This window comes from Rhodococcus wratislaviensis, from assembly GCF_900455735.1.
GTDB classification, from domain to species: domain Bacteria; phylum Actinomycetota; class Actinomycetes; order Mycobacteriales; family Mycobacteriaceae; genus Rhodococcus_F; species Rhodococcus_F wratislaviensis.
Map to the genome: position 1 here is coordinate 57,672 of NZ_UAUI01000007.1, position 56,027 is coordinate 113,698.

A 56,027-nucleotide genomic window follows, 5' to 3' on the forward strand; every position below is an offset into this window, starting at 1 on the left:
CCAAGGTCGACTCCGAGGTGTTCGCCAAGGACACCGGGTCCATCGCGGTGATCTACGACAACGCAACCAAGTAAGACCGACATGAGCGACACGACGACGGCGACGGGCGGACGCGGCACCACGGTGCCGTCTCCGCCCGTTCCGCCTACGCGCAAGAAGATCGCCCGGGTCACCGGTGCGGTGGGACCGCTCGGCATCGGCATCGCGACGCTCTGGCTGAGCATCATCGTGGTCCTGCCACTCGCCGCGCTCACCGTCGCCTCGTTCGGCGACGGAATCGGCGGCTTCGTGGACGCGATCACCTCGCCCGTGGCGGTGGCGTCCCTGCGCGTCACCGTCGTGGTGTCGGTCGTGGTGGCCGTGATCAACGTGATCATGGGCACGCTCATCGCGTGGGTTCTGGTGCGTGATGAATTTCCCGGCAAGCGGGCCGTCAACGCGCTGATCGACCTGCCGTTCGCGTTGCCGACCATCGTGGCCAGCATCGTGCTGCTGTCGCTGTACGGCCCGGAGAGTCCGATCGGCGTCCACCTCAACGCGACGCAGCCCGGTCTGATCGTGGCACTGGCATTCGTGACGCTGCCGTTCGTCGTCCGCTCGGTGCAGCCGGTGCTCATCGAGGTGGACAGGGAAGTCGAGGAGGCTGCGGCCTCACTCGGCGCGGACAACGTGACGATCTTCCGGAGAGTCGTGCTGCCGACGCTGACCCCGGCCATCATCAGCGGCGCGGGGCTCGCGTTCGCCCGCGCGATCGGTGAGTACGGATCCGTCGTCCTGATCGGCGGAAACATTCCCCGAGAGACCCAGGTCGCTTCCCAGTACATTCAACAGCAGATCGAAATCGACAGGCCGGCGGCTGCGGCGGCCGTGTCGGTGGCTCTCCTGGCCATCGCGTTCGTGACGTTGTTCGCCCTCCGGGTCTTCGCCAGCCGGGGGCAGCGTCGTGAGGAGCAGGCGGAATGAAGCTCTCTGGGTCCACCCGGATCACCCTGCGCGCGGTCGCGCTGCTCTATCTGTTCGGCCTGCTGGTGGTGCCGATCGTCATCATCCTGTTCCGCACGTTCGAGAACGGGATCGGCGCCTTCGTCCAGTCGATCAGCACACCGGCCGCGATCTCCGCGCTCAACCTGTCCCTGCTGATCGTGGCGATCGTCGTCCCCGTGAACGTGGTATTCGGGATCGTCACGGCCCTCGCGCTCGTCCGGGGCCGCTTCCCCGGCCGCGGTCTGGTGCAGGCGGTGGTCGACCTTCCGTTCGCCGTCTCGCCCATCGTGGTCGGCGTGTCGCTGATCCTGCTGTGGGGTGCCAACGGCTGGTTCGGCGGGCTCGAATCGCTGGGGTTCAAGGTGATCTTCGGGCTTCCCGGCATGGTCATCGCCACACTCTTCGTGACGTTGCCGTTCGTCGTGCGGGAGGTCGAGCCCGTCCTGCACGAGATCGGCGAGGAGCAGGAACAGGCCGCCGCGACTCTCGGTGCGAGCCGCTGGCAGACGTTCTGGCTGATCACACTGCCCGCCATCCGCTGGGGCCTCACCTACGGTGTGGTCCTGACCGTCGCCCGCTCGCTGGGCGAGTTCGGAGCGGTGATCATGGTGTCGTCGGGCTTCCCCGGTGTATCCCAGACCCTGACCCTGCTCGTTCACTCGCGCTACATCGACGACCACAACACGTTCGGGGCGTACTCCGCAGCCACCCTGCTGATGGGCATTGCGCTGATCACCCTGCTTCTGATGACTCTGCTCGACCGCAAGAGGAGCACCACATGATTACCGTGACCGGCGCCCGGAAGAACTACGGGTCCTTTGCTGCTCTCGACGACGTCTCCATCCACATCCCCTCGGGTTCGCTGACCGCGCTCCTCGGGCCCAGTGGTTCGGGCAAGTCGACGCTGCTCCGATCCATCGCCGGTCTGGAGTCCCTCGACTCCGGCACCGTCGTGATCGGCGGGAACGACGTCACCGACATCTCCCCGCAGAAGCGGGACATCGGCTTCGTGTTCCAGCACTACGCGGCGTTCAAGCACATGACGGTGCGCGACAACGTCGCGTTCGGTCTGAAGATCCGGAAGCGGCCCAAGCCGGAGATCGACAAGAAGGTCAACGAGCTTCTCGAGATCGTCGGCCTCGACGGCTTCCAGCACCGGTATCCGGCGCAGCTGTCCGGCGGTCAGCGTCAGCGGATGGCGCTCGCGCGGGCCCTGGCCGTGGACCCGAAGGTGCTTCTCCTCGACGAGCCGTTCGGCGCGCTCGACGCGAAGGTCCGCACGGACCTGCGCACTTGGCTGCGCCGGTTGCACGACGAGGTGCACGTGACCACCGTGCTGGTCACCCACGACCAGGAGGAGGCCCTCGACGTCGCCGACCGGATCGCCGTCCTCAACAAGGGCCGGATCGAGCAGATCGGCGAACCGGAGGACCTCTACGACCGTCCCCACAACGACTTCGTGATGTCGTTCCTCGGGTCGGTGGCCAAGCTCAACGGTCAGCTGGTCCGACCGCACGACATCCGTCTCGGCCGCGACCCCGACCTGGCTCTCGCCCAGGAGGCAGGCACGGCCGAATCGCTCGGCGTCACGCGGGCCACCGTCGAGCGCGTGGTGCACCTGGGGTTCGAGGTGCGGGTGGATCTGCGTAACGAGGCGACCGGTGAACCCTTCTCGGCGCAGGTGACCCGCGGGGACAGCGCCGCACTCGGCCTGCAGGAAGGCGAGACCGTGTACGCGCGGGCCACGCGGGCACCCGAACTCCCGGAGGCCGAAGTTCCGGTCTCCCTGTAACTCCCCGCCGATGTAGGAGGCGACTGTGGCGACCCCGGTGAATCCCGTCCGTGACAACGTTCTGATCGTGCACTGGCACGATCTGGGCCGTCATCTCGGGTGTTACGGCGCGTCCGGGGTGCGGAGTCCGAACCTGGACCGGCTCGCCGCGGAGGGTGTGCTGCTGACCGACGCGCACGCGGCGGCGCCGCTGTGCTCGCCGTCGCGTGGCGCCCTGTTCTCGGGCCGGTACCCGCACAGCAACGGACTGATCGGCCTCGCACACCACGGCTGGCAGTACCACGACGACGTCCGCACGCTGCCGTCCCTGTTGGCGGAGGCGGGCTGGTACACGGCTCTGTTCGGGATGCAGCACGAGACCGCGTATCCCAAGCGGCTCGGCTTCCACGAGTACGACGTGACGAACTCGTACTGCGAATACGTCACCGACCGTGCGTCGCGGTGGCTGGCGCGGTTCCCTCCGCAGCCGTTCCTGCTGACCGCGGGGTTCTTCGAGACCCACCGCCCGTACCCGGTCGACAGGTATGCGCCCGCCGACCCGGAGGGTTTCGACGTTCCGTCGTACCTGCCCGACCGGCCGCAGGTCCGTGAGGATCTCGCCGGATTCCACGGGTCGATCGAGGTGGCCGATGCGGCCGTCGGCCGGTTGCTGCAGACGCTGGACGACGAGGGGCTCGACGACAGCACGTGGGTCGTGTTCCTCACCGATCACGGCGAGGCGTTCCCCGGTGCGAAGTCGACACTGTATGCGCCGGGCACGGGAATTGCGGCGATCGTCCGCCCACCGCGGAGGCTGCGGGCGGCGCCCCGCGTCTACGACGACCTGTTCAGCGGGGTGGATCTGGTTCCCACCCTTCTCGATCTACTCGGCGTCCCTGTCCCCGCGGCCGTGGAGGGTGTCTCCCACGCCGGGCAACTGCTGGGCCGGTCCGAGTCGACGGCGCGCGACGTCCTGTTCACGGAGAAGACCTTCCACGACAGTTTCGATCCCATTCGCGCGGTGCGCACCAAGCAGTTCAGCTACATCGAGAACTACGCACCTCGGCCCAAGCTCGATCTGCCCCTCGACATCGAGAACAGCCTCTCCGGTGCTGCATTGGGCACCGAGCATCTCCGGCCGCGTCCGAGTCGGGAGCTCTACGACCTGGCCGCCGATCCCGACGAGCGAGACAACCTGGCCGACACCGAGGACTTCGCCGGGACACAGGCCGAGTTGGCGCTGCAACTCGCGACGTGGCGACGGGCGACCGGCGACTCGATCCCGAGCGAGGAGGAGGGAACCGCGTACGCCCGGAAGGCCATGGAGGAATATCTGGCCACTCTCGGCCGGGTGCCGGACGTGCGTTCGGCCTACAGTTCGGAGCGCGGAATCCTGGACGAGCCGAGGGGCGGCGTCGCGATGTAGCCGCCGGGTTGCCGGCGGATGATGACGGTTCCGTCCTCGCGACCTGCGCGGCAGTGGTGCACTGGAAGCGTGAGCGTCGACTGCCCGCGGTGCACCCCGCCGAAGCTGCTGCGCGAGATGGTGCACCGCCTCGGCCGCTCGGCGACTCTGTCCGGGTCCGGCGAGGCAGCGGTGACGGGGATCAGCCAGGACTCTCGTCTCGTCCGGGCCGGCGACGTGTACGCGGCGTTGCCGGGCCGGCACCGACACGGGATCGAGTTCGCGGTCGAGGCCGCGTCGCGTGGTGCTGTCGCGATGCTCAGCGACCGCGAGTCGGACGTCCTGCCGACGATCGTCGTCGACGATCCGCGGCTTCTCCTCGGTCCGTTGGCGGCGTGGGTCTACGGCAATCCGTCCGAGTCGCTCGACGTCTACGGCGTGACCGGGACGAACGGGAAGACCAGCACCGCGTATCTGCTGGACGCGGGACTGCGTGCCGCAGGTGTCGCCACCGGCATGATGACGGGGATCACCGTCCGGGGACCGAACGGGTCACGCACCGCGACCCGGACGACTCCCGAGGCGTGCGAACTCCAGCAGACACTCGCCGCGTTCGCCGAGCACCGGACCGGCGCCGTCGCGATGGAGGTGTCGAGTCACGGCCTCGCTCTGCACCGCATCGACGGAACGTCCTTCCGGGTGGGGGTGTTCACCAACCTCGCCCGCGACCATCTGGACTTTCACCCCGACATGGACGCGTATTTCGCGGCGAAGGCCAGATTGTTCGAACCGGGGCACTGCGCCGCGGCAGCCATCGGCATCGACGACGAGTTCGGACGCCGCCTCGCCGCCACGGTCACCGTGCCCCGTGTGACGTTCTCGTCGAGGTGCACGACGGCCGACGTCCACGCGTCCGCCGTGCACGCGGACGAGGGCGGCACGTCGTTCACGCTCCACGGTGCCGGGGCGCGGACACCGGTGCGGCTCCGGCTACTCGGAGTGCATCAGGTGGACAACGCGCTCGCGGCGCTCGCCGCCCTCGCGGCTCGCGGCGTGGACCTCGACGCGGCGGTCGCCGGGATCGAGAACCTCGACACCGTGCCCGGACGCCTGGAGGCGGTGCACGCGGGCCAGCCGTTCCTCGCATTCGTCGACTACATGCACAACACGGCCGGACAGCGACGCCTGTTTCCGTACCTCCGCTCGCTGACACGAGGCCGGGTCATCGCCGTCGTCGGGGCGACCGGTGAGCGCGACCCCGGTAAGCGGGTCCCGCTCGGCGCGACCGCAGCCCGTTTCGCCGACACGGTCATCGTCACCGACGAGAGTCCGTACTCCGACGACGCGCACAGCCTGCGCGAGGACGTGGCGCGGGGAGCACGCAGTGGTGGCGACGCCGAAGTGCTCGTCCTTCCCGACCGCGCCGAGGCGATCGTCGCCGCCGTCACCCTCGCCGCACCGGGCGACGTCGTGGTGGTCGCGGGCCGTGGGCACGACCGGGTTCAGGCGTACGGACCGCGCCGGCGTGTGTTCGACGACCGGCTCGCGCTCCACGAGGCACTCCGCCGGCTCGTCGCAGGTTAGGCCAGTAGCGTCTCGTGCCGGGCGAGTTCGGCGAGAATCCGCGCGACGAGGTCGTCGAGGTCGGCGCCGGTGGTGTCGAACGCGAGATCCGGGTTCTCGGGGGCCTCGTACGGCGCGTCGATCCCGGTGAGGCCGCGGAGTTCGCCTGCCCGCGCCTTGGCGTAGAGCCCCTTGGGGTCCCGCCGTTCGCACTCGTCGACCGGCGTGCTCACGTGGATCTCGAGAAACTGCAGTCCCGCGGCCTCGTTGAGCGCCCGCGCGATCGCGCGGTCCGAGCGCAGCGGCGACACCATCGACGCGATGGCGACCACCCCGGCGTCCGCGAACAACCGGGTGAGGTGCCCGACGCGGCGGATGTTCTCGGCTCGGTCGCCGGGGGAGAATCCGAGGTCGTCCGAGATGCCGTGCCGCACGTTGTCGCCGTCCAGCAGGTAGGCGGTCCGTCCGGCGTCGACGAGGGTCCGTTCGAGCGCGACCGCCACCGTGGACTTGCCGGACGCCGGCAGCCCGGTGAGCCAGATGGTGGCGCCGCGCTGCCCGGTCGCGGACCAGCGCCGATCCCGTTCCAGCGACGACGGGTGCCACTTGATGTCGTGCCGGGTCTGCTCGCCGGGCACGACTTCCCGGGCTTCGCTGACGGTGCCGGCGCCGACGGTGTCGTTGCTCTGCTCGTCGATGAGGATGAACGCGCCGGCATCGCGATTGGTGGCGTACGGGTCGGGGAGCACCACCGTGCTCGTCCGGAGCGTGATCCGGCCGATGTCGTTGAGGGCGAGTTCGCTGGGGGAGTCGTGTTCTTCGAGGGTTTCCGGGTCGAGCCGGGTGTGCAATTCCTGAACCGTCGCGCGCACGGTGCGGCTGGTGTGCTTGAGCGCCACCCGGTCGCCTGCCCGCAGCGGTGTCTCGCTCAGCCAGCACACGGTCGCGTCGATCTCGCGGGCCGGGGCGGGTGCGGTCGCGGCGGCGGCGCTCACGACGAGGTCGCCGCGGGCGACGTCGAGGTCGTCCGCGAGTTCGAACGACACCGACAGCGGGGCCACTGCCACGGACCGGTTCGGATCGAGGGTGTCGAGGGTGGTGACCGTGCTGCGGGAACCCGCAGGCAGGACCACCACCTCGTCGCCGACGGACAGGGTGCCGGCGGACAGCCGGCCGGTGTAGCGGCGTCGCCGGTCGTCCGTGGGACGCGCCACCCACTGGATCGGCAGTCGCAGTTCGGACGCGACCGCGGACGGCGCGGCGAGTTCCACCTCCTCGAGATACTCGAGGATCGTGGGCCCGTCGTACCAGGGTGTCGAATCCGACCGCGTGACGACGTTGTCGCCGCGGGTGGCGGACACCGGGATCACCGTGAGGTCGCGGCCGCCGAGGCGCTGCGCGAGCAGCCCGAGTTCGGATTCGACTTCCTTGAACCGGGTCTCGTCGAAGTCGACGAGATCGATCTTGTTGACCACGGCGACCAGGTGCGGCACGCCGAGAAGGTCGGCGATCCGCGCGTGGCGGCGGGTCTGCCGGAGCACCCCGGCGCGGGCGTCCACGAGCAGCACGGCCACGTGGGCGTTCGACGCACCGGTGAACATGTTGCGGGTGTACCGTTCGTGCCCCGGCGTGTCCGCGAGCACGAAACTGCGGGTGGCGGTGGAGAAGAACCGGTACGCCACATCGATCGTGATGCCCTGTTCGCGTTCGGCGCGCAGCCCGTCGGACAGGGCGGCGAGGTCCGCCTCGCCGTCGGTGTTCGTCACCGCCTCGAGATGGTCGGTGGGCAGGCTGCCGGTGTCGTGGAGGAGCCGTCCGATCAGGGTGCTCTTGCCGTCGTCGACGCTGCCCGCGGTGGCGAGCCGCAGCAACTGACGGGGCCGGCTGGTGGTGGTCATCAGAAGTACCCCTCGCGCTTGCGGTCTTCCATCGCGGCAACGGAAGTTCGGTCGTCGGCCCGGGTCTCGCCGCGCTCGGAGACCGTGGCCGCGGCGATCTCCTCGATCACGCCGGCGACGTCGTCGGCGTCGGAACGCACGGCACCGGTGATGGTCAGGTCCCCGACCGTGCGGTACCGCACCCGGAGCCGTTGCACCAGTTCGTCTTCGGTGGGCAGCGTGTACTCGGACAACCCCAGCAGGATGCCGTCGCGCTCGAACACCTGCCGCTCGTGGGCGAAGTAGATCGACGGCAGCGCCAGATTCTCGAGTTCGATGTAGCGCCAGATGTCGAGTTCGGTCCAATTACTCAGCGGGAACACGCGAACCTGCTCACCACGGCGGATCCGCCCGTTGTACAGCGACCACGGCTCGGGCCGCTGCGCACGCGGATCCCACTGCCCGAACTCGTCGCGGAAGCTGAGCACCCGCTCCTTCGCGCGGGCCCGTTCCTCGTCTCGGCGCGCACCGCCGAACGCGGCGTCGAAGCGATGCTCCTCCAGGGCGTCGAGCAGGGTGCGGGTCTGCAACCGGTTGCGGGACGTGCCCGGACCGCCCGATTCGGCGACCCGACCCTTGTCGATCGACTCCTGCACCGACGCGACGATCAGCCGGTGACCGTCCTCGGCGAGCCGCCGATCACGGAACTCGATCACCTCGGGGAAATTGTGGCCGGTGTCGACGTGCAGGACGGGAAACGGCAACGGGGACGGCCGGAACGCCTTCTCCGCCAGTCGCAGCAACACGATGGAGTCCTTGCCGGCCGAGAACAACAGCACCGGTCGCTCGAGTTCCGCGACCACCTCGCGGATGATGTGCACGGCCTCCGCCTCCAGCGCGCGGAGTTCGTCCACCCGTGCGGCGCCGACGGTGCTGTCACGCGGCGCCGCGGCGCCGACGGCGGTCACAGCGGGAGTCCGTTCACGGCGGCTTCGGACCGATACCGCAGGGCCCACTCCTTGGAGCGGCCGTCGCTCTGCCGCTTCAGCGGGGGCGGGGGAGCGAGATCGGCGTCGAGGCCGAGTTCGACGAGCACCTTCGCCGCCGTCGCCTGCGGCGCCGCCACGAGATCGTCGAAACCGATGTCGATGTGGTCGAGTCCCTCGACCTCGAACCAGTTGCGCCACTGCTCATCTTGATCGCGCAGAATGCGGACGAGGTGTGCGATGCCGCCCGCGTGGTACTCGGCGCCGTCGTGCGGGGCGGGCGGGGTGGCGTCGTCGCGCCACACCTGAGTTTGCACCGCCCGCCACATCGACACCGCCTGCGCGACGACGTCACGCCGGTAGACGTGGATGAAGGCGAGGTCGCGGCCCAGGAGGTCGTCGAGGGCGGACCGCAGGTCGTTGCCGGACCGGTCCGCAAGTCCGGCGGCGCGGTCGAGGACGAGCGGCACCTGGTTCCACATCAGTTTTCCGCCCCACACCCCGTTGGGGGTGCGACCGAGGCTGAGCAGTTGATCGCGCCACTGCTCCGCGCTGCGGGTGTCGGCGGTCCCCGGTTCGAGCGGGGCGAGCAGTGAGAGTACCGACTCGTCGGTGACGCCCTCGAACCACTGCCGCGGCTGCGGCGAACGACTGGTGGACGGCAGGTACTGGAAGAACTCCTCGGGGTTGCCGGCCACGGTCGTGGCGCGAAGGGATTCGACGAGCAGGGTGCTGCCGCTGCGCTGTGACGCACAGACGAGATATGAGCGTGGCTCCGACATGCCGGAAACTATAAACGCGAAATTCGGTGCCGAAATCGGGACGAAATCCAATTATCGTGATTGAAACACTTGGCATTTTCTGCTGCGTGTGAGTCGTCGATATCGGCGCTACGATGCTCGTAATTCGGCAGGTAGAGACAGTTTTCTGGCGAGTGAACTCGGTTCACTCCTCGCCCGGGGAATGGCGCCGCGTCGGGTGAATATGAATCAGGCTGATCGAAAGAGTGAAACGAACGCTGCCGTGTTCAGCCTTTTCGGCAGATGAGCACCGGGCACCGGGCGTGGTGGATGAGGCTCTGGCTCGTCGAGCCCACGATCGACGCGGTGAACGGATTTCGCCCGTGGCTGCCGACGGCGATCAGCTGCGCGCCGAACGAGTATTCGAGCAGCACCTTCATCGGCCCACCACGCTCGAGGCAGCGCGTGACCTCGACATCGGGGTACTTCTCGTGCCACCCGGCGAGGCTCTCGGCGAGCCAGGCCTCCTCGTGCTGGACCAGATCGGACCAATCGGTGAAGCGTCGTTCCTCCGAGTACCACGCACCGAGGGTGGAGTGCTCGGCCCACGTGTGCACCGCGACGAGGGGAGCGCCGAAGAACGCCGCGAACTCGAACGCGTGGGCCACCGCCATGTCGCTCAGTTCGCTGCCGTCCACACCCACCACGACGGGGCGGGTTTCGCTGACCTCGTGGCCCTGGATGCCGCGCCAGACGACGACCGGGCATTCGGCTCGATTCGACACGCGCACGACATCGGAACCGGCAACCACCGATTTCATCTCACTTGTGGCCGCGGGCCCGAGAACCAGCATCCGGGCTGTCTTGGACAGTTCCACCAACGCGTGTGCGGGCGGACCGGGGTGGGTACTGCGCTCCACCTCCAGGTCCTGCTGCCCGTCGAGGACGATGCGCTCGGCGGCGTCGAGGAACTCATCGCCCTCGGGATGACCGTCCTCGGAATTCGGATGCTTGGGTACCACGTGGACGAGGCGCAGCGGCTCCTCGAAGCGCTTCGCGGCGGATGCAGCCCACGCCGCCGCCTCCAGCGCGCCGTCCGATCCGTCGATGCCTGCCACGATGCCGCGTCGAATCCGTGCTGTGCTCATGGGGGTGCTCCTCACCTCCATTCCAGTTTGGTCCAGGTCGGCAGCGACGCGCCAGAGGTAAATCGGTCGGCAGCCGATCCCGCCGCGTTCTCGATGCGATCGACGTGGACCGCGGGATACTCGAGTGACCCGCGAGCGACGACAGCCAGAAGGAGCAGGCAACCATGAAGAAGCGGACGAGCGGCTCGGAAGTGGGAGGCGGAGGCGACTCTCCCTCGCAGTTGATAGATGCGCGCATCGAGGAGCTGGGTGACTGGCGGGGCGACACGCTCGGCCGGATCCGCGCCCTCGTCACGAAGGCCGACCCCGACGTCGTCGAGGAGTGGAAGTGGAGAGGGGTGCCGGTGTGGTCGCACGCCGGAATGATCTGCACCGGTGAGACGTACAAGAATGCGGTGAAGGTGACGTTCGCCAAGGGTGCGTCGCTGGACGACCCGTCCCGCCTCTTCAACTCCGGTCTCGAAGGCAACACCCGGCGTGCCATCGATCTCCACGAGGGCGACACGATCGACGAGAAGGCGTTCCAGGCGCTCGTCCACGCCGCCGTGGCCCTGAACACCTCCTAAAGTACGGGCCAAGGGTTTTCGGCCGCCGCGACCCGGTTCACCTGGGGTTTTCCCGTGTTTCGGTGGCACGGTGAACCGGAGGCGCGGGTGAACCGTGTGTACTGCTGGGAGGTGGTGACCGATGGCGGATGCCCAGACCGAGCTGATGCACGCCCTGTACGAAGAGCATGCCCCCGCAGTGTGGCGGTATGCCCTGCGGCTGACCGGCGACCGCGCCCGCGCCGAGGACATCGTGCAGGAGGTACTGCTGCGAGCCTGGAAGCATCCGAACGTGCTCGACCAGTCGGAGTCGTCGGCGCGGGCGTGGCTGTTCACGGTCGCCCGGAACCTCGTGTTCGACGAGCACCGCAGCGCACGCTCCCAGCGTGAGGTCGGGATGAGCTCCACACCCGAGCGCGCCGCCCCGGACAGCTCGGACGGCGCACTCGACGCCTGGATGATGGGTGATGCGCTGGCCCGGCTCAGCCCCGACCATCGTGCGGTCCTCGTTCTCGGTTACTACCGGGGAATGTCCACCCACCAGATCGCCGACGAACTCGGAATACCGGAGGGAACGGTGAAATCCCGCATGCATTACGGATTGCGGGCCCTTCGATTGGCTCTGCAGGAAATGGGGGTGACCCGATGACGTTCGACGACTTCGAGTCGCACGAGGATCCCTACGTCCGCTGGGACGCCGCTTACGTGCTCGGCGCGATGTCCCCGAGTGATCGGCGCGAGTACGAGGCGCACCTCGCCCATTGCGCGCGGTGCTCGCAGGCCGTGTCCGAATTGGCGGGCATGCCCGGGTTGCTGGCCCTGATCACACCGGAAGAGGCGTTCGGCACGCTGTCCGGGACCGATGCGTCCGAGGACGAGGAGCCGCCCGCACCGCGTGTACTGACCCAGTTGGTCGGCACGGTGCAGCGGCGCAGACGCTACCGGCGAGCGGCAACGGCCCTCGCCGCGGCGGCCGCCGTGGTCGCCGTCGCCGTCCCCGTCGGGGTGCTGGTCATGCAGGACCGGACCCCGTCCGCCCCGGTCACGGCCATGCCCGTCCCGAATCCCGCGAACACCACCGAGGCGGTGTTCACACCCGTGGTCCCGACGACGATCACGGCGAGCGCGTCCATCGCGTCGACGTCCTGGGGTACGGTCATCTTCGTCGAGTGCTCCTACGAGGACACGTGGCCCGGCGACGGTCGCTACGGCGCCGACACCGAGGGGTACGCGCTGACCGTCACCGATCGTTCCGGAGTCGTGACCACACTGGCCACCTGGACCGGTGAGGCAGGCAGGACGGTGCGGCCCACAGCCACCACCAGCCTGCCCGTCGACGCGATCGCGAGCATCGACGTCCGATCCGACGACGACCACCAGGTACTGCTGACCACGGCGTTGTGAGCGGGCCGCCAGGGAGTCGGGTCGGTTTTCGTACCCGCTGCACGCTTCACCGCCGTGTTTCGTTCGTCACGAACGTTTCCGGAAAAATGTTCTGCCACCGGTGAACCCGACCGGTCCGTGGTTCGTGTGTATATCCAGTGGGTGACCGTAGGTCGCCCCGTCCGATCCACGACACGGGGGTCTGCCGATGAATCTCACGGATCACGAGCCACGGAAAACCGGTCGGAACATGCGCGTCGCCGACTACATCGTCGCGGCGCTGGCCGCAGAGGGTATCGAGCACGTCTTCGGAGTGGGAGGCGCGAACATCGAGGATCTGTACGACGCGCTGCACCGCTCCCGCGACGTCGAGGGCGTCGTCGCCAAACACGAGTTCTCGGCGACGACGATGGCCGACGGGTATGCCAGGACGTCGAACCGGATCGGTGTGGTCGCCGCGACGTCGGGCGGGGGTGCGCTCAATGTGATCGCCGGTCTCGGTGAGGCATTCGCGTCCCGTGTGCCGATCCTGGCATTGGTCGGGCAACCGCCGACGACGCTGGAAGGGATGGGCGCATTCCAGGACACGAGTGGACTGGCGGGGTCGATCGATGCGTCCCGGTTGTTCGGTGAGGTATCCGTGTACTGCGCGCGCGTCGACTCGCCGCTCGACCTCGCACGCCAGCTCGCCGAGGCGCTCGCCGCCGCGCGCCGCGGCGGACCGGCGGTTCTCCTGCTGCCGAAGGACGTTCAGCAGGCGATCGGCGAGTTCCCGGAACCGCGCCGATCGGTCACGACCACACCCCGCACCACCACGACGGACCTCACGCGGCTCGCCGAAGCGCTGCGCGACGACTACGGACGCATCACCGTCATCGCCGGCGACGAGGTCGCGCGAGCCGGCGCGCGAACGGAACTCGCGGAACTCGCCCACGTGCTCGGTGCCCGGGTGGCCGTCACGCCCGACGCGAGGGACGTGCTCGATCCTGCGGCGCCCGGGCGGCTCGGGGTCACCGGCGCGATGGGGAATCCGGATGTCGTGGACGCACTGCAGGATTCCGACGTCTGCCTGCTCGTCGGCACGCGACTGCCGGTGATGGCACGGGGAGGTCTCGATGCGGTGCTCGAGAAGACGCTGGTGTACAGCGTCGGTTCGGCGACGCCGTATCTCCAGACCCATCACGTGTCGACGCGGGATCTGCGGGCGACACTGTGTGGGCTCGTCGCCGAGATCGGACCGGCGGCGACGCGTCCGCCCGTCGCGCAGTGCGATCCGACCCCGATCGACGTGCCGCCGTCCGGCACGTCGGGTCTGCGCTACACGGACGCGGTGAAGGCGCTCGCCGCGGTGATGCCCACGGGCGCCGATGTGTTCGCGGACGCAGGAAACACGGGTGCCGCTGTGGTGCATCACCTTCCGGTTACCGCCGGAGGCCGGTTCGTGGTGGCGCTCGGAATGGGCGGGATGGGCTACACGTTCGGCGCCGCGATCGGTTCCGCCTTCTCGCGCGGCCGCCGCACGTTCGTGATCGCCGGCGACGGTGCGTTCTACGCGCACGGGCTCGAGATCCACACGGCGGTCGAGTACGACGTGCCGGTCACGTTCGTCGTGTTCAACAACAACGCCCACGCGATGTGCCTGACCCGCGAGCAGGTGTACTTCGAGGGCACCTACACCTACAGCCGGTTTCGTCCCGCACACATCGCGGCGGGAGTCGGCGCACTGTTTCCCGGCTTGCCGTCCCACACGGTCGACACGCATGCCGGCCTGGCCGACTCGCTCCGGGCCACGGCCGACTCGGCGGGGCCCGCTGTCATCGAAGTCGCCTGCGACGCCGACGAGTTGCCGCCGTTCCTGCCGTTCCTGCCCGCACGACGCCCGACCGAGAGATCCGAATCCCGAGAAGGAGCCCGCCGATGACCGCTCGAGAGATCGCCCCGCTGCCCGACCTTCCCGCCGACCTGCCCGGCCTCGTCCGCATCGAGACCTCCGACCGTCAGGCGACGACACCGATCATCATGGACATGCTGAGGTCCGTGTATCCGCACGACCAGGTGTTCGGAAAGTACTGCACTGTCAACGAATACATCGACTGCCCGCCGGACGAGGTGTTCCGGTACCTCTCCGACACGCGCAGCCTCGAGGAATGGACGTACAGCCTCCGGGGATTCACCCCGGCCGGTGAACCCGGGCTGTGGCTCGCGTACGACCGCCTGGGCGACACGACCGAGATCTACACGCGCACCGTGGCACACCCGGCCGCGATGACCGTCGACTATCACTGTGCCTGGGACCAGGGCAAACACCTGTGGATGGTGTATCTGATGCGCGTGGTGGACGCGCGCACGGTCCTGGACGTCGACGGATCGGTCGTGCTGTGGACCAATTGCCACCATCCGTTCTACGACGACAATCCCTACCCCGAGACCGCTCCCGCGGACCGGGTTCCGTGGGTGGGCGACTTCTGGGACATGTTCGCCGCCGGACACCAACTCGAGATGAGCAATCTCAAGGCGATCTGCGAATACCGGTGGGCGAACGACCTGCCCGTGACCCCGACCTGGATGAGTGAGTGAGACATGGACACCGTCAGCCTGATCGACATTGCCGGCTACCTGCCCGAGAACCGGGTGGGAGCAGACTATTTCGCCCAATTCGCCGCGTCCGATCGGCTCGCCGAGAACATCATGTTCCGGGCGCCGAAATTCCGCCACCACATCGCGAGCGACGAGAACGCCGTCGACATGGCGGAACGTGCGATCGCCCCACTGGTCGAGCGGAACGGCGCCGAACTCGTGTCCAACGTGGACATTCTCATCACCCACACCCAGCTGCCCGACGTCCCCATCCTGGGCACCGGCGGGGAACTCGCGCGCCGGATGGGAATCACCCCGGACTGGGTGGTGGACCTGCACAACGGCGGCTGCGCGTCGTTCGTGTACATGATCAAACTGGCACGTCAGATCATGCAGACCGGTGACGCGTCGACCGCCCTGATCGTGTCGGTGCAGAACAGTGCGGGCCAGATCTTCACGCAATCGGACGTGCGCGCGCTGGCACAGTCGGCGGTGCCCGGTGACGGCGCGGGCGCGTGCCTGCTCGTGAAGTCGGAGGCCGCGCCGGTGCTCGGGCTCGAATGCCGGACCTACCCCGAGTTCGCCGGGGACATGACGGCCGCCGTCGATCCGCCTCGCAAGTACTGGGAGGCGGGAACCGGCCAACTGCACATCGGGTTCACCGAATCGAGGATCGCGAAGGTCTTCGCCCGCGGGAACCGGCTCGTCCCCGAAGTGGCACTCGCGGTGTGCAAGCAGATCGGCATCACCACCGACGAGATCGACACCCTGGTCACCAACCAGCCCAACCGGCTGTTTCTCCGCAACTGGCGGGACGCACTCGAGCTCCCGGCGGAACGACACCCCGACACGTTCGACGAATGCGGGAACCTGTTCGGCGCCGCGATCCCCGTCACCCTCGACCTCGAGAACCGGGCAGGCCGCATCCCCAACGGCTCGCTGGTGATGATGTCCGCGTTCGCCCATGCCGGCGACTTCGCCGGGGCCGGGGCGATCCGATGGGGCGCCGCCCCGGCGGGGGTGTGAGATGACCACCCCGACCCTCGCGGGACCCGGTGTGAGATTCGATCTCGCGCTGAGCGAGAACCCGTTCGCCCCGTTGCCCTCCGTGCTCGACGCGCTCGACGGTGTGATGCGCCGGGCACATCGGTATCCGGAGTTCCTGCCCGACCGGCTGATCGAGGTCATTGCGGATCACGAAGGGCTCGACGCCGATCAGGTGGTGGTGGGCGCCGGTGCGACCGGCGTCGCACTGCAGATCATGCGCTCCGTCGCCGGGCCGGGGCAGCGGATCGTGTTCACCGCCCCGACGTTCGACGGGTACCCGATCATGGCGCGCATCGCGGCACTCGACGCGGTGCCGATCCCGATTCTCCCGGACGGCGGGCAGGATCTGGCCGCGATGGCGGCCGCGATCGACGACCGCACCCGGCTCGTCGTCGTCTGCCGCCCGCACAATCCCACCGGAACCCTCGTCGGCACCGCCGAGCTGGCGGAATTCCTCCGGCGTGTGCCGGAACGGGTGGTCGTCGTCCTCGACGAGGCCTACGTGGAGTTCGTCGACCGCCGACTGGCCCTGGACGTGCATCGCATCATCGCCGAACATCCGAACGTCGTGTTCCTGCGAACGTTCTCCAAGGCGTACGGTCTGGCCGGGTTGCGTATCGGATTCGGCTTCGCGAATGCGGCTCTGGCGCGGACGATTCGAACGCTGCAACTGCCGTTCGGGATGGGCGGCGCCGCCGTTCCCGCGGTCACGGCGTCGTACGCCGCCGAGGGCCAGCTGCGTGCCCGGGTGGCCGCCATCGTCGCCGAACGTGACGAACTGTGGCGCTCGGTGAGGGCGGCGGGAATTCCGGTCCCGCGCAGTCACGCCAACTTCCTGTACATCCCCGGAGAGGCGGTCGGTGACGCATTGGCCCGCGCCGGCATCCACGCGCGCACCTACCCCAATGGTGACGCCCGGATAGCGGTCGGGAACCCGGACGCCGGGCGTGCGGTGATCGATGCGCTCAGGCCGACAGTGCCCGGTACCGCTGCAGCTCGGTGTGGGTCTGCGAGTACCGGTCGAGCATGACGTCGAGGAGCCGGGGGTGCGGTCCGATGGTGGCCGCGTAGGTGAGGCCGGGTCCGCACGATTCCGCCGAACGGCTCAACCGGTCCGTGAGCAGTCCCGGAGCCAGGAACCACGGTGCGATCACGATGCGCTCGGCCCCGGCCTGCCGCAGCGTCGAGATCGCCTGCTGCACTGTCGGTTCCGCCGACGTCGCGAAACACGTCACCGCTCCCGACCAACGGGTGCCCGCGACGACCGATCCGGCCAGCTCGCGGGTTCGGTCGTTCGCGGCCGGGTCGGAGGAGCCGACCGCGGCGAGGACGACCCCGAGACCGGACTCGCCGGCGGAACCGCCGGCCTCGCCGATACGGTCACGGACGGCCTCGACCAGCCGCGCATCGTGACCGAGTACGTCGGCCTGCCGGACGTGCAGGTGGGGGTGGCGGAGGCGGGCGGCGTCGAGGAGTGCCGGAAGGTCGACGCGTGCGTGGAACGCGCTGCCCAGCAGCATCGGAACCACGACGGCGGAGGAATGCCCCTCGGCGGCGACCGCGTCGATCACCTGGTCCACGGACGGTGCGTTGAGGTCCAGGAAACACAGGCGGACGTCGAGGTCCGGCTGCTTCGCCCGGAGCGCCGACACGGCAGCCGCCACCACCCGCGCACTGCGGGGGTCGCGACTGCCGTGGGCGACAGCGATCAGCGGGGTCATCGCACTAGACGCGCTCGCCGAGCTCCACCGCTGCGATGGCATCTCCGACGAGGCCGGCCGCGAGCGTGTTGCCGCCGGCCGGATCGATCAGCAGGAAGCTGCCGGTGTGGCGGTTCACGGTGTAGTCGTCCGCGACGATCGGCTCGGCGACACGCACCGAGATCTTGCCGATCTCGTTGAGTTCCAACGACTCCGGGCTGGGCTCCGAGGTGAGCTCCTGCTCGTTGAAGCGCTCGACGAGCGTGCCGACGATGGCCTGCGTGGTGCGGGTGCCGTGCTTGAGCAGCAGGCGCGCGCCGGGACGCAGCGGCTTCTCGGCCAGCCAGCAGACCGTCGCGTCGAATTCGCCGAGCGGCTCCGGGGCGTCGGCGGGGGAGGCGATGACGTCGCCGCGGGAGACGTCGACGTCGTCGGCCAGCACGAGAGTGACGCTGCGGCCGGCGTGGGCGCTGTCGAGTTCGCCGTCCGCGGTGTCGATGCGGGTGACCGTGGTGCGGACACCCGACGGCAGGATCACGACCTCGTCACCCGGGGTCACCTCACCCGCGGCGACCTGTCCGGCGTACCCGCGGTAGTCCGGGAACTCCGCCGTTCGCGGACGGATCACGTACTGGACGGGGAAGCGGAGACCGACCCGGTGGGGTTCGGCGTCGACGGGCACCGACTCGAGGTGCTCGATGAGCGTGGGGCCGTCGTAGTACGGGGTGTTCTCCGAACGCACCGCGACGTTGTCGCCGTGCAGGGCCGACACCGGGATCTCGACGACGTCCTCGGACGCCCAGCCGAGCGAACTGGTCAGCGAGTTGAACTCCGCCGAAATGTTCGCGAACACGGTCGCCGGATCCTCGACGAGGTCGATCTTGTTGACGGCCAGCACCAGCTTGGGGACGCCGAGCAGCGCGAGAACGGCGGCGTGCTTGCGCGTCTGGGAAATGACACCCTTGCGGGCATCGACCAGCAGGATCACCATCTGCGCGGTGGACGCGCCCGACACCGTGTTCCGGGTGTACTGCACGTGCCCGGGAGTGTCGGCGAGGACGAAGGAGCGGCGGGGGGTCGCGAAGTACCGGTACGCCACGTCGATCGTGATGCCCTGTTCACGTTCCGCGCGCAGGCCGTCGACCAGCAGCGACAGGTCGGGGGTGGACAGCCCCTTGTCGACCGATGCCCGGGTGACGGCGTCGATCTGGTCGGCGAGAACCGATTTCGTGTCGTACAGCAGACGGCCGACGAGGGTCGACTTGCCGTCGTCCACACTGCCGGCGGTGGCAAGCCGAAGCAACTGCGTGCTTCGCGGGCTACGCACGTGGAGGTCGCTCATGATCAGAAATAGCCCTCTCGCTTGCGGTCTTCCATGGCCGCTTCGGAAACTCGGTCGTCGCCGCGGGTTGCGCCGCGCTCGGTCAGCCGGGACGCTGCGACCTCGGCGAGAATCGCCTCGTTGTCGCCGGCCTCGGAAAGAACTGCGCCCGTGGTGGACCCGTCGCCGACGGTGCGGTACCGCACCGACAGCGTCTGCAGGTCCTCACCCTCGGACGGTCCGCCCCACACGCCGGGCGTCATCCACATGCCGTCGCGCTGGTACACCTCGCGCTGGTGCGCGTAGTAGATGCTGGCCAGTTCGACGTTGTCACGGGCGATGTACCGCCAGATGTCGAGTTCGGTAAAGTTGCTGAGCGGGAAGACGCGGACCTGCTCACCGGGGGAGTGCTTGCCGTTGTACAGGTTCCACAGTTCGGGGCGCTGCTTCTTCGGGTCCCACTGGCCGAAACTGTTGCGCAGCGAGAAGATGCGCTCCTTGGCCCGGGCCCGCTCCTCGTCGCGTCGAGCGCCACCGAAGACGGCGTCGAAACGGTTCTCGGCGATGGCGTCGAGCAGCGGAACGGTCTGGAGGGGGTTGCGGATCCCGTCGGGGCGCTCGGTGAGCCGGCCGTCGGCCAGGTAGTCCTCGACCTTCGCCACGTGCAGGCGCAGGTTGTACGTGGACACGACGTGATCGCGGAAGTCGAGGACTTCCTGAAGGTTGTGTCCGGTGTCGACGTGCAGCAGCGCGAACGGCAGCGGTGCGGGCCAGAACGCCTTGATCGCCAGGTGCAGCAGCACCGTGGAGTCCTTGCCGCCGGAGAACAGGATCACCGGGCGTTCGAATTCGCCCGCGACCTCGCGGAAGATGTGGATGGCTTCCGACTCGAGCGCGTCGAGCGTGTCGAACTGCGCCCCGTCCAACTGCGGCCGGAGGGCGGATTCGGCGAGGGAAGTGGAGATGTCGATGGTCATGAGGCGTGCAACCCGCATTCTGTCTTGGCCTGACCGGCCCAGCGGCCGCTGCGCGGATCGCTGCCGGGGGCTGGCTTGCTGGTGCACGGAGCGCACCCGATGGACGGATAGCCTTCGTCGACGAGCGGATTCACCAGAATCGAGTGCTCGTCGATGTAGGACTGCATGTCTTCGTCGGACCACGCGGCGATCGGATTGATCTTCACCAGACCGAACGCGTCGTCGAACGAGATCAGGGGGGCGTTGGCGCGGGTGGGCGCCTCGACTCGCCGGATACCGGTGACCCACGCCTTGTAGCCGGACAGGGTCTTCTTCAGCGGGGCGACCTTCCGCAGTGCGCAGCACCGGTTGGGTTCGCGGGCGAACAGATCCTTGCCCTCCGCCGCGTCCTGCTCGGCGACGCTCGCCTCGGCCCGCGCGTTGATCACGTTGACGCCGTACACCTGCTCGACGGCGTCGCGGGTGCCGATGGTTTCCGCGAAGTGGTAGCCGGTGTCGAGGAACAGCACGTCCACGCCGGGATGGACTTGGGCGGCGAGGTGCACCAGAACGCCGTCCTGCATGTTCGAGGCGACGATGTAGTCGCTTCCGAATGTCTCTTCCGTCCACCGCAGCAGTTCGTGCGCGGAGGCACCCTCGAGGCTTGCCGCGCCCTGCGCGGCAAGGAGCCGAAGGTCGTCCTGGGTGGCTGTGGCGAGATTCAACGCAAGTCTCCTTCGTCTGCGCGGACGACCCATTCCGCGAAGCGTTCACCCTCGTTGCGGTGCTTCACGAAGTGGCGGACGACGCGATCGATGTAGTCACCGAGTTCGAGGCTGGTGACCTTGTGCTGGCGGAGCTTCCGGCCGAAGGCCGAATCGAATCCGAGGCTGCCACCGAGGTGGACCTGGAAGCCCTCCACCTGGTTGCCCTCGCCGTCGTCGACGAGCATCCCCTTGAACCCGATGTCGGCGATCTGCGAGCGGGCGCAGGAGTTCGGGCAGCCGTTGATGTTGATCGTGATCGGCACGTCGAGCTGCGCGTTGATGTCGGCGAGCCGCTGCTCGAGTTCGGGGACGAGAACCTGCGAGCGCTTCCGCGTCTCCGCGAACGACAGCTTGCAGAACTCGATGCCCGAGCACGCCATCAGGTTCTTGCGCCAGTGCGACGGACGCGCGGGCAGGCCCACCTCGTCCAGGTCGGCGATCAGCTGTTCGAGCTTGTCGTCGGCGACGTCGAGAATGATCAGCTTCTGGTACGGCGTGAAGCGGATCTTGTCGCTTCCGGCGCGCTCCGCGGCGTCCGCGACCTTGGCCAGGATCGTGCCCGACACGCGGCCCGCGATGGGGGCGACGCCGACGGCATTGAGACCGTTGCGGGTCTTCTGCACACCGACGTGGTCGATCGGGCGGGTGGGCTTCTCCGGCGCGGGGCCGTCGATGAGCTTGCGCTTCAGGTACTCGGTTTCGAGGACCTCGCGGAACCTCTCGATGCCCCAGTCCTTGATCAGGAACTTCAGGCGGGCCTTGTTCCGCAGCCGGCGGTAGCCGTAGTCGCGGAAGATCGACACGACGGCCTCCCACACGTCGGGAACCTCGTCGAGCGGCACCCAGACACCGACCCGCTGCGCCATCATCGGGTTGGTGGACAGTCCGCCGCCGACCCACAGGTCGAGGCCGGGACCGTGTTCGGGGTGGTTGACCCCGATGAACGCGACATCGTTGATCTCGTGCACCACGTCCTGCTGACCGGAGATCGCGGTCTTGAACTTGCGCGGCAGGTTCGAGTACTCGGGCTTGCCGATGTAGCGGCGGACGATCTCGTCGATCGCGGGAGTCGGGTCGAGGACCTCGGTCAGCGACTCGCCTGCCAGCGGTGAACCCAGGACGACGCGGGGGCAGTCACCGCACGCCTCGGTGGTCTTGAGGCCGACACCTTCGAGGCGCTTCCAGATCTCCGGGACGTTCTCGACCTCGATCCAGTGGTACTGGACGTTCTCGCGGTCGGAGAGGTCGGCGGTGTCGCGCGCGAACTCGGTGGAGATCCCGGCGATGGTGCGGAGCTGCTCGACGTTCAGGGCGCCGGCGTCGCAGCGGACCCGCATCATGAAGTACTTGGCCTCGAGCAGGTCGATGTTCTCGTCACCGGTGAACGTGCCGTCGTAACCCTGCTCGCGCTGGGTGTAGAGACCCCACCAGCGCATACGGCCACGCAGGTCGCCCTTGTCGATGCTGTCGAAACCCTGCTTCGAGTAGATGTTCTCGATGCGGGCCCGGACGTTGAGCGGGTTGTCGTCCTTCTTGGCCTGCTCGTTGGCATTGAGGGGCTCGCGGTAACCGAGGGCCCACTGGCCTTCGGCACGTCGCCGGGCCGGCTTCGCCGTGCGCGTACGCGCGGGTGCTGCGTCGACGGCAGCGGGGGAGGCGTCGGTGGTCGACGTCATGGAGCACTCCTGAATCTCAAGATGCACCGGCTGAGGCCGAGGAGGAGGGCTGGTCCTCGCTCGGGGCATTCGAATCCGGCCGGAAGTCGAGAAGAATGATGAACGGGCTGACAGGCTGAATTACTGCGCGATACAGGGCAGACAACAACAGCTGCAGACGCGCTTGAGATCGACGTGACGACGCGCCACAAGTCGCACTCCGGGTCCGGTCATGCCGACCATTGTGCCACGTCAGATCGCTCACGCAGAGCCGGGCACCGATTTCCACCATTTTTGCGGGAAATATCACGAGGAGGGGCCCGCGACGGTCGGGTGGGGAGCGCAGGCCGCCGACCATGGACACTGGAAGGGTGAACGGAACGAGCACTACCACGGTCGGTCGCGACGAGGCGGCGGCATTCGCGCTGCCCGGGAGTGCGCTGGCAGGTGTGGGGAGCCGCCCGTTCGGGATCTACGTGCACGTGCCTTTCTGCGCTACACGCTGCGGATACTGCGATTTCAACACGTACACGGCAGGTGAGCTGGGGACGTCGGCGTCGCCGCAGTCGTGGATGGAGGGGTTGCGCCGCGAACTCGACCTCGCCGCGCAGATGACGGGCGCCCCGGCCGTCGACACCGTCTTCGTCGGCGGCGGCACGCCGTCACTCCTCGGAGGCGACGGACTGTCGGACGTCCTCGGTGCGGTCCGCTCGAGTTTCGGGCTCGCGAAGGGCGCCGAAGTGACCACCGAATCGAACCCCGAGTCCACGTCGCCGGAGTTCTTCGAGCAGTTGCGTGCGGGTGGATTCACGAGAATCTCGCTGGGCATGCAGTCGGCGGCGCAGCACGTCCTGAAGGTGCTCGACCGCACCCACACACCGGGACGTGCCGTGGCGGCGGCGCAGGAGGCGAGGGCAGCCGGGTTCGAGCACGTCAATCTCGACCTCATCTACGGAACTCCGGGGGAGCGCGACGCCGACCTCGACCTCTCGCTGGACGCGGTGCTGTCCGCCGGGGTGGACCACGTGTCCGCCTACGCACTGATCGTCGAGGACGGCACCGCGCTGGCGAGGAAGGTGCGCCGCGGCGAACTGCCCGCGCCCGACGACGACGTCCTGGCGTCGCGGTACGAGCGCATCGACGCTCGGCTCGCCGACGCGGGCCTGACCTGGTACGAGGTCTCCAACTGGGCATCGGGTGACGCCGCGACGGGGGAATCACGCTGCCGGCACAACCTGGGGTACTGGGACGGCGGGGACTGGTGGGGCGCCGGGCCGGGCGCGCACAGCCACGTCGGCGGAGTGCGCTGGTGGAACGTCAAGCATCCGGCGCGCTACGCGGACCAGCTGGCGGCGGGAAGCCTGCCTGTCGGTGGAAGCGAGCAGCTGACCACGGAGGACGTCCACGTCGAGCGGGTGATGCTCACCGCGCGGCTGCGGACGGGACTTCCGGTGGCGGAACTGGATGCCGCGGAGCAGCGCGCGGCCGAGACGGTGGTGGCCGACGGACTGCTGGTGCGCGAGGGCGAGCACCTGGTGCTGACCGACCGTGGGCGGCTCCTCGCCGACGCCGTGGTCCGGACGGTGCTGCGCTAGCGGTCAGGCCGTGACGATGCCGGGCATCTCGTCGTAGTCGAAGACGCGGGCGTGCAGCACGACGCGGTTCCGCAGAGCCGAGCGCACGGCCCGGTGCAGGCCGTCTTCGAGGTAGAGCACCCCGTGCCACTGGACCGCGTGCGGGAACAGGTCGCCGTAGAACGTCGAGTCCTCCGACAGCAGCCGGTCGAGCTCGAGAACCTTGGTCGTGGTGACGATCTCGTCGAGCCGCACCTGCCGGGGTGGGATCTTGGACCAGTCGCGCAGCGACAACCCGTGGTCCGGGTACGGCTTGCCGTCCATGACACCTTTGAAAATCATCGCCTCGTCATCCGCCCGTGGTCGTTGCCTCTGCCCGTCTCCGGTCACCACAGTAAGGCCTGAACCGGTATCGGCGGCGCGACGATTAGACTGGACCGAGCCGAGATGCACGTGCAACTGCACGTAGCTCAGGGGATGTGGCGGCCGATCCGAACGCAGGTTCGGTGACGCCGCTGCTCGTGATGATCGAGAACTGGAGGTGGACGGCGATGTCGAGTACGGACGACAGACGGTTCGAGGTTCTCCGCGCCATCGTCGCCGACTACGTCTCGACCCAGGAGCCGGTGGGATCGAAGGCGCTGGTCGAGCGGCACAACCTGGGTGTTTCCAGTGCGACGGTCCGCAACGACATGGCGTTCCTCGAGAGCGAGGGCTACATCGCCCAGCCGCACACGAGCTCCGGCCGCGTTCCCACGGACAAGGGTTACCGGCAATTCGTCGACCGCATCGCCGACGTGAAGCCGCTGTCGACGGCGGAGCGGCGCGCGATCCTCGATTTCCTCGAGTCCGGGGTCGACCTCGACGACGTTCTCCGGCGCGGTGTGCGCCTGCTCGCGCAACTCACACGCCAGGTCGCGGTTGTGCAATATCCCACACTCTCGGCGTCGTCGGTCCGGCACCTCGAGGTGGTCGCGCTGACACCGGCCCGTCTGCTGCTCGTGCTCATCACCGATTCGGGCCGAGTGGATCAGCGCATCGTCGAACTCGGCGACGTGCTCGACGACCAGGACCTGGCGCGGCTGCGCGGACTGCTCGGGGGCGCCCTCGACGGTAAGCGGCTGGCGGCGGCGTCCATCGCCGTCTCGGAACTCGCCGACGAGGCCCCGGAGGATCTGCGCGATGCCGTGATCCGTTCGGCCACCGTGCTGGTGGAAACGCTCGTCGAGCATCCCGAGGAGCGGCTGGTTCTCGGCGGCACCGCGAACCTGACCCGCAACGCCGCCGACTTCTCGGGAATCAGCGGATTCCCCGGTTCGCTGCGTGCGGTCCTCGAGGCGCTCGAGGAGCAGGTGGTGGTGCTCAAGCTGCTCGCCGCCACGCAGGACGCGGGCACCGTGACGGTGCGGATCGGTGAGGAAACCCAGGTGGAGCAGATGCGTGGCACCTCCGTCATCTCGACCGGCTACGGTGCGGCAGGCACCGTGCTCGGCGGAATGGGCGTCCTCGGACCCACCCGAATGGACTATCCGGGAACAATCGCGTCGGTGGCAGCCGTTGCGAGATACATCGGCCAGGTGCTCGCCGAGCGGTGACGGCCGGCCCGGCGACACCGCCGCCGTGGGCGAGCACACGTACCGGTAGCGAGATAACGAAGTAGAGAAGGACGAGAGACTCAACGTGGCACGGGATTACTACGCAACGCTCGGCGTCGATCAGAAGGCGACCGATCAGGAGCTCAAGCGCGCGTACCGCAAGCTTGCGAGGGAACTGCATCCCGACGTGAACCCCGACGAGGCGGCGCAGGCCCGGTTCCGGGACATCTCGACGGCCTACGAGGTGCTGTCGGATCCGGAGAAGCGTCGCATCGTCGACCTCGGCGGCGACCCCCTCTCCTCGGGTGGCGGCGGAGGCGGTGCCGGCTTCGGCGGTGGTTTCGGTGGCGGCCTCGGCGACGTGTTCGAAGCGTTCTTCGGCGGCGGAGGCGGTGCAGGCCGCGGGCCGCGCGGCCGCGTCCAGCCGGGCGCCGATTCCCTCCTGCGCACCAGGCTGACGTTGGCGGAATGCGCGACCGGCGTGAGCAAGCAGGTCACCGTCGAGACGGCGATCCTGTGCGACAGCTGCACCGGTGCGGGCACCAACGGCGATTCCAAGCCGGTGCGCTGTGAGACCTGTGGCGGTGCGGGCGAGGTCCAGTCGGTGCAGCGTTCGTTCCTCGGCCAGGTCATGACGTCACGGCCGTGCCCCACCTGCCGCGGCGCCGGCGAGACGATCCCCGACCCCTGCCACAAGTGTGGCGGCGACGGCCGGGTGCGCGCCCGCCGCGACATCACGGTCAAGGTGCCCGCGGGCGTCGCAGGCGGAATGCGGATCCGGCTCGCCGCGCAGGGCGAGGTCGGCCCCGGTGGCGGACCGGCAGGCGACCTGTACGTCGAGGTGGTCGAGCAGGCACACGAGGTGTTCGTGCGCGACGGCGAAGACCTGCACTGCACGATCCGGGTTCCGATGATCGACGCCGCCCTCGGCACCACCGTGACGATCGACACGATCATCGACGGGCCCAAGGAGATCACCATCGAGCCGGGAACCCAGCCGGGATCGGTGACGGTCCTGCGCGGGCACGGCATGCCGAAGCTGCGTTCCGGCATCCGCGGCGACGTGCACGCGCACCTCGAGGTCGTGGTTCCGTCGCGCCTCGACCACAAGGAGACGAAGCTTCTCCGCGAACTCAAGGACCTCCGCGACCGCGACGTCGCCGAGGTCGTCTCCACCCAGTCGCAGCACAGCGGCGGATTGTTCTCACGCCTGCGTGAAGCGTTCAGCGGTCGCTGACCGTGGCGGCGACGGTCTTCTTCCTCGACCCGCTGCCCGAGGTGGGGAGCACCGCGGTCCTGGACGGTCCGGAGGGCAGGCATGCCGCGACGGTGCGCCGGATCGGTGTCGGGGAGCGGATCGTGCTGGCCGACGGCCGGGGTGGTCTCGCCGACACCGAGGTGACGGCGGCCGGGAAGGACCGGCTCGAACTCACCGTTCACGAGCGTCGTCAGGTGTCGGCACCGTCCCCGAGTGTGACTGTGGTGCAAGCGCTCCCGAAGGCGGAGCGGTCCGAGCTGGCGGTCGAGCTGGCCACCGAGGCCGGCGTCGACGCGATCGTGCCGTGGCAGTCGTCGCGATGCGTGGCGCGGTGGGAGGGCCCCAAGGTCGCGAAGGGTGTCGCTCGCTGGCGTAGCGCGGCGCTCGCCGCCGCCAAGCAGTCCCGGCGGGCGATCGTCCCCGACGTGACGGAACTGCACCGCACCGCGGGAATGCTCGCCGTCGTCCGTGAGGTGGTCGGCCGGGGCGGCGTCGTCGCCGTGCTGCACGAGGCGGCCACCCAGGGCCTCGCCGAGCTGCCGCTGCGTTCGGCGGCCGAGATCGTGCTCGTCGTCGGTCCGGAGGGCGGTATCTCCGAGGAGGAGATCGCCGCGCTGACGGACGCCGGCGCCGTCCCGGTGCTGCTCGGCCCGCACGTTCTGCGGACCTCGACCGCCGCCGCCGTCGCGCTGGGCGCCATCGGAGTCCTCACGGACCGCTGGGGCGCGGCCCCGCTAGCCTGACTGTCCGTGGACCGCATTCGCATCGCCTACGGACCCGAACCGCAGCAGTTCGGTCACTTCTACCCGCCCGAGGAGCCCGTGGCCGCCGAGGTCCCGGTGGTGATGGTCGTCCACGGCGGCTTCTGGAGCGGTAAGTATCACCTGAACCTGGGCACGAGCTTCGCGGTCGACCTGGCCCGCCACGGGGTCGCCGTCTGGAACATCGAATACCGCAGGCTCGGTGCGGGCGGCGGGTGGGACGAGATGTCCGCCGACGTTATCGCCGCGCTCGACGCGATCGCCGGGCCGGTCGCCGAGCAGTCGCCCGTCCCGTTCGACCTGTCGAAGGTCCGGGTCGCCGGCCACTCGGCCGGTGGACAGCTCGCAGTGTGGCTCGCCGGGGAGAAGCGGACGACGGTCCGGCCGGAGCGGGTCGTGTCCCAGGCGGGCGCCCTGGATCTCGCGTCCGCGGGGGAGCGTGGCCGGCGAATCGGCTACATCGAGGATCTGCTCGGCGTCCCCTTCGACGAAGACCCCGATCGGTACCGCGCCGCGTCCCCACTGCACCGCATCCCCACCGGGGTGCCGGTGGTGTGCGTGCACGGCACGGAGGACGCGCAGGTTCCGGCGAAGGTGAGTGTGCGGTACAGCGAGGCCGCGCGGGCGGCCGGGGACCCGGTCGCGCTGCATGTCGTCGAGGGCGAAGACCACTACGCGTTCCTGAATCCCGAGACCGACTGCTGGAAAATCTCCCGGGACGCCCTACTGTCCGACGCCGGCGAGTTCTGAACTGCGGCCCTCGGTTTCGGATGTCGTCGGGCGGCCCGGAAGAACGAGGGCCACGATCACGGCCCCGACTCCCAGTGCGACTCCTCCGGCCAGGCTGGCCTGGGCGATGGCATGCCCGAACGCCGTGCCCGCGGCGTCCAGCAGTGCCTGGGACTGTGACGCGAACAGCGGGTCGGCGCTCAGTTCCCCTGCCACCACCGACGCCCCGCCGACCGAGTCTCCCGCGACGGCCACGGCCTGCGCGGCCTGCGCGGCCTGCTCGCCGGACAGCTGACCGACGGGCAGCGTGCCGAGGAAGCCGGCGATGTCGTCCTTGTACGCCGACGCGAGGACCGAGCCGAGAATCGCGATCCCGAGCGATCCGCCCAGTTCGATCGCGGTGTCGTTGAGACCGCCTGCGGCGCCGAGGTCGCTCTCGGGGAAGTTGCCCATGATGGCGTCCGTGGCGGGGGACACGCTCAGACCGATTCCGATACCGAGCAGGACCAGCGGGACGAGGAAATCGAGGTACCCCGAACCACCGTCGACGGTCGTCATCAGCAGCACACCCGCGGCCGCGATCACCATGCCGGCGACGACGGTGACCCGGGTGCCGAGCCTCGGGTGGACGCGCCCGCTGAGCACCGACCCGACCGACACCGCAGCGGCGAGCGGCAGCAGGTGGACGCCCGTGGCGAGGGGGCTCAGCCCCAGGACGAACTGGAATTCCTGCGACACGTAGTAGATCGACCCGAACGCTGCGAGGAACAGCAGCAGCACGGCCAGGGTGGAGCCGCCCACCTCGCGCCTGCCCAGCCTGCGGACGTCGAGCAGCGGCTGCGGATGGCGGAGCTCCCACGCGACGAACAGTCCGAGACCCACGGCCGCGGTGACGGCCGCGCCGACAGCGCCTGCGCCCCAGCCGAAGTGGAATCCGTCGATGATCGCGTACACGAGCGATCCGATGGTCACCACCGACAGCAGCCCGCCCAGCCAGTCGATCGGACCGCGTGCGTCCGCCTTGGACGGCGGGACGAGCATCAGCGCCGCGACCGCCGCGACGGCGGCGATCGGCACGTTGATGAGGAAGGTGGCACTCCACGAGTGGCTCTCCAGCAGCCAGCCGGCGAGCAGCGGGCCGAGGGCGATGGCGAGACCGGACGTCGCCGCCCATGCGGCGATGGCCCGGGCCCGTTCCGCACGCGGGAACGTCGCCACGAGGAGAGAGAGTGTGGCGGGCATGATGATTGCCGCTCCGACGCCCATGATCATGCGCGCGGTGACGACGGCCGTGGTGGTGTCGGCGAGGCTGCCGACGACGGCGCCGCCGCCGAACACGAGCAGTCCCGTGAGCAGCGCCCCGCGCCGGCTGTACTTGTCGCCGATCACGCCGAACAGCAGCATCAGCGCGGCGTAGGGGACGGTGTACCCGTCGATCACCCACTGCAGGTCGGAGCTGCTCAGAGCGAGGTCGCGGGTCATGTCGGGGGCCGCGACGATCAGGGCGGTGTTCGCCATCACGACGATCAGCAGGCTCAGGCACAGCACGCCGAGCGCGGCCCAGCGCCGGGGGTACGGCCCGTCCATCCGGGAGACCGGTGTGTTCAACACGGTGGTCATGGCGACGCTCCTCGGGTAGTGCTCGATCGGACCTGGGCAGTTAGTTGCACAGTGATGTGTAAGTTATCTACTTACACACGAGTGTGCAAGTAAGATTGGCGTAGATCACACCAACCAGCGAGGGAGTTCCGCCTGTGTCGGTCCCGACGAAGTCGCCCGGAGATCCTGGGAAGACCCGCCGAAGTCACGCACGCGCCAACCGTGCGCGGATCCTCGACGCGGCAGTCACCGCCTTCATTGCGGACCCGGACGCGAGCATGGACGACGTCGCCCGCAGCGCCGGGGTCGTGCGCCGCACCGTCTACGCGCATTTCCCCAGCCGGGAAGCGCTCGTCGAGGGCATCGCGGACGAGGCCTCCGCCGCCCTGGTGGCCGCGATGGGAGACGAGGCGCAGCAACCGGAGCGCCCCGACCTCGCGGTCGCGGTGATGGCGCTGCGGACGTGGCCGATCGGCGACCGGTTCCGCATGCTGTTGTCGTTCGCCCGCCGCGAACTCGGCGAGCAGCGCATCCACGACCTTCTCGGGGTGGTGCGCGACCGGGACGTGCGGGTCGTCGACCACGGGCAGCGGTCCGGGGTGTTCTCGTCGTACCTGTCGCCGACGGTGCTCGTGGCGCTCGCGGAATCGATGACGATGACCCTGCTGGACCAGGCGAATTCCGGCGAAGTGCAGGATTCGGGGGAGTCGTTCGCGGTCGCGTACCTCGCGGTGCTCGGGCTGACACCGGCCGACGGGGCCCGCGTCGTGGACGAGGCGCGGCACTGGTTGCGCGAGCATCCGGATGTCCCGAAGTCGTGACGGCGTCGCGTAATCGGGTGGGCGCTGTGACCTGCGAGCGATAGACTTCCCTCATCACGACGACCGTCGTGACCGACCAGGAACCGGGAAGAAGGCCATATTCCTCACGTGAGCGAACAAGACCAGAACGGCGAGACGTTCGGCGCCACGCGTCCGGCGGAACGCACCGTGCGTTCGAGTATCGATCTCCCACCCGAAACGGTCCCGCCTCTCCTCGGTTCCTCCGATGAGAATCTGCGCGCTCTCGAACGGGTCCTGGACGCAGACATCCATGTACGCGGCAACGCCGTCACGCTGACGGGACGGCCCGGCGACGTCGCCCTCGCCGAGCGGGTGATCGCGGAACTGGGCTCCATCGTCGGTCGCGGGCAACCACTGACCCCCGACGCGGTGCGTCGCACGGTCGGCATGCTCACGCAGGGGCTGAGCGAATCGCCCGCCGAGGTCCTGACCCTCGACATCCTGTCGCGGCGCGGCAAGACGATCCGGCCGAAGACGCTGAACCAGAAGCGGTACGTCGACGCGATCGACGCCAACACCATCGTGTTCGGCATCGGGCCCGCCGGTACCGGCAAGACCTACCTCGCCATGGCGAAGGCGGTGCAGGCCCTGCAGACCAAGCAGGTGTCGCGGATCATCCTCACCCGGCCCGCGGTCGAGGCGGGGGAGCGGCTCGGATTTCTGCCCGGCACGCTGCACGAGAAGATCGATCCGTACCTGCGCCCGCTGCACGACGCACTCCACGACATGATGGACCCCGAGGCCATCCCGAAGTTGATGCAGTCGGGTGTCATCGAGGTGGCGCCACTGGCATACATGCGTGGCCGCACGCTCAACGACGCGTTCATCATCCTCGACGAGGCGCAGAACACCACCGCCGAGCAGATGAAGATGTTCCTCACCCGGCTGGGCTTCGGCTCCAAGGTCGTCGTCACCGGCGACGTCACGCAGGTGGACCTGCCGGGCGGTGCCCGGTCCGGACTCCGCGCGGCCACCGAGATCCTCGGTGACATCGACGACATCTACTTCGCCGAACTCAACAGCAGCGACGTGGTCCGGCACCGGCTGGTGTCCGACATCGTCGACGCGTACGAGCGATTCGAGGCGGACCGGGACGGCAAGGTCGAGCTCGGGAACCGCGCACAGCGTAGAGCGGCGCACTCGCGTTCTCCACGACGGTAGGGTGAGTGTCGCCGGAACCAGGAGGAAGCGACACACATGAGCATCGAAGTCTCGAACGAATCGGGCATGGACGTCTCCGAAGAGGAGCTGATCAGCGTCGCCCGTTTCGTGATCGCGAGGATGGACGTGCACCCCGCGGCCGAGTTGTCGATGGTCCTCGTGGACTCGGCGACCATGGCCGACCTCCACATGCGGTGGATGGACCTGCCCGGTCCCACCGACGTGATGTCGTTCCCGATGGACGAGCTCGAGCCCGGCGGTCGCCCGGACTCGCCCGAGCCCGGACCGTCGATGCTCGGTGACATCGTGCTGTGCCCGTCCTTCGCCGCGGACCAGGCCGAGAAGGCCGGTCATCCGCTCGCACACGAACTCGCTCTGCTCACCGTGCACGGTGTGCTCCACCTCCTCGGCTACGACCACGCCGAACCGGAGGAGGAGAAGGAGATGTTCGGACTGCAGAACCAGTTGCTCGAGGATTGGTACGAGGATCTGCGCAGGGCCGAACGCGACGCCGCACTCGCTGCCCGGGATCAGAAGCTGCTCGGCAAGGCCGGCTTCTTCGACTCACCGGATCAGTAACCGCCACGTGAAGGGTCTTCTGTGAGTAGCGCCATCGCGCTGATCGTCCTCGCGATCGTCCTCGTCCCGCTCGGTGGTGTCTTCGCCGCCGTCGATTCCGCACTCAACACGATCTCGTCCGCGCGCATCGAGGAGATGGCGAAGGAGGATCGTCCCGGCGCCACCCGTGTGCTCCGCATCCTGTCGGATCGTCCCCGCTACGTGAATCTCATGGTGCTGCTGCGCATCCTGTGCGAGATCACGGCGACGGTGGTGCTCGTCGGTGGCCTGTCCGATCTCCTCGAGCCCGTGTGGGCGCTCACGTTCACCGCGATCATCATGGTGCTCGTCGACTACGTGGTGATCGGGGTCGGCCCCCGGACGCTCGGTCGCCAGCACGCCTATTCGATCGCGTTGATCACGTCGTTTCCCCTGCAGGTCATCGGAACCCTGCTCGGCCCGATCAGTCGCCTCCTGATCCTGATCGGTAACGCCATCACCCCGGGTAAGGGATTTCGCAACGGCCCCTTCGCCTCCGAGATCGAACTGCGTGAACTCGTCGACATGGCGCAGGAACGCGGCGTGGTGGCCGACGAGGAACGCCGGATGATCCAGTCGGTGTTCGAACTCGGTGACACGTCCGCCCGCGAGGTGATGGTGCCGCGCACCGAGATGGTGTGGATCGAGAACGACAAGAGTGCCGGGCAGGCGACGTCGCTGGCTGTCCGCAGCGGACATTCGCGGATCCCCGTGATCGGGGAGAACGTCGACGACGTGCTCGGGGTGGTGTACCTCAAGGATCTCGTGCAGGAGACCTACCACTCGCGCGACGGCGGACGCAGCGTCCGCGTCGGCGACGTGATGCGGCCCGCCGTGTTCGTGCCCGATTCCAAGCCTCTCGACAGCCTGCTCGCCGAGATGCAGCGCGACCGCAACCACATGGCCGTCCTGGTGGACGAATACGGCGGAATCGCCGGCCTCGTCACCATCGAGGACGTCATAGAGGAGATCGTCGGAGAGATCGCCGACGAATACGACCAGGACGAGACACCGCCCGTCGAGGATCTCGGCGACGGAATGTACCGGGTCTCCGCGCGACTGCCGATCGAGGATCTCGGCGAACTGTTCGGCATCGAGGTGGAGAACGACGAGGTCGAAACGGTCGGCGGGCTCATCGGTTACGAACTCGGCAGGGTCCCGCTCCCGGGATCGGAGGTCGTCTCGCACGGTCTCGTCCTCCGCGGCGAGGGCTCACCCGACGTGCGCGGGCGGGTGCGCATCAGCACGGTCTTCGTGCAACGCGCCCCGATCGACGAGGACGAGGACGGCGACGGCGACCGGGAGGATCACGATGACTGAAGTGGGCGAGGAAGACGCCAAGCTGGTCGTGCTCGCGCGAGGAGCGTTCGGCCGCACCGGAAGTGGCCAGGGCGCCGCCGTCCGCGATCTCGACGGCCGCACCTACTCGGCGGGCGCGGTCGCGCTGACGGCGCTGTCGCTGACCGCGCTGCAGGCGGCCGTCGCGGCGGCGGTGTCGAGTGGCGCCGAGGGTTTCGAGGCCGCAGTCGTGATCGGCGGCAATCCGGACGACCCGGGCATCGCCGCCCTACACGAAGTCAGTGCGCAGGCGGCCGTCGTCTTCGCGCGAACCGATGGATCCGTGATCGAGGAGCAACATGAGTAAAACCGAATTCCGTTCCGGATTCGTCTGTTTCGTCGGACGGCCCAACACGGGCAAGTCCACGCTGACCAATGCCCTGGTGGGCAGCAAGATCGCGATCACGTCCTCGCGTCCGCAGACCACCCGCCACACCATCCGCGGAATCGTGCACCGCGACCACGCGCAGCTGATCCTCGTCGACACCCCGGGTCTGCACCGCCCCCGGACGCTCCTCGGCCAGCGCCTCAACGACCTCGTGCGCGACACCTACTCCGAGGTCGACGTGATCTGCCTGTGCATCCCGGCGGACGAGAAGATCGGCCCCGGCGACCGGTGGATCGTGCAGCAGGTCCGCCAGATCGCGCCGAAGACCACGCTCGTCGGCATCGTCACGAAGATCGACAAGGTCAGCAAGGACATGGTCGGGCAGCAGTTGCTGGCCGTGTCCAAGCTCCTCGGCCCGGAGACGGATGTCGTGCCGGTGTCCGCCGCCTCCGGTGAGCAGGTGGAGGTGCTCGTCGACGTCCTCGCGTCGAAGATGGAGGAGGGCCCGGCGTTCTACCCGGACGGCGAGCTCACCGACGAACCTGAAGAGACCTTGATGGCGGAACTCATTCGCGAAGCCGCACTCGAGGGGCTCGGCGACGAACTGCCGCACTCCCTGGCCGTGGTCATCGAGGAGATCATCCCCCGCGAGGGACGCACCGAGAAGCAGGGTGAACTGCTCGACGTCCACGCCCTGCTCTACGTCGAACGCCCCTCCCAGAAGGGCATAGTGATCGGCAAGGGCGGCGCCCGCCTCCGTGAGGTGGGGACCAAGGCCCGGCTGCAGATCGAGAAGTTGCTCGGCACCAAGATCTTCCTCGAACTGCACGTCAAGGTGGCCAAGGACTGGCAGCGCGACCCGAAGCAGCTGGGCCGCCTGGGGTTCTAGGCGGCTGCGCCGCCCGTGCGTGGTTGACGAGTCCTGAGACTCGTCAACCACGCACGGGGCCGGCGGCCCTGAGGAGAAGGAGCACCGACGTCGCGAAGTCGTGATCGCCGTCGCTTCCGGTCGCGAGCCTCCTGAGCTGCAGGCCGGCGATGGTCGCGACGATGGTCGGGGCGACGGCCGCCGCGTCCGGGACACCGAGGGCGGTGAGGATCGTCACCGTCAAATCGTCGTACGCGGCGAAACATTCGGCGGCGGCCTGACGCAGCTCGTGGTCGCGTCCCGCCTGGATGTACAGCTCGAACGGGGCGATCCGCTCGGCGGAGAACGCCAGATCCTTCGCGACCTTCCCGGTGAGCGCCGCGGCGTCCTCGAGGCTCAGCCCCTTGTCCCGGTACCCCTCCGCCAGCTCCGACAGGCGCTGCGTCTCCTCCGCCACGAACCCGGACAGCGCGGCGCGCAACAGGTCCGTCTGCGTGGGGAAGTGGTACGTGATGGAGCCGAGCGACACGCCGGCCTGCGCGGCGATCCGCCGATTGGTCACGCCGGGAATGCCTTCCGTGCCGACGATGTGCAGCGCCGCCGCGAGGATGCGGTCACGAACGTCCGTCGAAGCCATCGGTCACCACCATTTCTCGGGACGTTCCCGATCCCACCGCAGCACCGACTCGAGCTGGGCCGCGACCGACACCAGCAGTGGCTCGGCACCGTCGTGTCCCATCAGCTGGGCTCCGGTCGGCAGGTTACCGGACGTGAACCCGGCCGGCACGTTCACGCTGGGCCAGCCCAGCACGTTCCACGGCCACGCGTACGGGCAGACCGCGGTGATCACCTTGTCGGTGGCCCACGAGCTGATGCCGTCGATCCCGTCGACCCTCGGTGGGGGAGTCGCGGTGGTCGGGGCGAGGACGAGGTCGTACTTGTCGAAGATCGCGCCGACCCGTCGCTGCATCCTCGGCTCGGCGGCGCGGGCGGCACGTAGCGGTGTCCCGCGCAACAGTCGGCCGGTCCGGGCGTTGCCCTTCGTGCGGGGGTCGACGAGTGACGGGTCCGGGACCTTCCGCATCCAGTCGTCGATACCGACCATCGACCGTGGGAGGAAGCCGAGCCCGAACATGATTCCGTAGTCGGGGTCGTCCACCACGACGCGATGCCCGAGCTTGCGCAGCGCCTCGGCGATCCGTGCGACGCCCCGGCGGACCTCGGGATGCAGCGTCGTGGGGGTCGCGGTGAACGGGATGCGCAGGGACAGTGCGATGCGCAGCGGTCCGGGGTCGCGGCCGACGGCGTCGCTGACGGTGACCGGTGCGGGTGTGTGCAGGTCGCCCTCGTGCGGTCCGGATGCGACGTCGAGGAGCAGGGCCGCGTCGGCGACCGTGCGGGCCAGCGGGCCGTTGACGGTGAGGCCGTAGAACGCCTCGGCTGCAGGCCAGGTGGAGATTCGGCCGCGTTGAGGCTTGATCCCGACGAGGTTGGTCCAGGCGGCGGGGATGCGGATGGACCCGGCGCCGTCCGAACCGATCGCCGCGGACACCACACCGGCGGACACGGCCGCCGCGGCGCCGCCGGACGACCCTCCGGGGGTGTGGTCACCGTTCCAGGGATTGCGGGTGTACCCGAACGCGGGCCCGCCGGTGAGCGGCCACTGTCCCAGCTCGGGGCTGTTGGTCTTGCCCACGACGACGGCGCCGGCGGCGCGCAGCCGGCGCACCAGCTCGGAGTCGCGCACCGCGGGCGGGAAGTCGCCCGGGCACCCGAATGCGGTCGGCTCGCCGGCCACGTCGACGTCGTCTTTCACGGCGATCGGGACCCCGAGCAGCGGCAGGCGCTCACCGGCGGCGATCCGGCGGTCTGCCTCGGCGGCTTCGGCCAGTGCCTTTGTCCGGCGGATCACCTTGAACGCGTTGAGCGTCGGCTGGCTCGCGTCGATGCGGTCGAGGGCGGCGCGGGTGGCCGCGACCGAGGTGGTGGCGCCGGAGGCCAGCGCCTGCGCCTGCTCGACGAGTCCCGGGGACCGATCCCCGTCGTTGTCGCGCTGCCGTCGATCGTCCAACTGTCCCGCGCTCATGTTGCCCCTCCCCGGTGCTGTTCGTTCGAACGAACAGTATCAGCCGAGATGTCGCCGGACCACCCTCCCGATCGCCTCGGCCGCCCCGCGAGCCTGCGACTCGGGGAGCCGGGCGTACCCGCAGACCAGCCCCCTCGGTCCGCCCGGCGTGGTGCGGTAATCGGCGAGGCTCGGAACCGTCACACCGTGGTCCCGCAGCTCGGCGGACACGGCGACGTCGTCGACGGAACCGGGCAGCGTCAGGACCACGTGGAGACCGGCCTCGATGCCGGCCAGCCCGACACCGTCCGTGTCGACCGCGGACAGTTGCTGCTGCAGTGCGGCGACGAAGGCCGCCCGGCGGGCCGAGTAGGTGCGGGAGGCGCGGGCGAGGTGCCGGGACAGCGCACCAGAGTCGATGAAATGCGCCAGCGCGAGGGCGGTGATCGCGCAACACGCCTCACCGCTCGCGTCGAGGGCCCGGACGAGTCCCGGCCGGAGCGCCGGAGGCGCGATCACCCACGCCACCCGAATCGAGGGAGTGAGGATCTTCGACGCGGTACCCACGTACGCCACGCATTCCGGCCCGCGGTCGATGCTGCGCAGGGCGGGCAGCGCCGACACGTCGTAGCGGAACTCGCCGTCGTAGTCGTCCTCGATGATCACCGTCCCGGCGGCCGCGGCGTCGGCCACGAGCCCGGCCCTGCGGCCCACCGGCATCCGGGCTCCCATCGGATACTGATGGGCGGGCGTGCAGTAGGCCGCGGCGTCGGTCGCACGCAGCAGCGCGGGGTCGAGGCCGTCGCCGTCCACGGTCACGCAGCGGGTGCGCACGCCCGAACCGTCGAGGACGGTTCGGGCCCGGCTGTAGCCGGGTTCCTCGAACACCACGTCCCGGCCGCCGAGTCCTGCTGCTGCGACGAGGGTGCGGAGCGCGGCGCCCACTCCGGGGACGATCACCAGTTCGTCGGGGCGCGCCGCGATCCCCCGGGTGCGGCGGAGATGCTCCGCGAGGGACCGTCGCAACTCCGGGTGCGCGTCGGGACCCGGGACGTCCGACGTCACGGCAGCGGCGGCGGCCGACCGCCACGCCCGGCGCCAGTCCACGGTGGAGATCAGGGCGGGATCGGGATGACCCGGAGTGAGATCCCACACCGCCGCGGGCTTCTCGGGGGCGGCGGAGGAGGCCCGCTCCGAGGATCGGGTGGTCGTGTGCGAGGCGACGTGTGCTCGGGCCGCCACGTCGGCGCCCGGTGCGATCCGCGTGCCGGACCCGGCGCGGGCGTTCGCGTATCCGGACGAGCAGAGTTCGTCGTAGGCGTCGACCACCGACGCCCGCGCGACCGTCAGGTGTTCGGCCAGCGCCCGCGTGGAGGGCAGTGGGTCGCCGGGCCGGAGGCGCCCCACGCGGATCTCGTCGAGGATCGACTCCGCGATGCGGTGCCGAAGTGGCGCGTCGGTCTCGGGGAGCCGCAACGTCAGGTGTAGTTCGGGGCTGATCCGGGGCATGGCCCCGACAATACTGGTCTGCCGATAATGGTGATTGTGGATCTGGAAGCTGATCCACATGGGGGTGAGGATGGTGTCGTGGACAAGATCATGAGATATCCGGACCGTGCCCGCACCGAACGAGCGCAACTCGACGCCGTCCTCGACGCCGCGCCGATGGGCACCCTCGCCACCGTCGTCGACGGCCTGCCGTGGGCCGTGCCGATGCTCTACGCCCGCGACGGCGACAGGATCCTGCTGCACGGCTCCACCGGGGCCGGTGCACTGCGACAGGTGGCGGCAGGCGCGCCTGCGGTGCTGTGCGTCGCGATGCTCGACGGAATCGTCGTCGCGGACACCCTGTTCGACTCGTCCGCCAACTACCGTTCGGCAGTGGTGCGGGGCAACCTCGTCACCCTCGGCGAAGACGAATCCGCCGACGCCCTGAACGCGCTGTCGGACGTGCTGATCCCCGGCCGCAGCACGGAGGTCCGGGGGCACCGGCGCAAGGAACTCGCCGCGACACTGGCCCTCGCCCTCCCGATCACGCCGGGCCAGTGGACCGTCAAGGTGCGGGACGCACCGCCGGGCGAACCCACCGAAACCAGCAGCGCCTGGGCCGGGGTGGTCCCGGTGCGGTCGGTCGCCGGTGCGCCCGTCCCGGCGCCGTGGGTGGCGAGCGGCACACCGGTGCCCGCGTCCGTGTCCCGGCTGACCCGGACCGCGTAAGGAAAGCGTCAAGAGCCGTGGGAGTCCCGTAAGCGCTTCGTCAGCGCCGCCTCTTCCGCCGAGATCCGGCGTGATGCTGGCATGACGCCCCGCAACCGTGGGGTGTCATGCCTGCGCTGAACCGCAGGATCAGTACGAAGAGGGATCCTCACATGGCCGATGTGGCCTACGTCGCGCTCGTGCTCGGCGGATTCGCCTGTTGCGCGCTAGTTCTCCGCGCCCTGCAGTCCGGACGCGTGAAATGACGGGCGCCGGAATACTCGCGGTCGCGCTCGTCACGATCGCCGCCGCACTCGTCGTGTACCTCCTGATCGCGCTCATCGACCCGGAGCGGTTCTGATGACGCCTGCCCTGGCGGCCGGACTGCAGGTCGTCTTCGTCCTCGCGGTACTCGCGGTCGCGTACGTGCCGGTGGGCGACTACATGGCGCGCGTGTACGAATCACGCCGTCACCTGCGGGTCGAATCCGTCCTGTACCGCCTGTGCCGCATCAACCCCCACACCGAGCAGACCTGGTACGGCTACGCGGGCAGCGTGCTGGGATTCTCCGCGGCGAGTGTGCTCTTCCTCTATGCCCTGCAGCGCATCCAGGGAGTGCTGCCGCTGTCCGGGGACCTCTCCGGGGTCAGTCCCGCGGTGGCGTTCAACACGGCCGTGTCGTTCGTGACGAACACCAACTGGCAGTCGTACGCGCCCGAGACCACGATGAGCAACCTGACCCAGCCGGTCGGGCTCGCCGTGCAGAACTTCGTGTCCGCCGCGGTGGGCATGGCCGTCGCAGTGGCGCTGATCCGGGGGTTCGTCCGGGTGTCGCGCGGCGGTGAGATCGGCAACTTCTGGGTGGACCTCACCCGGGGCAGCCTGCGGATTCTGCTGCCGTTCTCCTTCGTCATCGCACTGATCCTGCTGAGCCAGGGCGTGATCCAGTCCTTCCATCCGGGTTTCGCGTCCACCGGTCTGGACGGCAACTCCGTCACCAACGCACTGGCGCCCGTCGCCTCGCAGGAAGCGATCAAGGAACTCGGCACCAACGGCGGCGGGATCCTCGCCGCCAATTCGGCGCACCCGTTCGAGAACCCGACACCGGTCAGCAACATCGTCGAGATCCTCGCGATCCTGCTGATCCCGGTCGCCCTCACCCGCACGTTCGGCACCATGGTCGGCGACCCTCACGACCGAGCGAGCAAGGTGTCCGGGCACCGCCAGGGTCTGACCCTGCTCGCCGTGATGGGCATCCTGTGGGGATCGCTCCTCGCGGTCACGCTCGCCGCGGAGTCCGGTCGGCGCGGTGTCGCCGCCACCGCCGCGGGCGCGATGATGGAGGGCAAGGAGGTTCGTTTCGGAATCCCCGGTACGGCACTGTTCGCCGTGAGCACCACCGGAACGTCCACGGGCGCGGTGAATTCGGCGCACGACAGCCTCTCGCCCCTCGGCGGCGGAGCCGTCCTGCTCAACATGCTGCTTGGGGAGATCGCGCCCGGCGGTGTCGGCACCGGGCTCTACGGAATTCTCGTCCTCGCCCTGATCGCCGTCTTCGTCGGCGGACTCCTCGTCGGCCGCACACCCGAATACCTCGGCAAGAAGCTGCGGCAGCGGGAGATCACGCTCGCCGCCCTGTCCGTGCTGGTGATGCCGGCGCTCGTCCTGATCGGGACCGGAATCACCGTGATCCTGTCCTCGACCACCGGTTACCAGGGCAACAGCGGCGACCCCGGAAGTCCCGGATCCATCCACGGATTCTCGGAAGTGCTGTATGCGTTCGCGTCGGCCTCGAACAACAACGGCAGTGCGTTCGGCGGGCTGACGGTGACGAGCGACTGGTTCCAGACCGCTCTCGGCCTGTGCATGCTGTTCGGCCGGTTCCTGCCGATCATCTTCGTCCTCGCGCTCGCCGGATCCCTGGCGTCGCAGAAGAAGACGGCCGCAGGCGCCGGAACCCTGCCGACGGCGGGCCCGATGTTCACCGGGCTCCTCACCGGCACCGTCGTGCTCGTCGCGGCGTTGACATTCTTCCCGGCCCTCGCGCTGGGACCGATCGCGGAGGCTCTGCAGTGAGTGTGAACGTGACCAGTCGTCCGGAGAACGAGGCGGCCACGGCGTCCGAGGCCGGCCACGACCCGGCGCCCGTGAAGGCGGGAATCTTCAGCCCCGCCCAGCTGGTGACGGCGCTACCGGGCGCCGTGCGCAAACTCGACCCCCGGCACCTCGCCCGCAACCCGGTGATGTTCGTGGTGTTCGTCGGCTCCGTCGTCACCACCGTCATGGCCGTCGCCGACCCGTCGGTGTTCTCCTGGGCTGTCGTCGCCTGGCTGTGGTTCACCGTGCTGTTCGCGAATCTGGCCGAGTCGGTCGCGGAGGGGCGGGGCAAGGCCCAGGCGGCGAGCCTGCGGAAGGTGAAGCAGGACACGGTCGCCCACCGGATCACGGCGAGTGGCCGGGTGGAGTCGGTGGCGGGTACCGACCTGACCGTCGGTGACCGGGTCGTCGTCGAGGCGGGGGAGGTGATACCCGTCGACGGCGACGTCGTCGACGGCATTGCGACCGTGGACGAGTCGGCCATCACCGGCGAGTCGGCGCCCGTCGTCCGCGAATCCGGCGGCGACCGGTGCGCCGTCACCGGTGGCACGACCGTGCTGTCCGACCGGATCGTCGTGCGTATCACCGCGGCCCCCGGACAGTCGTTCGTGGACCGGATGATCGCCCTCGTGGAGGGGGCGGCGCGGCAGAAGACGCCGAACGAGATCGCGCTGAACATCCTGTTGGCGTCGCTGACGATCATCTTCCTGCTGGCTGTCGTCGCGATCGGTCCGATGGGTCTGTACGCGGGCCAGGAGCAGGATCCGATCAAGCTGATCGCGCTGCTGGTGTGCCTGATCCCCACCACGATCGGAGCCCTGCTGTCGGCCATCGGCATCGCCGGGATGGATCGGCTGGTGCAGCGGAACGTCCTGGCGATGTCGGGGCGGGCGGTGGAGGCCGCGGGCGACATCGACACACTGCTGATGGACAAGACCGGCACCATCACGTTCGGCAACCGGCAGGCCACGGCCGTGCATCCCGCACCGGGGGTTTCCGCGATCGAGTTGGCCACGGCCGCACGGTTGTCCAGTCTCGCCGACGGCACCCCCGAGGGGCGCAGCATCGTGGACCTGTGCGCCCGGGACTTCGGGTTGGACCCGGCACCGTCCGAGGCGGAGCGAGCGGCGGAGTTCGTGCCGTTCACGGCGCAGACCCGGATGAGCGGACTCGACATCGACGGCGCCCGGATCCGCAAGGGCGCGAGCGACGCCGTGCTGACCTGGGTGCAGGCGCTCGGCGGGCACGCGGCGTCCGCCGTCACCGACAGTGTGAACGAGATCGCGCAGGCCGGGGGAACACCGTTGGTGGTCGCCGCCGTCAACGGAGACGCAGCGACGGTGCTCGGCGTGATCGCGCTGTCGGACGTGGTGAAGCCGGGCATCGCCGAGAGGTTCGCGGAACTGCGGGCCATGGGGATTCGCACGGTGATGATCACCGGCGACAACCCGTTGACGGCGAAGGCCATCGCGGCCGAGGCCGGAGTCGACGATTTCATGGCCGAGGCGACACCCGAGGACAAGCTCGCGCTGATCCGGCAGGAACAGGAGGGCGGCCGGCTCGTCGCGATGACCGGGGACGGCACCAACGACGCCCCGGCGCTGGCCCAGGCGGATGTCGGGGTGGCGATGAACACCGGCACGTCGGCGGCGAAGGAAGCCGGGAACATGGTGGATCTCGATTCGGACCCCACCAAGCTCATCGAGGTGGTGGAGATCGGCAAGCAGCTGCTCATCACGCGCGGTGCGCTCACCACGTTCTCGCTCGCCAACGACCTGGCCAAGTACTTCGCGATTCTCCCCGCCCTGTTCAGCGGCATCTACCCGCAGCTGGACACGCTGAACATCATGCGGCTGGCCACCCCGGAATCGGCCATCCTGTCGGCGGTGATCTTCAACGCCGTCGTGATCGTCGCGCTGATCCCGTTGTCGCTGAAAGGTGTTCGCTACCGTCCGTCGTCGGCGTCCACGCTGCTGGGCCGCAACCTCCTGATCTACGGCCTCGGCGGCGTGATCACGCCGTTCGCCGGTATCTGGCTCATCGACCTCGTCGTTCGTCTCGTTCCCGGAATTGGGTGATCCCGCATGCGATTTCTCATCGGTCTGTTGCGGCAGACCTGGGCCGGACTACTCGTCCTGCTCGCACTCACAGCAATCCTCGGTGTGCTCTATCCCGCCGCCGTGTGGGGGGTGAGCAGGATCGGCGCCGGAGCGGCCGAGGGGTCTCCGGTGCGCGACACCACCGGGTGCGTCGTCGGGAGCCGGTGGGTGGGTGTCGACCCGCAGGTGCCGGCGGGGGAGCCGGATCCGTTCTTCCACAACCGCGTCACCGGGTCGGTGGCCGAACAGGATCCGTTCGCGCCGGGCGACCCTGCCACCGCCCTGCCCACCAACCAGGGGCCGAGCAGCGAGATCCTGGCGACGTTCATCGCCGACCGGCGGGCGGCGATCGCGACCCGGGAAGGGGTGGACGCCGGGGACGTTCCGGCCGACGCGGTCACCGGATCCGGCTCGGGCATCGACCCGCACATCAGCCCCGCGTATGCGGCGTTGCAGGTGCCGAGGGTGGCGGCGGAGAACGGCCTCAGCGAGACCCGGGTCCGGCAACTGGTCGACGAGAACACCGAGGGAAGGCAACTCGGTTTCCTCGGTGAGGACCGGGTGAACGTCCTCGAACTGAACCTGGCCCTCGGCCTGACCGCACCTGAGTGCACGGCCCCGGCCGCTGGTGGATGATGGCGAGGTGAGTGGTCCCAAACCGGACGTCGAGCGCCGGGACGTCGAACACCGACGCGGTGAACTGCGCATCTACCTCGGTGCCGCACCGGGCGTCGGCAAGACGTTCGCGATGCTCGGTGAGGCGCACCGCCGCCGGGAGCGGGGGTGCGACGTGGTCGCGGCCGTGGTGGAGACCCACGGCCGCGACCGCACGGCGGCGCAGCTCGGCGACCTCGAACTGATTCCGCCCAAGCTGATCGCCTACCGGGGCACGCTCGGCCGGGAACTCGACGTCGATGCGGTGCTCGCCCGCAGGCCTGCATTGGTCCTCGTCGACGAACTCGCGCACACGAACACGCCGGGCAGCGTCCACGAGAAACGCTGGCAGGACGTGGAGATACTCCTCGCCGCGGGGATCGACGTCCTCTCGACGCTGAATGTCCAGCACCTCGAAAGCCTCAACGACGTGGTCCAGCGGATCACCGGCGTGGTGCAGCAGGAAACGGTTCCCGACGAGGTGGTGCGCGCCGCCACCCAGGTCGAACTGGTCGACATCACGCCGGAGGCTCTGCGCCGCAGGCTGTCCCACGGCAACATCTACGCCGCGGACAAAGTCGACGCGGCGCTGAGCAACTATTTCCGGAAGGGGAACCTCACCGCACTCCGCGAACTCGCCCTGCTGTGGGTGGCCGACCAGGTGGATGCCGCCCTGGCGAAATATCGTGCGGAGAACAAGATCACCGACACCTGGGAGGCCCGGGAACGGGTGGTGGTCGCGGTGACGGGCGGGCCGGAATCGGAGACGCTGGTCCGTCGCGCCGGCCGGATCGCGTCGAGATCCAGCGCCGAGCTGATCGTCGTTCACGTGGTGCGCGGCGACGGCCTCGCGGGTGTCTCGGCTCCGGAAATGGGCAAGGTGCGCACGCTCGCCGCGAGCATCGGGGCGAGCTTGCACAGCGTCGTCGGCGACGACGTCCCGACGACGCTGCTCGACTTCGCCCGGACCGCGAACGCCACGCAACTGGTGCTGGGCACGTCGAGACGCTCACGGTGGGCGCGGATCTTCGACGAGGGCATCGGTGCGAGCGTGCTGCACCAGTCCGGGTCGATCGACGTGCACATGGTGACGCACGGCGAATCCCACCGCCTGAGGCGGTTGTCGCCGGTGGGGTCCCGTTCGCGCACGGCGATCGCCTGGATCGCCGCGGTCCTCGTACCGTCGATCGCCACCGTGGTGATGAGCGCCGTCGACCGTTGGCTCGGATTGGTCGGCGAGGGGGCCCTGTTCTTCATCGTGGTGCTGCTCGTCTCGCTGCTCGGGGGTGTCGCCCCCGCAGCGTTCTCCGCGCTGATCTCGGGTCTGTTCCTCAACTACTTCTTCACGCCGCCGGTGCGGAGCTTCACCATCGCCGAGCCGGACAACTTCATCACCACCGTCGTGCTGCTCGTGGTGGCCGTCGCGGTCGCGGTCCTGGTCGACGCCGCCGCGAAGCGTGCCCGGGAGGCCCGCCGGGCGTCGCAGGAAGCCGAGTTGCTGGCACTGTTCGCCGGATCGGTGCTGCGCGGAGCCGACCTCGACACCCTGCTCGAGAAGGTGCGCGAGACGTACGGCCAGGATTCGGTCAGTGTGCTGCACCGGGACCGCGGCCCGGTGGGGTCCGTCGGGCCGCACCCGCCGGTGAGTGTGGACGACGCCGACACCGTCTGCGAGGTGGGGGAAGGGGAATACGCGCTCGCCCTGCGCGGCAGCGAACTGCACGCCCGGGACCGTCGGGTGCTGCTCGCCGTCGCCAACCAGGCGGTGGGCATGATCCGCCAGGCCGAGCTCGCGCAGGAGGCGGGGCAGGCGCAGGCACTGGCCGAGGCCGACCGGTTGCGGCGGTCGCTGCTGTCCGCCGTCAGCCACGACCTCCGGACCCCGCTGGCCGCCGTCAAGGCCGCCGCGTCGAGTCTGCGCAGCGACGACGTCGACTTCTCCCCGGAAGACACCGCCGAACTGCTCGCGACCATCGAGGAATCGGCCGACGTCCTGACCTCCCTCGTCGGCAACCTGCTCGATTCGTCCCGGCTCGCGGCGGGAGTGGTGACCCCGACGCTGCGACCGGTGTACCTCGACGAGGTGGTGCACCGGGCGCTGGTGGGTCTGGGAATCGGCGGCCGGACCGGGACCCGGGCCCGGGAAAGGGTGGAGGTCGACGTCGGAACTGTCACGGCGATGGCGGATTCGGGCCTGCTCGAGCGGGTGCTCGCGAATCTGATCGACAACGCACTCCGCTACGGTGAGGACTCCGTGATCCGGGTCGGTGCCGCGGCGGTGGGAGACCGCGCCGTCGTCACCGTCGCCGACACGGGGCCGGGAATTCCGCGTGGGCGAGCAGACGAGATGTTCGCACCGTTCCAGCGGCTGGGGGACCGCGACACGACCACCGGAGTCGGGCTCGGGCTCTCCGTCGTCCGCGGATTCGTCGACGCGATGGGCGGGACCATCAGCGCCACCGACACCCCCGGCGGTGGTCTGACGATGGTGGTGGAACTGGCCGGGGCGGGAGGGGAGCATCCATGACGAGAGTTCTCGTGGTCGACGACGAACCGCAGATTCTCCGCGCCCTGCGGATCAATCTGAGTGTGCGTGGATACGACGTGGTGACGGCCGCGTCCGGGGCCGCCGCTCTACGCGCCGCGGCCGAGCGACCGCCGGACGTGATCGTGCTCGACCTCGGGCTACCCGACATGGACGGCACCGAGGTGCTCGCCGGCCTCCGCGGGTGGTGCCCCGCACCGGTGATCGTGCTGTCGGCGCGGACGGACTCCGCGGACAAGGTGGAAGCCCTCGACGCCGGCGCCGACGACTACGTCACCAAACCGTTCGGGATGGACGAGTTCCTTGCCCGGGTGCGTGCGGCCGCCCGCCGGGCGACGACGGCTGTCGACACGAGTGAACCTGTGGTGGAGACGGATTCGTTCACGGTCGATCTGGCGGCGAAGACGGTGCGGCGGGCGGGGGCCGAGGTGCACCTGACGCCGACCGAATGGGGGATGCTCGAGATGCTCGTGCGGAACAAGGGCAAGCTGGTGGGGCAGAAGGAACTGCTGCGGGAGGTGTGGGGCCCTGCCTACGCCACCGAGACCCATTACCTGCGGGTGTATCTGGCGCAGCTGCGGCGCAAGCTCGAGGACGACCCGTCCCATCCGCGACACCTCATCACCGAGGCCGGGATGGGGTACCGGTTCCAGGTGTGAGGTCGCGAGCAGTGGGCCGGAAGCCGCACCGCATTGGGTATTGGTTAGCCTTGCCTTATGCGAATGAGGAGTCTCGTCTCGGTGTCACTGCTGGCCCTGGTGTTGGCCGGCTGCGGGAGCGGCGGCGAGGGCGAGCGCGAGGCGGCGGCAGGCTCAGGCGATGCCGCGTTCCCGGCAGTCGTCGCCACGAAATTCGGTGACGTCACCGTCGAGTCCAAGCCCGAGCGCGTGGTCGCCCTCGGCTGGGGCGACGCCGAGACCGCGCTGGCGCTCGGTGTCGAACCCGTCGGGGCGAGCGACTGGGTCGCGTTCGGCGGCGACGGCGTCGGGCCGTGGGCGGACGGGATGTACACCACCGCGCCTGCGATCATCGGAACCCTCGAACCGTCGTACGAGCAGATCGCGGCGCTCGAACCGGACGTCATCCTCGACACGAAGAGCGCCGGCGACAAGGAACGCTACGACCACCTGTCGCAGATAGCTCCGACGATTGCGCTGCCGGAGGGCGCCGACAACTACAAGACTCCGATCGAGGATCAGGTGTCGATGGTCGCGACCGCACTCGGCGTGCCGGAGCAGGGGGAAGCTCTGCTCGCCGACATCGACCGGCGATTCGCGGAAGCGGCCGCGGCCCATCCCGAGTTCGCGGGGAAGACGATCACCGTCGGCGCGTTCTCGGGGGCGGGATGGGGCGCCTACACCGCCGACACCGAGCGCCTCCAGTTCATGAAGAAACTCGGCTTCGTCAGCAATCCGGCGGTGGACGCGCAGCCCGCGGTGAAGTTCTCCGTCCCGGTGTCGGAGGAGAATCTCGGCGTGATGGACGCCGACATGGTGGTCGTATTCCCGGTCGGCAGGCCGGCCGCCGACGTCACGAACCGGCCGCTGTTCCAGGCGATCCCGGCAGTGCGCGACGGACGGTCCCTCGTGTTCGACGATCAGAGTGTCGCCAAGGCGTACTCCACGAACTCGGTGCTGTCGTTGCGGTACGCACTCGACACCGTCGTGCCTCTGGTGTCCGAACGGCTGCGGTGAGCTGACCCGGCGCCCGCTCAGTAGAGCAGGGTGCGGTAGTACTCCTGCCGGCGAGGCGCGTCCGGGTCGTGGTCCAACTCGTGCTGCTCGGCGTGCATTTCCCGCAGCGACGGGATCTCGTCCGGATCCGGCCAGGACTCCGGGTTCCACATGCGTGACCGGAGGATGGCCCGGGCGCAGTGGGTGTAGACCTCGTCGATCCGGACCACCACGCCGAGGTTGGCGGGTTTGCCGTTGATCGACATCGACTGCAGCAGTTCGGGATCGACGGTCAAGGTGGCAGTTCCGTTGACGCGCACCACCTCGTCGATCCCGGGTACGACGAACAGGATGCCCACGTGCGGATTCTCGAGGATGTTGCGGTACGAATCCGCGCGCCGATTGCCCGGCCGGTCCGGGATCACCAGCGTCCGGTCGTCGAGGAACATCGTCTTCGGCGTGATGTCTCCGCGCGGCGAGCAGTCGCAGTGACCGTTCGCGTCGGCGGTGGCGAGGACGAAGAACCGCGCCTCGGAGATGAAGCGCCGGATGAGCGGCATCGTGTGATCGGTGTGCTTGGTGACGATGGAGGGGTGGGGAACGCCCAGGACCTGCTCGAGTTCGTCGAGGTCGGTGATCGTGTGCTCCGGCGAGGGGGCGTGCGCTGCCACTGGAGTGTTCCGTTCGTCGAGGACCGTTCGAGTTAGGCTACCCTTCGCGGCGTTCGGGCGGTCGCGAGGCCCGCTGGCTCACGACCGATGATTCCGGCCTGCTCCGGGAGTCCTACCTTCGACCGCAGCCTCACACTCGACCGGAGGAGCCACGCATGCCCGCACCGAAGACCCCGCAACCACTCGCGCACACCTTCACGGCGCCGATCCAGAAGGACGGGGCGTTCGCGACGTACGTGACCGTGCCGGACTCCGCCGAACTTCTCGGAACGAGGCGGCCGGTGAAGGTCGGCGGAACGATCGACGGCCACCCGTTCAATGCCACCCTGATGCCCTCGGGTGAAGGTCCGCACTGGCTTCCCCTGAAGATCGCATTGTGCACGCTGATCGGTAAGGGCGGTGCCGGAGTGGAGGTGACGGTGCACCTCGAGCAGCGTTTCAGCTGACGCCGGGCGGCGTCCGGGGTTTGATCCGGGGAGAGCGGGGTACGGATCACCCGGAAGCGATCTGCGTTTCCGGACGGGTTTCGAGGTGCGTCGTGCCGATGTGGCCGCGGTTGTCGGGATGGCTCCCCACTCTGGGGGTCGTGGTGCTCGTTGCCGCGTGCGGAGCGAGCGACGACGGCAACATGAGCGAGAATTTCGCCGGCACCGTCGACATCGGCGGGGGCCGGAACATCTATCTCGAGTGTGCGGGCACAGGCACACCGACGGTCGTGTTCGTGTCCGGTCTCCGGTTCGGTGCCGATCAGTGGACGACGACGGCCGACCCGGCCGCCACCTCGGCCTTCGACGGAGTCGCCGAGTTCACCCGAGTCTGCTCGTACGACCGGCCGGGAGTCGTGCTGGGCGGGGACGCATTGAGCCGCAGCGACCCGGTTCCGCAGCCGATCACCACCACGGACGCGGTCGCCGACCTCCAGTCGCTGCTGGGCGCCACGGGCGAGGCCGGCCCCGGCCCCTACGTGCTGGCCGCCCACTCCTACGGCGGTCAGATCGCGAGACTCTTCGCCGGCACCCATCCCGACGAGGTGGCGGGCATGGTGCTGATCGACGCGCAGTCGGAGGAGTTGCAGACCCTACTGCCCCCGGAGCAGTTCGAGGAGTTCCTGCGGCTCAACACCCCGCAGCAGGACAGTCTCGACGAGTACCCGGACCTCGAGCGTGTCGACTTCGTCCGCAGCTTCGACGAGATCCGCGCCGCCGAACCGATCCGGCCCCAGCCGCTCGTCGTCCTCTCCGCCGACCGCTCGGTGGCGCCACAGATCGCGGAGGGCATTGCGAACGGAAGCCTCCCCGCCGACATCGATCCCGGCTACGGCCCGGCCCTCGACGCCGTGCAGCCGAAGGCGCAGGCGGATCTGGCACAACTCGTCCCGGGTGCCACGCATGTCACGAACACGAACAGCGGCCACAACATCAACATCGAGCAGCCTCAACTCGTCATCGACGGAGTCCGCGACGTCGTCGACGCCGTGCGCGACGGGCGCACCGAGCCCTGACCGTCGCGCGCGGCTCGGCCTGCGGAATGCGGTCGCCTCGACGTGGGAGACTGGACCGGTGAGGTTGTATCGAGACAATGCGGTGGTCCTGCGCCAGCACAAGCTGGGCGAGGCCGACCGTATCGTCACACTCCTCACCCGGCAGCACGGTCTGGTGCGCGCGGTCGCCAAGGGGGTGCGCCGCACGAAGTCCAAGTTCGGTGCCCGGCTCGAGCCGTTCGCGCACATCGACGTGCAGCTCTACCCGGGCCGCAACCTCGACATCGTCACCCAGGTCCAGACGGTCGACGCGTTCGCGACCGACATCGTCGACGACTACTCCCGGTACACCACGGCGTGCGCGATCCTCGAGACCGCCGAACGTCTCGCCGGTGAGGAACGGGCCCCGGCGCCGCAACTGCATCGCCTGACGGTGGGAGCGCTGCGGGCCGTCGCCGAGCACCACCGCCCCTGCGAGCTGATCCTCGACGCCTTCCTGTTGCGGGCCATGGGTTTTGCGGGGTGGGCCCCCGCCCTCGACGACTGCGCGCGGTGCAGCGCACCCGGGCCGCACCGGGCATTCCACGTGGCCGCCGGGGGAGCGGTGTGCGTCCATTGCCGGCCGCCGGGCGCCGCCACCCCGTCGCCGGGTGTCCTCGACCTGATGGATGCGCTGATCCGCGGCGACTGGGCGAGCACGGAGCAGGTGCCGGAGTCGTTGCGGGGGCAGGCCAGTGGTCTCGTCGCGGCGCATCTGCAGTGGCACCTCGAACGGCAACTCCGCACCCTCCCGCTGATCGAACGCGCACGGCCGCATGCGGCGGTAGGGGTTGAGGATTCGGTCAGGCAGGATGGGGACCGTGATTCGACGACGCGAACCTCGAGCCCCGCATAGTTCCGGGGCCGAGCGCCAGATCCGGCCGCCGGACCCGCACCCCTCGGGCGCCCGCCCGCCGGGCCTGCAACCCGAACTCGTGCCCCGGCACATCGCGCTGGTGATGGACGGCAACGGCCGCTGGGCGCAGGAGCGGGGGCTGCCCCGGACCGCGGGCCACGAACGCGGCGAAGCCGTGTTGATGGACGCCGTCTGCGGGTGCATCGAGATGGGCGTCGAATGGTTGTCGGCGTACGCGTTCTCCACCGAGAACTGGAAGCGCAGCCCCGAGGAGGTCCGCTTCCTGATGGGGTTCAACCGCGACGTGATCCGGCGTCGCCGCGACGAGATGCACGAGATGGGGGTGCGCGTGCGGTGGGCGGGACGCCGGCCCAAGCTGTGGCGCAGCGTCATCAAGGAACTCGAAATCGCCGAGGAGCTCACGAAGCACAACACGGTCATGAACCTGACCATGTGCGTCAACTACGGCGGGCGCGCGGAGATCGCGGACGCGGCGAAGGAGATCGGCAGGCGGGTCGCGGCGGGACAGCTCGACCCGGAGAAGATCACCGAGGCGACCGTGGCCCGGTACCTCGACGAGCCGGACATGCCGGACGTCGACCTGTTCCTCCGGCCGTCCGGCGAGCAGCGCACGTCCAACTTCCTGATCTGGCAGTCGGCCTACGCCGAGATGGTGTACCAGGAGAAGCTGTTTCCTGATTTCGACCGCAGGGACCTGTGGGCGGCGTGTGTCGAGTACGCGTCGCGTGACCGTCGGTTCGGTGGGGTGAAATGACCGTCGACGGGGCGCCCGCGCTGCTCGGGCGGGCGGCGGACGCGCTCGAGCACTTCGCCACCGTCGCCCGGGCGGACGACGGCTCGCTGAGCTTCGAGTATGCCGGGGCGCTGTGCTCGATCAGTGCGATGACTCTCACCGAGGGTCTCGATGTGCTGTCGATGACGTGCGTGCTGGCCTGGGATCGTCCGGTCAGCGCGTCGATGCACAAGAAGGTCGCGGAACGGAACAGCGCACTGCAGTTCGGTTCGATCGCGGTGTTCGGTCACGGCCGGCTCGCGGACGTCATCCTGCGCTACACGTTCCCCGCCGCCGGGCTCGAGGACGAGGCATTGACCACGATGCTGCTTCTCGTGCTGAGCGGCGCGGACACCGCCCGGCAGGGCCTGATCCCCTGACGCTCACTGCGTCGCGGTGCAGTCCTTGCAGAGGCCGAAGATCTCGATGGTGTGGCTGACGTCGGAGAAGGCGTGGGCGTCGGCGATCGACTGCGACCACTGCTCGACAGTGGGCCCCTCGACCTCGACGGTGTAGCCGCAGGCACGGCAGACGAGGTGATGGTGATGTCCGGACGAGCAGCGCCGGTACACGGATTCGCCGGTGTCGGTGCGCAGGACGTCGACCGTTCCGGCGTCGGCGAGCGTCTGCAGGGTGCGGTAGACGGTGGTCAGCCCGATGCCTTCGCCGCGCTTGCGGAGTTCGTCGTGCAGTTCCTGCGCCGACCGGAACTCCTCGATGTCGTCGAGGAGCGCGGAGATGGCGCTGCGCTGCTTGGTCGCGCGTACTCCCACGACGACGGGCTTGCGCTGGCCGGTGTTCTGGGTCAAGGCTTCTATCCTTCCTCGGCGTGCGCGACGGCGTCCACGACGATGTGGGCGAGGTGGTCGTCCACCAGGCGGTAGAGGACCTCACGTCCGGTGCGTTCGCCGCGCACGACACCCGCGGCCTTGAGTACGCGAAGATGCTGGCTGATCAGTGGCTGCGTCACTCCGAGTGCGCCGACGAGTTCGTGCACGCACCGTTCCGATTCGCGGAGTTGGAGGACGATCGCGATCCGGACGGGGGCCGCGAGGGCGCGCAGGATGTCGCCGGCCGCCGCAAGGGTCTCCTTCGACGGCACGGGAGCGGGCGCCGCCGCCTCGAACGGATGCAGATCCCCGGGATCGATGACGCTCACCAGTGATCTCCTTCGGTGTGCCGGACAATGGACGGGACCGTGGCCGCGAGGCCGTCGGCCCCGGGAGGATCACCCTCACCTTATTGCAAATCGATTCCATTTTGATATGCACGAATACGCATGTCAACCGGGTGGGTGAACCGACTGCGATCGGGCAGATAGGCTGGGCTCCGAAAAGCGCACGTGAACCATGCATCTATTACCCAGATGGAGAGCACCCGAGTGGCACCGAAGTCCAAAGTCGAAACCGTCGTCAATCTCGCCAAGCGTCGTGGCCTGGTCTACCCGTGCGGTGAGATCTACGGAGGCACGAAGTCGGCCTGGGATTACGGCCCCTTGGGCGTCGAGCTCAAGGAGAACATCAAGAAGCAGTGGTGGCGCAACATGGTCACCAGCCGCGAGGACGTCGTCGGCCTCGACTCCTCGGTCATCCTGCCGCGCGAGGTGTGGGTGGCGTCCGGTCACGTCGGCGTGTTCAACGACCCGCTGGTCGAGTGCCTCAACTGTCACAAGCGCCACCGGCAGGACCACCTGCAGGAGGCGTACGCGGAGAAGAAGGGCCTCGACAACCCGGACGACGTCCCGATGGACGTCGTCGGCTGCCCCGACTGCGGCACGGTCGGTCAGTGGACCGAGCCCCGCGACTTCAACATGATGCTCAAGACGTACCTCGGCCCGGTCGAGAGCGAAGAGGGCATGCACTACCTTCGCCCGGAGACCGCGCAGGGCATCTTCGTGAACTTCGCGAATGTCCTCACCACGTCGCGCAAGAAGCCGCCGTTCGGCATCGGCCAGATCGGCAAGAGCTTCCGCAACGAGATCACGCCCGGAAACTTCATCTTCCGCACCCGCGAGTTCGAGCAGATGGAGATGGAATTCTTCGTCAAGCCCGGCGAGGACGAAGAGTGGCACCAGTACTGGATCGACTACCGCATGGACTGGTACACCGGGCTCGGCATCAACAAGGACAACCTGCGTCTGTACGAGCACGCACAGGACAAGCTGTCGCACTACTCCAAGCGCACCGTCGACATCGAGTACCGCTTCCACTTCCAGGGCAGCGAGTGGGGCGAGCTCGAGGGTGTGGCCAACCGCACCGACTTCGACCTGTCGACCCACTCGAAGCACTCGGGCACCGACCTCAACTACTACGACCAGGCCACCGGTGAGCGGTACACGCCGTACGTCATCGAGCCGGCGGCCGGTCTCACGCGTTCGCTGATGGCGTTCCTCGTCGACGCGTACACCGAGGACGAGGCGCCGAACGCGAAGGGCGGCGTCGACAAGCGGACCGTGCTGCGTCTGGACCGTCGTCTCTCCCCGGTGAAGGCCGCGGTCCTGCCGCTGTCGCGTAACGCGGACCTGACGCCGAAGGCGAAGGATCTCGCGGCGACGCTGCGTCAGCACTGGAACGTCGAGTTCGACGACGCCGGCGCGATCGGCCGCCGCTACCGCCGTCAGGACGAGATCGGCACCCCGTTCTGCATCACCGTGGATTTCGACACGCTCGAGGACCACGCTGTGACCGTCCGTGAGCGTGACTCCATGGCTCAGGAGCGGGTCGCGCTCGACCAGGTCGAGGGCTACCTGGCGCAGCGCCTCATCGGTTCCTGATCCACCGTCACCTGCGCGCGCCGCAGGTGACGGTCAGATAGTTCGTCAGGATTCGCCGGTTCTCCTCGGACACCGGGATGCGCGAGTATTCCGGTGCCGAGGAGCCGACGGCGATCCACAGCGGAAAGACGAAGGGCTTCTTCGCTTCCGCGAGGGCGTGGGGATCGCAGCGCGCCGCATCGATCGTGATGTCGACGCTCAGCCGGTCCTCGTCCGCCCGCATGGTGGCGGGCAGCGCGCCGTGCAGCGCGTACAGGACGCTGCCGCCGATCTCGTCCACCCGGACGTCACCCGACGCCGTTCCCCGGCTCACGACGAGCTGTGCGGGGAGGGGCGCGGTCGGCTCGGGCGGAGCCGCCGCCGGAATCAGTGTCACCGGTACGGCCCGCGCCAGATCCTGTGCGGCGCAGTCGCCGTCGTGAATCCGGCCGAGGACGTCGTACGGGGCCGCGAGTGGCACCCGCACGGGTGACACGCTCGGATCGGCGACACCGATCAGGGCGTACGCCGGCTCCGGGGGAGTGTCGCAGCGGACCGTGCCGTACTCGGCCTCGACGTCGATCCGGTTGCCGGGGCCGAGTTCGACCTCGCGTCGGGTCGCGGGCGCAGCCTCGAAGCCGGGACTGTCCAACGCCACGGACGTCACGGCGACGGGTGCGTCGCCGGTGTTCGTTATCCGCACGTGAATCCGGCCGCCCGCCGCGTCGTCCTCCCGGCTGCGGTAGGCCTCCGCCGACAGGGGGCTCGCCGGTGCGTCCGCGGTCCGGTCGTCGCCTGCACAGCTCGACAGGACGCCGCCGGCGGTGGCCGCGACGCAGGCGAGTACGACCGAGACTCGGGAAGCCGTCAGAATCGGCCGCCCCCACTGATCCGGCCGGAGCTGCTCGGCCCGCCGAAGGACCGCGGACCGCTGCTGCGGCCGCCGCCGGAGCCCCGGCTTCCCCAGTTGCCGCCGCCGCTGAACCCGCCGCGCAGGATGCTGTCGATCAGAATGCCGCCGAGGATCGCTCC

The 56,027-nt window shown here is 69.0% G+C and carries 58 protein-coding genes (2 of these 58 cut by a window edge); 38 read left to right on the forward strand and 20 right to left on the reverse strand.

What is annotated here, in order from left to right; genetic code table 11:
• The 6 genes from DTA22_RS11170 to DTA22_RS11195 all read left to right on the forward strand — a co-directional run.
• A protein-coding gene (locus DTA22_RS11170) for a sulfate ABC transporter substrate-binding protein (RefSeq protein ID WP_037226395.1) crosses the window boundary here: on the forward strand, positions 1 to 74 show its 3' end. 958 nt of this gene lie to the left of the window's left edge; 74 of the gene's 1,032 nt are visible here — the last part of the coding sequence; its start codon lies beyond the left edge, outside the window; it ends in the stop codon at positions 72 to 74.
• 7 nt (positions 75 to 81) lie between these two features.
• Positions 82 to 963, forward strand: coding sequence for a sulfate ABC transporter permease subunit CysT (gene cysT / locus DTA22_RS11175; RefSeq protein ID WP_037226396.1), 882 nt, complete (start codon positions 82 to 84; stop codon positions 961 to 963).
• Entirely contained in the window at positions 960 to 1,766 is an 807-nt protein-coding gene (cysW, locus tag DTA22_RS11180) for a sulfate ABC transporter permease subunit CysW (protein ID WP_005261260.1), read from the forward strand. The genes cysT and cysW overlap by 4 nt, the downstream gene beginning before the upstream one ends.
• Entirely contained in the window at positions 1,763 to 2,776 is a 1,014-nt protein-coding gene (locus DTA22_RS11185) for a sulfate/molybdate ABC transporter ATP-binding protein (protein ID WP_037226398.1), read from the forward strand. The genes cysW and DTA22_RS11185 overlap by 4 nt, the downstream gene beginning before the upstream one ends.
• A gap of 25 nt (positions 2,777 to 2,801) precedes the next feature.
• The gene (locus DTA22_RS11190) at positions 2,802 to 4,181 is read left to right on the forward strand and encodes a sulfatase family protein (RefSeq protein ID WP_112299461.1); all 1,380 of its coding nucleotides are present in this window, start codon (positions 2,802 to 2,804) and stop codon (positions 4,179 to 4,181) included.
• Positions 4,182 to 4,250: 69 nt separating this feature from the next.
• On the forward strand, positions 4,251 to 5,744 hold the full coding sequence (locus DTA22_RS11195; RefSeq protein WP_112299462.1) for a UDP-N-acetylmuramoyl-L-alanyl-D-glutamate--2,6-diaminopimelate ligase: 1,494 nt from the start codon (positions 4,251 to 4,253) through the stop codon (positions 5,742 to 5,744).
• Here DTA22_RS11195 and cysC read toward each other — a convergent pair.
• The 4 genes from cysC to DTA22_RS11215 all read right to left on the reverse strand — a co-directional run bounded on the left by cysC (position 5,741) and on the right by DTA22_RS11215 (position 10,474).
• Positions 5,741 to 7,621 (reverse strand): adenylyl-sulfate kinase, encoded by a 1,881-nt coding sequence (gene cysC, locus DTA22_RS11200; RefSeq protein ID WP_112299463.1) that lies wholly within the window; start codon positions 7,619 to 7,621, stop codon positions 5,741 to 5,743. The genes DTA22_RS11195 and cysC overlap by 4 nt on opposite strands.
• A complete protein-coding gene (gene cysD, locus DTA22_RS11205) occupies positions 7,621 to 8,568 on the reverse strand; it encodes a sulfate adenylyltransferase subunit CysD (protein WP_037226407.1) in 948 nt (315 codons plus the stop codon). Before cysD (DTA22_RS11205) ends, cysC begins: the two co-directional genes overlap by 1 nt.
• Positions 8,565 to 9,368, reverse strand: a complete 804-nt coding sequence (gene stf0, locus DTA22_RS11210; RefSeq protein ID WP_037226410.1) for a trehalose 2-sulfotransferase — start codon at positions 9,366 to 9,368, stop codon at positions 8,565 to 8,567. Before stf0 ends, cysD (DTA22_RS11205) begins: the two co-directional genes overlap by 4 nt.
• A gap of 245 nt (positions 9,369 to 9,613) precedes the next feature.
• Positions 9,614 to 10,474, reverse strand: a complete 861-nt coding sequence (locus DTA22_RS11215) for a universal stress protein (RefSeq protein ID WP_112299464.1) — start codon at positions 10,472 to 10,474, stop codon at positions 9,614 to 9,616.
• A gap of 164 nt (positions 10,475 to 10,638) precedes the next feature.
• Here DTA22_RS11215 and DTA22_RS11220 point away from each other — a divergent pair, with 164 nt between their 5' ends.
• The 7 genes from DTA22_RS11220 to DTA22_RS11250 all read left to right on the forward strand — a co-directional run bounded on the left by DTA22_RS11220 (position 10,639) and on the right by DTA22_RS11250 (position 17,056).
• The gene (locus tag DTA22_RS11220) at positions 10,639 to 11,040 is read left to right on the forward strand and encodes a DUF1801 domain-containing protein (protein ID WP_112299465.1); all 402 of its coding nucleotides are present in this window, start codon (positions 10,639 to 10,641) and stop codon (positions 11,038 to 11,040) included.
• A 121-nt stretch (positions 11,041 to 11,161) separates the two neighbouring features.
• On the forward strand, positions 11,162 to 11,668 hold the full coding sequence (locus DTA22_RS11225) for a sigma-70 family RNA polymerase sigma factor (protein WP_037226414.1): 507 nt from the start codon (positions 11,162 to 11,164) through the stop codon (positions 11,666 to 11,668).
• Positions 11,665 to 12,423 (forward strand): anti-sigma factor family protein, encoded by a 759-nt coding sequence (locus DTA22_RS11230; protein WP_112299466.1) that lies wholly within the window; start codon positions 11,665 to 11,667, stop codon positions 12,421 to 12,423. The genes DTA22_RS11225 and DTA22_RS11230 overlap by 4 nt, the downstream gene beginning before the upstream one ends.
• A 187-nt stretch (positions 12,424 to 12,610) precedes the next feature.
• Positions 12,611 to 14,323 (forward strand): thiamine pyrophosphate-binding protein, encoded by a 1,713-nt coding sequence (locus tag DTA22_RS11235; protein ID WP_112299467.1) that lies wholly within the window; start codon positions 12,611 to 12,613, stop codon positions 14,321 to 14,323.
• Entirely contained in the window at positions 14,320 to 14,979 is a 660-nt protein-coding gene (locus DTA22_RS11240) for an SRPBCC family protein (protein ID WP_112299468.1), read from the forward strand. Before DTA22_RS11235 ends, DTA22_RS11240 begins: the two co-directional genes overlap by 4 nt.
• A gap of 3 nt (positions 14,980 to 14,982) precedes the next feature.
• Positions 14,983 to 16,005, forward strand: a complete 1,023-nt coding sequence (locus DTA22_RS11245; protein WP_112299469.1) for a 3-oxoacyl-ACP synthase III family protein — start codon at positions 14,983 to 14,985, stop codon at positions 16,003 to 16,005.
• A gap of 1 nt (position 16,006) precedes the next feature.
• Positions 16,007 to 17,056 (forward strand): aminotransferase class I/II-fold pyridoxal phosphate-dependent enzyme, encoded by a 1,050-nt coding sequence (locus DTA22_RS11250; protein ID WP_112299470.1) that lies wholly within the window; start codon positions 16,007 to 16,009, stop codon positions 17,054 to 17,056.
• Here the strand turns inward: DTA22_RS11250 and DTA22_RS11255 are convergent.
• The 6 genes from DTA22_RS11255 to DTA22_RS37135 all read right to left on the reverse strand — a co-directional run bounded on the left by DTA22_RS11255 (position 16,992) and on the right by DTA22_RS37135 (position 22,668).
• Positions 16,992 to 17,747, reverse strand: a complete 756-nt coding sequence (locus DTA22_RS11255; protein ID WP_112299471.1) for a sirohydrochlorin chelatase — start codon at positions 17,745 to 17,747, stop codon at positions 16,992 to 16,994. The two genes, DTA22_RS11250 and DTA22_RS11255, sit on opposite strands and share 65 nt — an antisense overlap.
• Before the next feature lie 4 nt (positions 17,748 to 17,751).
• Positions 17,752 to 19,068, reverse strand: coding sequence for a sulfate adenylyltransferase subunit 1 (locus DTA22_RS11260; protein ID WP_007299491.1), 1,317 nt, complete (start codon positions 19,066 to 19,068; stop codon positions 17,752 to 17,754).
• A 2-nt stretch (positions 19,069 to 19,070) separates the two neighbouring features.
• On the reverse strand, positions 19,071 to 20,024 hold the full coding sequence (gene cysD, locus DTA22_RS11265; RefSeq protein ID WP_112299472.1) for a sulfate adenylyltransferase subunit CysD: 954 nt from the start codon (positions 20,022 to 20,024) through the stop codon (positions 19,071 to 19,073).
• Positions 20,021 to 20,761 (reverse strand): phosphoadenylyl-sulfate reductase, encoded by a 741-nt coding sequence (locus DTA22_RS11270; RefSeq protein WP_052032826.1) that lies wholly within the window; start codon positions 20,759 to 20,761, stop codon positions 20,021 to 20,023. Before DTA22_RS11270 ends, cysD (DTA22_RS11265) begins: the two co-directional genes overlap by 4 nt.
• On the reverse strand, positions 20,725 to 22,446 hold the full coding sequence (locus DTA22_RS11275) for a nitrite/sulfite reductase (protein ID WP_037226452.1): 1,722 nt from the start codon (positions 22,444 to 22,446) through the stop codon (positions 20,725 to 20,727). The genes DTA22_RS11270 and DTA22_RS11275 overlap by 37 nt, the downstream gene beginning before the upstream one ends.
• 120 nt (positions 22,447 to 22,566) lie before the next feature.
• Positions 22,567 to 22,668: an Ms4527A family Cys-rich leader peptide gene (locus DTA22_RS37135; protein ID WP_368681006.1), complete on the reverse strand. Its 102-nt coding sequence runs from the start codon at positions 22,666 to 22,668 to the stop codon at positions 22,567 to 22,569.
• A gap of 128 nt (positions 22,669 to 22,796) precedes the next feature.
• Here DTA22_RS37135 and hemW point away from each other — a divergent pair, with 128 nt between their 5' ends.
• Positions 22,797 to 24,020 carry a radical SAM family heme chaperone HemW gene (gene hemW / locus DTA22_RS11285; protein WP_112299473.1) on the forward strand — a complete coding sequence of 408 codons (1,224 nt, stop codon included), beginning with the start codon at positions 22,797 to 22,799 and terminating at the stop codon, positions 24,018 to 24,020.
• Between the two features lie 3 nt (positions 24,021 to 24,023).
• Here the strand turns inward: hemW and DTA22_RS11290 are convergent, their stop codons facing one another.
• A complete protein-coding gene (locus DTA22_RS11290; protein ID WP_005261240.1) occupies positions 24,024 to 24,341 on the reverse strand; it encodes a type II toxin-antitoxin system VapB family antitoxin in 318 nt (105 codons plus the stop codon).
• A gap of 209 nt (positions 24,342 to 24,550) precedes the next feature.
• On the opposite strand from DTA22_RS11290, the gene hrcA reads away from it, so the two are divergent.
• The 4 genes from hrcA (at position 24,551) to DTA22_RS11310 (ending at position 28,363) form a co-directional block, all read left to right on the forward strand.
• Positions 24,551 to 25,594 (forward strand): heat-inducible transcriptional repressor HrcA, encoded by a 1,044-nt coding sequence (hrcA, locus tag DTA22_RS11295; protein WP_005247940.1) that lies wholly within the window; start codon positions 24,551 to 24,553, stop codon positions 25,592 to 25,594.
• A gap of 85 nt (positions 25,595 to 25,679) precedes the next feature.
• Positions 25,680 to 26,831 (forward strand): molecular chaperone DnaJ, encoded by a 1,152-nt coding sequence (dnaJ, locus tag DTA22_RS11300; protein WP_005247937.1) that lies wholly within the window; start codon positions 25,680 to 25,682, stop codon positions 26,829 to 26,831.
• 2 nt (positions 26,832 to 26,833) lie between these two features.
• Positions 26,834 to 27,595 carry a 16S rRNA (uracil(1498)-N(3))-methyltransferase gene (locus tag DTA22_RS11305; RefSeq protein ID WP_112299474.1) on the forward strand — a complete coding sequence of 254 codons (762 nt, stop codon included), beginning with the start codon at positions 26,834 to 26,836 and terminating at the stop codon, positions 27,593 to 27,595.
• A 6-nt stretch (positions 27,596 to 27,601) separates the two neighbouring features.
• Positions 27,602 to 28,363: an alpha/beta hydrolase family protein gene (locus tag DTA22_RS11310; protein ID WP_037226459.1), complete on the forward strand. Its 762-nt coding sequence runs from the start codon at positions 27,602 to 27,604 to the stop codon at positions 28,361 to 28,363.
• On the opposite strand, the gene DTA22_RS11315 is transcribed toward DTA22_RS11310, so the two are convergent.
• The gene (locus DTA22_RS11315) at positions 28,337 to 29,962 is read right to left on the reverse strand and encodes an MFS transporter (RefSeq protein ID WP_112299475.1); all 1,626 of its coding nucleotides are present in this window, start codon (positions 29,960 to 29,962) and stop codon (positions 28,337 to 28,339) included. The genes DTA22_RS11310 and DTA22_RS11315 overlap by 27 nt on opposite strands.
• Before the next feature lie 134 nt (positions 29,963 to 30,096).
• Here DTA22_RS11315 and DTA22_RS11320 point away from each other — a divergent pair, with 134 nt between their 5' ends.
• From DTA22_RS11320 to era, 6 genes are all read left to right on the forward strand, one after another.
• The gene (locus tag DTA22_RS11320; protein WP_112299476.1) at positions 30,097 to 30,762 is read left to right on the forward strand and encodes a TetR/AcrR family transcriptional regulator; all 666 of its coding nucleotides are present in this window, start codon (positions 30,097 to 30,099) and stop codon (positions 30,760 to 30,762) included.
• A 108-nt stretch (positions 30,763 to 30,870) separates the two neighbouring features.
• Positions 30,871 to 31,944 (forward strand): PhoH family protein, encoded by a 1,074-nt coding sequence (locus DTA22_RS11325; RefSeq protein ID WP_005247930.1) that lies wholly within the window; start codon positions 30,871 to 30,873, stop codon positions 31,942 to 31,944.
• Positions 31,945 to 31,980: 36 nt separating this feature from the next.
• The gene (ybeY, locus tag DTA22_RS11330; RefSeq protein WP_112299477.1) at positions 31,981 to 32,523 is read left to right on the forward strand and encodes an rRNA maturation RNase YbeY; all 543 of its coding nucleotides are present in this window, start codon (positions 31,981 to 31,983) and stop codon (positions 32,521 to 32,523) included.
• A gap of 21 nt (positions 32,524 to 32,544) precedes the next feature.
• A complete protein-coding gene (locus DTA22_RS11335; protein WP_037226469.1) occupies positions 32,545 to 33,861 on the forward strand; it encodes a hemolysin family protein in 1,317 nt (438 codons plus the stop codon).
• A complete protein-coding gene (locus DTA22_RS11340; RefSeq protein WP_112299478.1) occupies positions 33,854 to 34,186 on the forward strand; it encodes a cytidine deaminase in 333 nt (110 codons plus the stop codon). Before DTA22_RS11335 ends, DTA22_RS11340 begins: the two co-directional genes overlap by 8 nt.
• Complete coding sequence (gene era, locus DTA22_RS11345) at positions 34,179 to 35,096, forward strand: GTPase Era (protein WP_005247923.1); 918 nt, start codon at positions 34,179 to 34,181, stop codon at positions 35,094 to 35,096. The genes DTA22_RS11340 and era overlap by 8 nt, the downstream gene beginning before the upstream one ends.
• A 43-nt stretch (positions 35,097 to 35,139) precedes the next feature.
• On the opposite strand, the gene DTA22_RS11350 is transcribed toward era, so the two are convergent.
• From DTA22_RS11350 to pdxR, 3 genes are read right to left on the reverse strand one after another with little or no spacing between them, the layout of a single operon-like run.
• The gene (locus DTA22_RS11350; RefSeq protein ID WP_112299479.1) at positions 35,140 to 35,712 is read right to left on the reverse strand and encodes a TetR/AcrR family transcriptional regulator; all 573 of its coding nucleotides are present in this window, start codon (positions 35,710 to 35,712) and stop codon (positions 35,140 to 35,142) included.
• A gap of 3 nt (positions 35,713 to 35,715) precedes the next feature.
• The gene (locus DTA22_RS11355) at positions 35,716 to 37,161 is read right to left on the reverse strand and encodes an amidase (RefSeq protein WP_112299480.1); all 1,446 of its coding nucleotides are present in this window, start codon (positions 37,159 to 37,161) and stop codon (positions 35,716 to 35,718) included.
• A 39-nt stretch (positions 37,162 to 37,200) separates the two neighbouring features.
• Positions 37,201 to 38,709, reverse strand: coding sequence for a MocR-like pyridoxine biosynthesis transcription factor PdxR (gene pdxR, locus DTA22_RS11360; protein WP_112299481.1), 1,509 nt, complete (start codon positions 38,707 to 38,709; stop codon positions 37,201 to 37,203).
• Positions 38,710 to 38,727: 18 nt separating this feature from the next.
• Between pdxR and DTA22_RS11365 the strand changes: the two genes are divergently transcribed.
• The 8 genes from DTA22_RS11365 (at position 38,728) to DTA22_RS11400 (ending at position 48,425) form a co-directional block, all read left to right on the forward strand.
• Positions 38,728 to 39,357: a pyridoxamine 5'-phosphate oxidase family protein gene (locus DTA22_RS11365; protein ID WP_011594318.1), complete on the forward strand. Its 630-nt coding sequence runs from the start codon at positions 38,728 to 38,730 to the stop codon at positions 39,355 to 39,357.
• Positions 39,358 to 39,598: 241 nt separating this feature from the next.
• Entirely contained in the window at positions 39,599 to 39,697 is a 99-nt protein-coding gene (locus DTA22_RS11370; protein ID WP_041811152.1) for a potassium-transporting ATPase subunit F, read from the forward strand.
• Entirely contained in the window at positions 39,697 to 41,412 is a 1,716-nt protein-coding gene (gene kdpA, locus DTA22_RS11375) for a potassium-transporting ATPase subunit KdpA (protein ID WP_112299482.1), read from the forward strand. Before DTA22_RS11370 ends, kdpA begins: the two co-directional genes overlap by 1 nt.
• On the forward strand, positions 41,409 to 43,511 hold the full coding sequence (gene kdpB / locus DTA22_RS11380) for a potassium-transporting ATPase subunit KdpB (RefSeq protein WP_112299483.1): 2,103 nt from the start codon (positions 41,409 to 41,411) through the stop codon (positions 43,509 to 43,511). The genes kdpA and kdpB overlap by 4 nt, the downstream gene beginning before the upstream one ends.
• A gap of 6 nt (positions 43,512 to 43,517) precedes the next feature.
• Entirely contained in the window at positions 43,518 to 44,168 is a 651-nt protein-coding gene (locus DTA22_RS11385) for a potassium-transporting ATPase subunit C (RefSeq protein ID WP_037226483.1), read from the forward strand.
• 7 nt (positions 44,169 to 44,175) lie between these two features.
• A complete protein-coding gene (locus tag DTA22_RS11390; RefSeq protein WP_037226485.1) occupies positions 44,176 to 46,713 on the forward strand; it encodes a sensor histidine kinase in 2,538 nt (845 codons plus the stop codon).
• Entirely contained in the window at positions 46,710 to 47,390 is a 681-nt protein-coding gene (locus DTA22_RS11395) for a response regulator (protein ID WP_005247902.1), read from the forward strand. Before DTA22_RS11390 ends, DTA22_RS11395 begins: the two co-directional genes overlap by 4 nt.
• Before the next feature lie 57 nt (positions 47,391 to 47,447).
• Entirely contained in the window at positions 47,448 to 48,425 is a 978-nt protein-coding gene (locus tag DTA22_RS11400; RefSeq protein ID WP_112299484.1) for an ABC transporter substrate-binding protein, read from the forward strand.
• Positions 48,426 to 48,442: 17 nt separating this feature from the next.
• Here the strand turns inward: DTA22_RS11400 and DTA22_RS11405 are convergent, their stop codons facing one another.
• Positions 48,443 to 49,075, reverse strand: coding sequence for a pyridoxamine 5'-phosphate oxidase family protein (locus DTA22_RS11405; RefSeq protein ID WP_112299485.1), 633 nt, complete (start codon positions 49,073 to 49,075; stop codon positions 48,443 to 48,445).
• 155 nt (positions 49,076 to 49,230) lie between these two features.
• Here DTA22_RS11405 and DTA22_RS11410 point away from each other — a divergent pair, with 155 nt between their 5' ends.
• From DTA22_RS11410 to DTA22_RS11430, 5 genes are all read left to right on the forward strand, one after another.
• Complete coding sequence (locus DTA22_RS11410) at positions 49,231 to 49,521, forward strand: DUF1905 domain-containing protein (protein ID WP_112299486.1); 291 nt, start codon at positions 49,231 to 49,233, stop codon at positions 49,519 to 49,521.
• 98 nt (positions 49,522 to 49,619) lie between these two features.
• Positions 49,620 to 50,576 carry an alpha/beta fold hydrolase gene (locus DTA22_RS11415; protein WP_037226676.1) on the forward strand — a complete coding sequence of 319 codons (957 nt, stop codon included), beginning with the start codon at positions 49,620 to 49,622 and terminating at the stop codon, positions 50,574 to 50,576.
• 58 nt (positions 50,577 to 50,634) lie between these two features.
• Complete coding sequence (gene recO / locus DTA22_RS11420) at positions 50,635 to 51,450, forward strand: DNA repair protein RecO (RefSeq protein ID WP_037226495.1); 816 nt, start codon at positions 50,635 to 50,637, stop codon at positions 51,448 to 51,450.
• A complete protein-coding gene (locus tag DTA22_RS11425; RefSeq protein WP_037226677.1) occupies positions 51,416 to 52,225 on the forward strand; it encodes an isoprenyl transferase in 810 nt (269 codons plus the stop codon). Before recO ends, DTA22_RS11425 begins: the two co-directional genes overlap by 35 nt.
• Complete coding sequence (locus tag DTA22_RS11430) at positions 52,222 to 52,623, forward strand: hypothetical protein (RefSeq protein WP_112299487.1); 402 nt, start codon at positions 52,222 to 52,224, stop codon at positions 52,621 to 52,623. The genes DTA22_RS11425 and DTA22_RS11430 overlap by 4 nt, the downstream gene beginning before the upstream one ends.
• Before the next feature lie 3 nt (positions 52,624 to 52,626).
• Here DTA22_RS11430 and DTA22_RS11435 read toward each other — a convergent pair whose 3' ends face one another.
• Complete coding sequence (locus DTA22_RS11435) at positions 52,627 to 53,052, reverse strand: Fur family transcriptional regulator (RefSeq protein ID WP_037226499.1); 426 nt, start codon at positions 53,050 to 53,052, stop codon at positions 52,627 to 52,629.
• Between the two features lie 5 nt (positions 53,053 to 53,057).
• Entirely contained in the window at positions 53,058 to 53,402 is a 345-nt protein-coding gene (locus DTA22_RS11440) for an ArsR/SmtB family transcription factor (RefSeq protein ID WP_016879990.1), read from the reverse strand.
• 222 nt (positions 53,403 to 53,624) lie between these two features.
• Here DTA22_RS11440 and DTA22_RS11445 point away from each other — a divergent pair, with 222 nt between their 5' ends.
• Complete coding sequence (locus tag DTA22_RS11445) at positions 53,625 to 55,016, forward strand: glycine--tRNA ligase (protein WP_112299529.1); 1,392 nt, start codon at positions 53,625 to 53,627, stop codon at positions 55,014 to 55,016.
• 7 nt (positions 55,017 to 55,023) lie between these two features.
• On the opposite strand, the gene DTA22_RS11450 is transcribed toward DTA22_RS11445, so the two are convergent.
• Both DTA22_RS11450 and DTA22_RS37025 read right to left on the reverse strand, forming a co-directional pair.
• Positions 55,024 to 55,698: a hypothetical protein gene (locus DTA22_RS11450; protein WP_112299488.1), complete on the reverse strand. Its 675-nt coding sequence runs from the start codon at positions 55,696 to 55,698 to the stop codon at positions 55,024 to 55,026.
• Positions 55,699 to 55,862: 164 nt separating this feature from the next.
• On the reverse strand, positions 55,863 to 56,027 hold the 3' portion of the coding sequence (locus tag DTA22_RS37025) for a TPM domain-containing protein (RefSeq protein ID WP_112299489.1). Its footprint extends 1,905 nt past the window's final position; only the last 165 of its 2,070 coding nucleotides appear in the window; its start codon lies off the right edge, out of view — the gene reads right to left on this strand; the stop codon is at positions 55,863 to 55,865.

What these genes read in the sequence shown, in the direction of transcription:
- cysT (WP_037226396.1), top strand. Translation starts at nt 82, where the DNA reads ATGAGCGACACGACGACGGCGACGGGCGGACGCGGCACCACGGTGCCG.
- cysW (WP_005261260.1), top strand. Translation starts at nt 960, where the DNA reads ATGAAGCTCTCTGGGTCCACCCGGATCACCCTGCGCGCGGTCGCGCTG.
- DTA22_RS11185 (WP_037226398.1), top strand. Translation starts at nt 1,763, where the DNA reads ATGATTACCGTGACCGGCGCCCGGAAGAACTACGGGTCCTTTGCTGCT.
- cysC (WP_112299463.1), bottom strand. Translation starts at nt 7,621, where the DNA reads ATGACCACCACCAGCCGGCCCCGTCAGTTGCTGCGGCTCGCCACCGCG.
- stf0 (WP_037226410.1), bottom strand. Translation starts at nt 9,368, where the DNA reads ATGTCGGAGCCACGCTCATATCTCGTCTGTGCGTCACAGCGCAGCGGC.
- DTA22_RS11215 (WP_112299464.1), bottom strand. Translation starts at nt 10,474, where the DNA reads ATGAGCACAGCACGGATTCGACGCGGCATCGTGGCAGGCATCGACGGA.
- DTA22_RS11220 (WP_112299465.1), top strand. Translation starts at nt 10,639, where the DNA reads ATGAAGAAGCGGACGAGCGGCTCGGAAGTGGGAGGCGGAGGCGACTCT.
- DTA22_RS11225 (WP_037226414.1), top strand. Translation starts at nt 11,162, where the DNA reads ATGGCGGATGCCCAGACCGAGCTGATGCACGCCCTGTACGAAGAGCAT.
- DTA22_RS11230 (WP_112299466.1), top strand. Translation starts at nt 11,665, where the DNA reads ATGACGTTCGACGACTTCGAGTCGCACGAGGATCCCTACGTCCGCTGG.
- DTA22_RS11235 (WP_112299467.1), top strand. Translation starts at nt 12,611, where the DNA reads ATGAATCTCACGGATCACGAGCCACGGAAAACCGGTCGGAACATGCGC.
- DTA22_RS11240 (WP_112299468.1), top strand. Translation starts at nt 14,320, where the DNA reads ATGACCGCTCGAGAGATCGCCCCGCTGCCCGACCTTCCCGCCGACCTG.
- DTA22_RS11245 (WP_112299469.1), top strand. Translation starts at nt 14,983, where the DNA reads ATGGACACCGTCAGCCTGATCGACATTGCCGGCTACCTGCCCGAGAAC.
- DTA22_RS11250 (WP_112299470.1), top strand. Translation starts at nt 16,007, where the DNA reads ATGACCACCCCGACCCTCGCGGGACCCGGTGTGAGATTCGATCTCGCG.
- DTA22_RS11255 (WP_112299471.1), bottom strand. Translation starts at nt 17,747, where the DNA reads ATGACCCCGCTGATCGCTGTCGCCCACGGCAGTCGCGACCCCCGCAGT.
- DTA22_RS11260 (WP_007299491.1), bottom strand. Translation starts at nt 19,068, where the DNA reads ATGAGCGACCTCCACGTGCGTAGCCCGCGAAGCACGCAGTTGCTTCGG.
- cysD (WP_112299472.1), bottom strand. Translation starts at nt 20,024, where the DNA reads ATGACCATCGACATCTCCACTTCCCTCGCCGAATCCGCCCTCCGGCCG.
- DTA22_RS11270 (WP_052032826.1), bottom strand. Translation starts at nt 20,761, where the DNA reads ATGGGTCGTCCGCGCAGACGAAGGAGACTTGCGTTGAATCTCGCCACA.
- DTA22_RS11275 (WP_037226452.1), bottom strand. Translation starts at nt 22,446, where the DNA reads ATGACGTCGACCACCGACGCCTCCCCCGCTGCCGTCGACGCAGCACCC.
- DTA22_RS37135 (WP_368681006.1), bottom strand. Translation starts at nt 22,668, where the DNA reads ATGGTCGGCATGACCGGACCCGGAGTGCGACTTGTGGCGCGTCGTCAC.
- DTA22_RS11290 (WP_005261240.1), bottom strand. Translation starts at nt 24,341, where the DNA reads ATGATTTTCAAAGGTGTCATGGACGGCAAGCCGTACCCGGACCACGGG.
- hrcA (WP_005247940.1), top strand. Translation starts at nt 24,551, where the DNA reads ATGTCGAGTACGGACGACAGACGGTTCGAGGTTCTCCGCGCCATCGTC.
- DTA22_RS11315 (WP_112299475.1), bottom strand. Translation starts at nt 29,962, where the DNA reads ATGACCACCGTGTTGAACACACCGGTCTCCCGGATGGACGGGCCGTAC.
- ybeY (WP_112299477.1), top strand. Translation starts at nt 31,981, where the DNA reads ATGAGCATCGAAGTCTCGAACGAATCGGGCATGGACGTCTCCGAAGAG.
- DTA22_RS11340 (WP_112299478.1), top strand. Translation starts at nt 33,854, where the DNA reads ATGACTGAAGTGGGCGAGGAAGACGCCAAGCTGGTCGTGCTCGCGCGA.
- era (WP_005247923.1), top strand. Translation starts at nt 34,179, where the DNA reads ATGAGTAAAACCGAATTCCGTTCCGGATTCGTCTGTTTCGTCGGACGG.
- DTA22_RS11350 (WP_112299479.1), bottom strand. Translation starts at nt 35,712, where the DNA reads ATGGCTTCGACGGACGTTCGTGACCGCATCCTCGCGGCGGCGCTGCAC.
- DTA22_RS11355 (WP_112299480.1), bottom strand. Translation starts at nt 37,161, where the DNA reads ATGAGCGCGGGACAGTTGGACGATCGACGGCAGCGCGACAACGACGGG.
- pdxR (WP_112299481.1), bottom strand. Translation starts at nt 38,709, where the DNA reads ATGTGGATCAGCTTCCAGATCCACAATCACCATTATCGGCAGACCAGT.
- DTA22_RS11370 (WP_041811152.1), top strand. Translation starts at nt 39,599, where the DNA reads ATGACGGGCGCCGGAATACTCGCGGTCGCGCTCGTCACGATCGCCGCC.
- kdpA (WP_112299482.1), top strand. Translation starts at nt 39,697, where the DNA reads ATGACGCCTGCCCTGGCGGCCGGACTGCAGGTCGTCTTCGTCCTCGCG.
- DTA22_RS11385 (WP_037226483.1), top strand. Translation starts at nt 43,518, where the DNA reads ATGCGATTTCTCATCGGTCTGTTGCGGCAGACCTGGGCCGGACTACTC.
- DTA22_RS11395 (WP_005247902.1), top strand. Translation starts at nt 46,710, where the DNA reads ATGACGAGAGTTCTCGTGGTCGACGACGAACCGCAGATTCTCCGCGCC.
- DTA22_RS11400 (WP_112299484.1), top strand. Translation starts at nt 47,448, where the DNA reads ATGCGAATGAGGAGTCTCGTCTCGGTGTCACTGCTGGCCCTGGTGTTG.
- DTA22_RS11410 (WP_112299486.1), top strand. Translation starts at nt 49,231, where the DNA reads ATGCCCGCACCGAAGACCCCGCAACCACTCGCGCACACCTTCACGGCG.
- DTA22_RS11415 (WP_037226676.1), top strand. Translation starts at nt 49,620, where the DNA reads ATGTGGCCGCGGTTGTCGGGATGGCTCCCCACTCTGGGGGTCGTGGTG.
- DTA22_RS11430 (WP_112299487.1), top strand. Translation starts at nt 52,222, where the DNA reads ATGACCGTCGACGGGGCGCCCGCGCTGCTCGGGCGGGCGGCGGACGCG.